52 protein-coding genes and 1 pseudogene (2 of these 53 only partly in view) are annotated in these 55225 nt (G+C 63.5%); 29 read left to right on the top strand and 24 right to left on the bottom strand.

Features of this window, described 5'->3' with window-relative positions; translation table 11 throughout:
• A protein-coding gene (locus ACFUCV_RS06590; protein ID WP_380813660.1) for a hypothetical protein crosses the window boundary here: on the top strand, positions 1 to 190 show its 3' portion. 158 nt of this gene lie to the left of the window's left edge; 190 of the gene's 348 nt are visible here — the last part of the coding sequence; its start codon lies beyond the left edge, outside the window; it ends in the stop codon at positions 188 to 190.
• A 239-nt stretch (positions 191 to 429) separates the two neighbouring features.
• Positions 430 to 1902: a DHA2 family efflux MFS transporter permease subunit gene (locus tag ACFUCV_RS06585; RefSeq protein WP_380813655.1), complete on the top strand. Its 1473-nt coding sequence runs from the start codon at positions 430 to 432 to the stop codon at positions 1900 to 1902.
• 410 nt (positions 1903 to 2312) lie between these two features.
• Here the strand turns inward: ACFUCV_RS06585 and ACFUCV_RS06580 are convergent, their stop codons facing one another.
• From ACFUCV_RS06580 to ACFUCV_RS06565, 4 genes are all read right to left on the bottom strand, one after another.
• Positions 2313 to 2741, bottom strand: coding sequence for a hypothetical protein (locus ACFUCV_RS06580; RefSeq protein ID WP_380813647.1), 429 nt, complete (start codon positions 2739 to 2741; stop codon positions 2313 to 2315).
• Positions 2742 to 2778: 37 nt separating this feature from the next.
• Positions 2779 to 3855 (bottom strand): NADH:flavin oxidoreductase/NADH oxidase, encoded by a 1077-nt coding sequence (locus ACFUCV_RS06575; RefSeq protein WP_380813644.1) that lies wholly within the window; start codon positions 3853 to 3855, stop codon positions 2779 to 2781.
• Between the two features lie 111 nt (positions 3856 to 3966).
• Complete coding sequence (locus ACFUCV_RS06570) at positions 3967 to 4548, bottom strand: antibiotic biosynthesis monooxygenase (RefSeq protein WP_380813641.1); 582 nt, start codon at positions 4546 to 4548, stop codon at positions 3967 to 3969.
• A gap of 223 nt (positions 4549 to 4771) precedes the next feature.
• A complete protein-coding gene (locus ACFUCV_RS06565; protein ID WP_380813638.1) occupies positions 4772 to 6262 on the bottom strand; it encodes an MFS transporter in 1491 nt (496 codons plus the stop codon).
• Positions 6263 to 6418: 156 nt separating this feature from the next.
• Here ACFUCV_RS06565 and ACFUCV_RS06560 point away from each other — a divergent pair, with 156 nt between their 5' ends.
• On the top strand, positions 6419 to 7102 hold the full coding sequence (locus ACFUCV_RS06560) for a TetR/AcrR family transcriptional regulator (RefSeq protein WP_380813635.1): 684 nt from the start codon (positions 6419 to 6421) through the stop codon (positions 7100 to 7102).
• A gap of 96 nt (positions 7103 to 7198) precedes the next feature.
• Entirely contained in the window at positions 7199 to 7492 is a 294-nt protein-coding gene (locus tag ACFUCV_RS06555; RefSeq protein ID WP_380813632.1) for a hypothetical protein, read from the top strand.
• Between the two features lie 36 nt (positions 7493 to 7528).
• Here ACFUCV_RS06555 and ACFUCV_RS06550 read toward each other — a convergent pair whose 3' ends face one another.
• Positions 7529 to 7771: a DUF2630 family protein gene (locus ACFUCV_RS06550; RefSeq protein ID WP_380813629.1), complete on the bottom strand. Its 243-nt coding sequence runs from the start codon at positions 7769 to 7771 to the stop codon at positions 7529 to 7531.
• 223 nt (positions 7772 to 7994) lie between these two features.
• On the opposite strand from ACFUCV_RS06550, the gene ACFUCV_RS06545 reads away from it, so the two are divergent.
• From ACFUCV_RS06545 to mtnN, 5 genes are all read left to right on the top strand, one after another.
• A complete protein-coding gene (locus tag ACFUCV_RS06545) occupies positions 7995 to 8447 on the top strand; it encodes an S-ribosylhomocysteine lyase (RefSeq protein ID WP_380813626.1) in 453 nt (150 codons plus the stop codon).
• 140 nt (positions 8448 to 8587) lie between these two features.
• Positions 8588 to 10444: an ABC transporter ATP-binding protein gene (locus ACFUCV_RS06540; RefSeq protein WP_380813624.1), complete on the top strand. Its 1857-nt coding sequence runs from the start codon at positions 8588 to 8590 to the stop codon at positions 10442 to 10444.
• Complete coding sequence (locus ACFUCV_RS06535; RefSeq protein WP_380813621.1) at positions 10441 to 12372, top strand: ABC transporter ATP-binding protein; 1932 nt, start codon at positions 10441 to 10443, stop codon at positions 12370 to 12372. Before ACFUCV_RS06540 ends, ACFUCV_RS06535 begins: the two co-directional genes overlap by 4 nt.
• Before the next feature lie 235 nt (positions 12373 to 12607).
• The gene (locus tag ACFUCV_RS06530; RefSeq protein ID WP_380813618.1) at positions 12608 to 14014 is read left to right on the top strand and encodes a mycothione reductase; all 1407 of its coding nucleotides are present in this window, start codon (positions 12608 to 12610) and stop codon (positions 14012 to 14014) included.
• Positions 14015 to 14073: 59 nt separating this feature from the next.
• On the top strand, positions 14074 to 14820 hold the full coding sequence (gene mtnN, locus ACFUCV_RS06525; protein ID WP_380813855.1) for a 5'-methylthioadenosine/S-adenosylhomocysteine nucleosidase: 747 nt from the start codon (positions 14074 to 14076) through the stop codon (positions 14818 to 14820).
• A gap of 43 nt (positions 14821 to 14863) precedes the next feature.
• Here the strand turns inward: mtnN and ACFUCV_RS06520 are convergent, their stop codons facing one another.
• The 3 genes from ACFUCV_RS06520 to ACFUCV_RS06510 all read right to left on the bottom strand — a co-directional run bounded on the left by ACFUCV_RS06520 (position 14864) and on the right by ACFUCV_RS06510 (position 18798).
• Positions 14864 to 16000: a calcium:proton antiporter gene (locus ACFUCV_RS06520; protein ID WP_380813615.1), complete on the bottom strand. Its 1137-nt coding sequence runs from the start codon at positions 15998 to 16000 to the stop codon at positions 14864 to 14866.
• 127 nt (positions 16001 to 16127) lie between these two features.
• Positions 16128 to 16394, bottom strand: a complete 267-nt coding sequence (locus ACFUCV_RS06515; protein WP_380813612.1) for a Rho termination factor N-terminal domain-containing protein — start codon at positions 16392 to 16394, stop codon at positions 16128 to 16130.
• A gap of 163 nt (positions 16395 to 16557) precedes the next feature.
• Positions 16558 to 18798 (bottom strand): MMPL family transporter, encoded by a 2241-nt coding sequence (locus ACFUCV_RS06510; protein ID WP_380813609.1) that lies wholly within the window; start codon positions 18796 to 18798, stop codon positions 16558 to 16560.
• Between the two features lie 109 nt (positions 18799 to 18907).
• Between ACFUCV_RS06510 and ACFUCV_RS06505 the strand changes: the two genes are divergently transcribed.
• Positions 18908 to 19558, top strand: coding sequence for a MarR family winged helix-turn-helix transcriptional regulator (locus tag ACFUCV_RS06505; protein WP_380813606.1), 651 nt, complete (start codon positions 18908 to 18910; stop codon positions 19556 to 19558).
• Here ACFUCV_RS06505 and ACFUCV_RS06500 read toward each other — a convergent pair.
• Positions 19513 to 20898, bottom strand: coding sequence for a PLP-dependent aminotransferase family protein (locus ACFUCV_RS06500; RefSeq protein WP_380813603.1), 1386 nt, complete (start codon positions 20896 to 20898; stop codon positions 19513 to 19515). The two genes, ACFUCV_RS06505 and ACFUCV_RS06500, sit on opposite strands and share 46 nt — an antisense overlap.
• A 90-nt stretch (positions 20899 to 20988) precedes the next feature.
• On the opposite strand from ACFUCV_RS06500, the gene arfB reads away from it, so the two are divergent.
• Positions 20989 to 21411 carry an alternative ribosome rescue aminoacyl-tRNA hydrolase ArfB gene (gene arfB, locus ACFUCV_RS06495; RefSeq protein ID WP_380813600.1) on the top strand — a complete coding sequence of 141 codons (423 nt, stop codon included), beginning with the start codon at positions 20989 to 20991 and terminating at the stop codon, positions 21409 to 21411.
• Positions 21412 to 21683: 272 nt separating this feature from the next.
• Here arfB and ACFUCV_RS06490 read toward each other — a convergent pair whose 3' ends face one another.
• Entirely contained in the window at positions 21684 to 21899 is a 216-nt protein-coding gene (locus ACFUCV_RS06490; protein WP_380813597.1) for a DUF2945 domain-containing protein, read from the bottom strand.
• A 181-nt stretch (positions 21900 to 22080) separates the two neighbouring features.
• Here ACFUCV_RS06490 and ACFUCV_RS06485 point away from each other — a divergent pair, with 181 nt between their 5' ends.
• Positions 22081 to 23187 (top strand): glutamate--cysteine ligase, encoded by a 1107-nt coding sequence (locus ACFUCV_RS06485; protein WP_380813594.1) that lies wholly within the window; start codon positions 22081 to 22083, stop codon positions 23185 to 23187.
• A gap of 54 nt (positions 23188 to 23241) precedes the next feature.
• On the opposite strand, the gene ACFUCV_RS06480 is transcribed toward ACFUCV_RS06485, so the two are convergent.
• Positions 23242 to 24039: an SDR family oxidoreductase gene (locus tag ACFUCV_RS06480; protein WP_380813591.1), complete on the bottom strand. Its 798-nt coding sequence runs from the start codon at positions 24037 to 24039 to the stop codon at positions 23242 to 23244.
• Positions 24040 to 24240: 201 nt separating this feature from the next.
• Here ACFUCV_RS06480 and ACFUCV_RS06475 point away from each other — a divergent pair, with 201 nt between their 5' ends.
• Together ACFUCV_RS06475 and ACFUCV_RS06470 are read left to right on the top strand one after the other, a co-directional pair.
• Entirely contained in the window at positions 24241 to 24969 is a 729-nt protein-coding gene (locus ACFUCV_RS06475) for a CoA transferase subunit A (protein ID WP_380813588.1), read from the top strand.
• Positions 24970 to 24992: 23 nt separating this feature from the next.
• A complete protein-coding gene (locus ACFUCV_RS06470; RefSeq protein ID WP_380813585.1) occupies positions 24993 to 25655 on the top strand; it encodes a CoA transferase subunit B in 663 nt (220 codons plus the stop codon).
• 166 nt (positions 25656 to 25821) lie between these two features.
• Here the strand turns inward: ACFUCV_RS06470 and ACFUCV_RS06465 are convergent.
• A pseudogene (locus ACFUCV_RS06465) lies at positions 25822 to 26097 on the bottom strand (recombinase family protein); the annotation flags it as partial.
• A 574-nt stretch (positions 26098 to 26671) separates the two neighbouring features.
• On the opposite strand from ACFUCV_RS06465, the gene namA reads away from it, so the two are divergent.
• From namA to ACFUCV_RS06450, 3 genes are all read left to right on the top strand, one after another.
• A complete protein-coding gene (gene namA, locus ACFUCV_RS06460; RefSeq protein ID WP_380813582.1) occupies positions 26672 to 27757 on the top strand; it encodes an NADPH dehydrogenase NamA in 1086 nt (361 codons plus the stop codon).
• 147 nt (positions 27758 to 27904) lie between these two features.
• Positions 27905 to 28249 (top strand): winged helix-turn-helix transcriptional regulator, encoded by a 345-nt coding sequence (locus tag ACFUCV_RS06455; RefSeq protein WP_380813579.1) that lies wholly within the window; start codon positions 27905 to 27907, stop codon positions 28247 to 28249.
• A gap of 149 nt (positions 28250 to 28398) precedes the next feature.
• Positions 28399 to 29406, top strand: a complete 1008-nt coding sequence (locus ACFUCV_RS06450) for a zinc-dependent alcohol dehydrogenase family protein (protein ID WP_380813576.1) — start codon at positions 28399 to 28401, stop codon at positions 29404 to 29406.
• A 339-nt stretch (positions 29407 to 29745) separates the two neighbouring features.
• On the opposite strand, the gene ACFUCV_RS06445 is transcribed toward ACFUCV_RS06450, so the two are convergent.
• The 4 genes from ACFUCV_RS06445 to ACFUCV_RS06430 form a co-directional block, all read right to left on the bottom strand.
• Positions 29746 to 29958 (bottom strand): ANTAR domain-containing protein, encoded by a 213-nt coding sequence (locus ACFUCV_RS06445; RefSeq protein WP_380813573.1) that lies wholly within the window; start codon positions 29956 to 29958, stop codon positions 29746 to 29748.
• Between the two features lie 42 nt (positions 29959 to 30000).
• Positions 30001 to 30525 carry a GAF domain-containing protein gene (locus tag ACFUCV_RS06440; RefSeq protein ID WP_380813570.1) on the bottom strand — a complete coding sequence of 175 codons (525 nt, stop codon included), beginning with the start codon at positions 30523 to 30525 and terminating at the stop codon, positions 30001 to 30003.
• Positions 30526 to 30627: 102 nt separating this feature from the next.
• A complete protein-coding gene (locus ACFUCV_RS06435) occupies positions 30628 to 30978 on the bottom strand; it encodes a hypothetical protein (protein WP_380813567.1) in 351 nt (116 codons plus the stop codon).
• 18 nt (positions 30979 to 30996) lie between these two features.
• Positions 30997 to 31728 (bottom strand): GAF domain-containing protein, encoded by a 732-nt coding sequence (locus ACFUCV_RS06430; RefSeq protein WP_380813564.1) that lies wholly within the window; start codon positions 31726 to 31728, stop codon positions 30997 to 30999.
• 221 nt (positions 31729 to 31949) lie between these two features.
• Here ACFUCV_RS06430 and ACFUCV_RS06425 point away from each other — a divergent pair, with 221 nt between their 5' ends.
• Positions 31950 to 32135 (top strand): hypothetical protein, encoded by a 186-nt coding sequence (locus tag ACFUCV_RS06425; protein ID WP_380813561.1) that lies wholly within the window; start codon positions 31950 to 31952, stop codon positions 32133 to 32135.
• A gap of 209 nt (positions 32136 to 32344) precedes the next feature.
• Here ACFUCV_RS06425 and ACFUCV_RS06420 read toward each other — a convergent pair whose 3' ends face one another.
• Positions 32345 to 33163, bottom strand: a complete 819-nt coding sequence (locus ACFUCV_RS06420; protein ID WP_380813558.1) for a CPBP family intramembrane glutamic endopeptidase — start codon at positions 33161 to 33163, stop codon at positions 32345 to 32347.
• Positions 33164 to 33272: 109 nt separating this feature from the next.
• On the bottom strand, positions 33273 to 33761 hold the full coding sequence (locus ACFUCV_RS06415) for a hypothetical protein (protein ID WP_380813555.1): 489 nt from the start codon (positions 33759 to 33761) through the stop codon (positions 33273 to 33275).
• A gap of 441 nt (positions 33762 to 34202) precedes the next feature.
• Here ACFUCV_RS06415 and ACFUCV_RS06410 point away from each other — a divergent pair, with 441 nt between their 5' ends.
• Both ACFUCV_RS06410 and ACFUCV_RS06405 read left to right on the top strand, forming a co-directional pair.
• Positions 34203 to 35282: a glycosyltransferase gene (locus ACFUCV_RS06410; protein WP_380813552.1), complete on the top strand. Its 1080-nt coding sequence runs from the start codon at positions 34203 to 34205 to the stop codon at positions 35280 to 35282.
• A complete protein-coding gene (locus tag ACFUCV_RS06405) occupies positions 35279 to 36349 on the top strand; it encodes a glycosyltransferase (protein ID WP_380813549.1) in 1071 nt (356 codons plus the stop codon). Before ACFUCV_RS06410 ends, ACFUCV_RS06405 begins: the two co-directional genes overlap by 4 nt.
• On the opposite strand, the gene ACFUCV_RS06400 is transcribed toward ACFUCV_RS06405, so the two are convergent.
• Both ACFUCV_RS06400 and ACFUCV_RS06395 read right to left on the bottom strand, forming a co-directional pair.
• Complete coding sequence (locus ACFUCV_RS06400; RefSeq protein ID WP_380813544.1) at positions 36346 to 37092, bottom strand: galactosyltransferase-related protein; 747 nt, start codon at positions 37090 to 37092, stop codon at positions 36346 to 36348. The genes ACFUCV_RS06405 and ACFUCV_RS06400 overlap by 4 nt on opposite strands.
• 412 nt (positions 37093 to 37504) lie before the next feature.
• Entirely contained in the window at positions 37505 to 38458 is a 954-nt protein-coding gene (locus tag ACFUCV_RS06395; RefSeq protein ID WP_380813541.1) for a sugar phosphate isomerase/epimerase family protein, read from the bottom strand.
• 613 nt (positions 38459 to 39071) lie between these two features.
• Here ACFUCV_RS06395 and ACFUCV_RS06390 point away from each other — a divergent pair.
• The 6 genes from ACFUCV_RS06390 (at position 39072) to ACFUCV_RS06365 (ending at position 47061) form a co-directional block, all read left to right on the top strand.
• On the top strand, positions 39072 to 39401 hold the full coding sequence (locus tag ACFUCV_RS06390) for a metal-sensitive transcriptional regulator (protein WP_380813538.1): 330 nt from the start codon (positions 39072 to 39074) through the stop codon (positions 39399 to 39401).
• A 38-nt stretch (positions 39402 to 39439) separates the two neighbouring features.
• Positions 39440 to 39763: a heavy-metal-associated domain-containing protein gene (locus ACFUCV_RS06385; RefSeq protein ID WP_380813535.1), complete on the top strand. Its 324-nt coding sequence runs from the start codon at positions 39440 to 39442 to the stop codon at positions 39761 to 39763.
• Positions 39764 to 39850: 87 nt separating this feature from the next.
• On the top strand, positions 39851 to 42175 hold the full coding sequence (locus ACFUCV_RS06380) for a heavy metal translocating P-type ATPase (protein WP_380813532.1): 2325 nt from the start codon (positions 39851 to 39853) through the stop codon (positions 42173 to 42175).
• A 379-nt stretch (positions 42176 to 42554) separates the two neighbouring features.
• The gene (locus ACFUCV_RS06375; RefSeq protein ID WP_380813529.1) at positions 42555 to 43778 is read left to right on the top strand and encodes a DUF2264 domain-containing protein; all 1224 of its coding nucleotides are present in this window, start codon (positions 42555 to 42557) and stop codon (positions 43776 to 43778) included.
• Between the two features lie 347 nt (positions 43779 to 44125).
• Positions 44126 to 46603 (top strand): molybdopterin oxidoreductase family protein, encoded by a 2478-nt coding sequence (locus tag ACFUCV_RS06370; protein ID WP_380813526.1) that lies wholly within the window; start codon positions 44126 to 44128, stop codon positions 46601 to 46603.
• A complete protein-coding gene (locus ACFUCV_RS06365; RefSeq protein ID WP_380813524.1) occupies positions 46600 to 47061 on the top strand; it encodes a hypothetical protein in 462 nt (153 codons plus the stop codon). The genes ACFUCV_RS06370 and ACFUCV_RS06365 overlap by 4 nt, the downstream gene beginning before the upstream one ends.
• Positions 47062 to 47233: 172 nt before the next feature.
• Here ACFUCV_RS06365 and ACFUCV_RS06360 read toward each other — a convergent pair whose 3' ends face one another.
• The 3 genes from ACFUCV_RS06360 to ACFUCV_RS06350 form a co-directional block, all read right to left on the bottom strand.
• Positions 47234 to 49075 (bottom strand): glycoside hydrolase family 15 protein, encoded by a 1842-nt coding sequence (locus ACFUCV_RS06360; RefSeq protein WP_380813521.1) that lies wholly within the window; start codon positions 49073 to 49075, stop codon positions 47234 to 47236.
• Positions 49072 to 50124, bottom strand: a complete 1053-nt coding sequence (locus ACFUCV_RS06355; protein ID WP_380813518.1) for a glucose 1-dehydrogenase — start codon at positions 50122 to 50124, stop codon at positions 49072 to 49074. Before ACFUCV_RS06355 ends, ACFUCV_RS06360 begins: the two co-directional genes overlap by 4 nt.
• A gap of 1643 nt (positions 50125 to 51767) precedes the next feature.
• Entirely contained in the window at positions 51768 to 52319 is a 552-nt protein-coding gene (locus tag ACFUCV_RS06350; protein WP_380813515.1) for a helix-turn-helix domain-containing protein, read from the bottom strand.
• A 104-nt stretch (positions 52320 to 52423) separates the two neighbouring features.
• Here ACFUCV_RS06350 and ACFUCV_RS06345 point away from each other — a divergent pair, with 104 nt between their 5' ends.
• From ACFUCV_RS06345 to ACFUCV_RS06335, 3 genes are read left to right on the top strand one after another with little or no spacing between them, the layout of a single operon-like run.
• Positions 52424 to 53071, top strand: a complete 648-nt coding sequence (locus ACFUCV_RS06345; protein WP_380813512.1) for an AzlC family ABC transporter permease — start codon at positions 52424 to 52426, stop codon at positions 53069 to 53071.
• Complete coding sequence (locus tag ACFUCV_RS06340; protein WP_380813509.1) at positions 53068 to 53388, top strand: AzlD domain-containing protein; 321 nt, start codon at positions 53068 to 53070, stop codon at positions 53386 to 53388. Before ACFUCV_RS06345 ends, ACFUCV_RS06340 begins: the two co-directional genes overlap by 4 nt.
• 39 nt (positions 53389 to 53427) lie before the next feature.
• A complete protein-coding gene (locus ACFUCV_RS06335; RefSeq protein WP_380813506.1) occupies positions 53428 to 54318 on the top strand; it encodes a ketopantoate reductase family protein in 891 nt (296 codons plus the stop codon).
• A 495-nt stretch (positions 54319 to 54813) separates the two neighbouring features.
• Here ACFUCV_RS06335 and ACFUCV_RS06330 read toward each other — a convergent pair whose 3' ends face one another.
• Positions 54814 to 55225, bottom strand: partial view of a glycoside hydrolase family 13 protein gene (locus tag ACFUCV_RS06330; RefSeq protein WP_380813503.1) — the 3' end only. Its footprint extends 1310 nt past the window's final position; only the last 412 of its 1722 coding nucleotides appear in the window; its start codon lies beyond the right edge, outside the window; it ends in the stop codon at positions 54814 to 54816.

Genomic DNA, 55225 nt, shown 5'->3' with positions numbered 1-55225 from the left:
CATTGTGGTGGACCCCGTGGACCCCGTGGACCCGGCAAATCCGGTGGTGCCCGGAGTTCCCGGCACAGGTGCCGGCGACTTGGCGGCCAGCGGAGCCAGCCCGGCCGCGTTCCTTGGCGGTGGGGCGCTGGCCCCGTTGCTTGGCCTCGTGGCCATGGTTGGAGCGCGCCGCCGCTCCAACAAGGCCTGACCTTCCCGGCACGCGGCCGTGCGGTCCAGACACCTTCGTCTGGACCGCACGGTCTTTTAACGGGCGGGGTCCAACACGCCGCTGCCCTCCGTCCGGGAACGGCCCTGGACCGAGGGCCTGCCATCAGGAATAAAATCCACTCAACTGACGATTACACTTGAAAGCCTGCCGCCGCTGCCCTTTTCACGGGGAAACGTCCCGCCGGCCATATTTTTTCGCCACAATTGATTAGGGTCTTCATGTCTTCCACCACCTCCCCCGTTGCGGACAAAATGTCCGTCAGGGACCGGACCACCATTACAGTGCTGATTGTCTCTGCCTTTGTGGTGATCCTCAACGAGACCATCATGAATGTGGCGCTGCCGTCCTTGATGAACGAGTTCGGTGTCTCCTCCTCAGCCATCCAGTGGCTCGCCACCGCATTCCTGCTGACCATGTCGGTGGTGATACCCACCACCGGGTTCCTGCTGAACCGCTTTTCAATCCGCACCGTATTCCTCATTGCCATTGGCTTGTTCTCGGCCGGAACCTTGCTGGCCGGGCTGGCTCCGGGCTTTGAGGTGCTGCTGGTGGCCCGGGTGATTCAGGCCTCGGGCACGGCTGTGATGATGCCATTGCTGATCACCACCATCTTGGATTTGGTGCCCTCGCACCGGCGCGGTGCCGTGATGGGCAACGTCTCCATTGTCATCTCTGTCGCACCAGCCATTGGCCCCACCCTGTCGGGCCTGATCCTGAACTCTTTGTCCTGGCGATTCATGTTTTTCCTGGTCCTGCCGGTGGCTCTGATTGCTTTGATACTGGGTTCACGCCTGCTTCCGTCCGATCAAAAGCGCAGCGCCTCAAGGTTGTCGGTGCCCTCGCTGCTGCTGTCCATTCCTGCCTTTGGCGGACTGGTGTACGGCCTCAGCGGCATTGGTTCCCCGGACGCCGCCACCGCCCAAATAGCCCTGCTGGCCCTGGCCGTGTCGCTGGTGTCCTTGCTGGCGTTTGTCATGTTGCAGCTGAAGCTTCAGCGCAGCGATGCAGCCCTGTTGGACCTGCGCCCGTTCCTGCACCGCCAATTCACGCTGGCACTTTCGCTGATGGTGATGGCCATGCTGGCGCTTTTTGGCGTCATTATTCTCCTTCCCATGTATCTGCAGAACGTGCGTGGACTGGATGTGCTGAGCACCGGGCTCATGTTGCTTCCCGGCGGCGTGCTCATGGGTCTCCTGGCGCCGCTGGTGGGCAAGCTCTTTGACAAAGTCGGTGCCAGGCCCCTGTTGGTCCCCGGGGGCCTGCTGCTGGCCGTGATCCTCTTCGGCTACACGCAGCTCACAGCCGGCACCCCCCTGATCATGATCATTGGGCTGCATTTGCTCATGTCAGTGGCGCTTGCCTTCATCTTTACCCCGGCTTTCACGGCCGGACTGAACCCCTTGCCCCACTCCCTGCACGCCTATGGTTCGGCACTGCTTTCGACCCTGCAGCAGCTCGGCGGGGCTGCCGGGACAGCACTTTTGGTGGGCGTGATGGCTGCCGGGACCGCCGCGTCCCTGGCCGCAGGTCAAGACGACATCACGGCACAAACGGACGGTCTGAGCAATGGCTTCCTTGTTGCCGCCTGCGTGTCATTGGGCATCGTGGTGGTGGCGGCCTTCATGGGCAAGTCCGACGCCGGTGCCCCTGCCACCTCCGACGCTGCCGAACCGTCACTGAGCGTGCACTAGCCAAAGGTGCGGCGCCGGCTGGCGCGGGTCTTCGCATCAGCCGGTAGGCACGCCATGACGGCAAACGCCAACGGGGCACAGCGCCCGCCCATCAGCCGGAGCGTCCCGCCTCCGGCTTGGCCGGTGGCGCATGTCGCGGCCGAGCTGGGCCGGTGGGTCTCGGCGGAACGGGCCCGTGAAACCGGAACGGGCGCCGAGACCGCTGGTGCGCATGCGGAATTGGCTCGCCTGCGGAAAGAGAACGCGCAGCCCCGGATGGGTGCGGGAGCGCAGCACGTGAAGTTCCTCGGGTGTGGAAGCTGACCCCGTCGCCAATGCTTTAAGCTCCAGCGCGCCAAGCACAAGCATGGCCGGAATGGGTCCGGTGATGAGCAAGGCCAGTGCAGCTGCCGGTGGGGATGACCGACAAATCAGCCGTGGCGGGCACGCCAAGCCCAGGCCACCAGCGGCAGCTGCACCGGCAGCCGCAGCGCGTGGATCAACCGGGACTTGGCCGTTCCCTCCGGGCCGGCGGCATGATGAAGCGCTGCGACGTGCCCGGCGGTGAAAGCTGCAAACATGAGCGCCGTTGCTGTTGCTGCGGCGCCCCGGGTGGCTGGAATCAAAAGTCCCACGGCACCAAGTGCCTCCGGCACTGCTGAGGCGATGACCCAGCCGTGCCGCGTCAACGGCGCCCAAGGTGCGTACCCGCCACGGTTGTGCCCGGCAGTGCCGGGCCGGTCACGGCAAAGGATCCGCGGGACCACAGGGTAGTAAAACGCTGGATTCCGCAAATGATTGACAGCGCTTGCGCCCAGGACCGCGGCGAGGGCACAGGTGCTTAAGGTGGCAGCTTTCATGGATCCATCCTTGCACGCGGATCCAAGGTGCAGCCCCTTAGTTCATGGGTGCCCGGTGATAGGGCTGGGGTGCGTAGGGCAGTTCCACGCCCAGGGCGGCAGCGGCGCGCAGGGGAAAGTGCGGGTCACGCAGCAATTCCCGTCCCATCATGACCACATCGGCTTCTGCGGAGGCAATGATGTTCTCGGCCTGCGTGGGGGAATCAATAAGTCCCACAGCAATGCTGGGCACGCCTGCTCCGGTGCGCACGGCAGTGGCGAACGGCACCTGGTAGCCCGGTCCCACGGGGATCTGCGCCGGGGCGTTGCCACCGGAGGAAATATCGGCCAGGTCGGCGCCGTGCCCGGCAGCCCAGCGTGCCACAGACACCGTGTCCGCCACCGTCCAACCGCCGGCGATCCAGTCGGTGGCAGAGAAACGGACCACCACGGGCACCGCCGCTCCCACGGCGGCCCGCACTGCGTCAACCACTTCCAGCAACAGCCGGGCCCGGTTCGCCAGGGAACCGCCGTAGTTGTCGGTGCGGGTGTTGCTTAGCGGGGACAGGAACTGATGCAGCAGGTACCCGTGCGCCGCATGAACCTCCACCATGTCAAAACCCGCCTGCACGGCCCGCCGTGCAGCGGCACCAAAGGCTGTCACCACCGCCGCAATCTGCACCGCAGTCATTTCCTCGGGCCTCGCATAACCGGGGTAGGCTATGGCGCTGGGTGCATGGGTGGGCCAACCGCCGTCGTCCAGGGGAACGGTGCCCCGGTGCGGGTCCCAGGACCGGTACGTGGAGGCCTTCCTCCCGGCATGGGCCAACTGGATGGCCGCCGCCGCCCCCTGCCCATGGATGAAGTTCACCATGGGAACGAAGGCATCACGCTGCGCGTCGTTCCAGAGCCCCAGGTCCTGCGGTGAAATCCGGCCCTCGGGGACGACTGCCGTGGCCTCCACAAAGACGGCGCCGGCACCGCCGCGAGCCAATGCGCCAAGATGGACCAAATGCCAGTCGGTGGGGATGCCGTCCCGTTTCTCCACGGAATACTGGCACATGGGAGCAACCCAGAGACGGTTGCGAACGGTGGTGTTGCGCACTGTGATGGGGTTGAAAAGTGCGGACGTCATCAAGGGCTTCCCTTTCGGCGGATCATTCAGCGGTGTCACCGGGGGAAACGTGGCACACGCGGCAATGATTCCCCCAGCACCTGCAGCGCCGGGTGGACTTCACGGCCCATGTCAACGGTTTCTGCGCGCAGGCCTCCTGGGTGCCTGCAGCCAGGGCCGCAGCAGCCTTGTGCTCAATGGCAGGAACAAGTAGGTCATCAGGGGTGTGAGGATGCAGGTGGACAACAACACCGCCAGCGCCAAGGGCCACGTACGGGTCACCGGTTGCAGCAAAAAGTTGGCCAAGAGGCTCAGCGGGAAAAAGGGCAGGAAGATGCCGACTGCCTGCTTCCAGCGCGGTGGGACCACTGTCTCGGGAACGCTGATGCGCTGATCCCCGGACTGGTCAAACCAGCCCTCAATTCCGGTGCGGTGTTCCACGCGGGTGGTTTCCATGATGTCGCCGGCACTGTCAATCCACCACCGGCGTTCATCGGAGTCGTCCCAGGCCCGCAGTGATTCAAAGTCCGCGAATCTGTACAGGGCATGCCACTGATCCGAATCCGGGGAGGTGCGGATCCAACCCGACCCCAGATAGCCGGGCCATTCACGGGCAAGTTCCTGTCCCGCATGCGCCCAGGCAGCGAATTGGCGGTGGTAGCCGGGCTGGACTGCGCGGGCAATGGAAACTGTCACGGGCTGGGATGTCTGCACCGGTCCATGCTAGTGGATGAGCGCAACTGCTGCCCACCATGTGGACCGGGGATGGTGGCGGCCGGGTCCCTCCGCAGAAAGGCGGCGCCAGAAACGGTGCCGGGCAGGACGTCGGCACCGTGTGGCAGACAGACAAAAGGCGCCCCCCACGTGGTTCATGGGGGGGGCGCCTCCTGTCATCATGGGTGCGGCGGCCAAGGCACGCACACAGCCTGCGCTGCTTTTACATGTGGACAGCGGGAATGTCCGAGGGCGCTGCCATATCTTGGCGCCGGCGGTACATCAGCGCCGTCACCACTGCACCAACCACCAGCACCACGATGCAGGACATATAGGCACTGCCGTAGCCGCTGACCAGGGCATCGTTGGGGCTTTGGCCGGAGCCAAAGGCGGCAATGGTGGCTGAAGCGACCAGGGTGTTCATGACGGCCAGGCCAATGGAACCACCGAGTTGCTGGGAAGCGTTGACGGCCGCCGACGCAGCACCGGCGTCGTGCCGGTCAACGCCTAGGGTCCCAGTGCTCACGCAGGTGGAAATAATGGCACCAAGGCCCACGGCCACCACAAACATGGGAACCGCAACGTGCAGGGCATAGCTGCTGTCGGCCTTCGCCTGCAACAAAAGTACGGCGCCAATGGCGGAAATGACCATGCCGGCCGGCACCAGGATCTTGGCCCCGAGCTTGTCCAGCAGCACCGCGGTGGAGAGCAGGGCAGCAGCCATGATCCCCAGGCACAACGGCAGCACGGCCAAACCTGTCTGCAAGGGCGTGAAGCCAACCACTATCTGCAGAAAGTACACCAGGTAAAGGTTCACGCCAAAGATCACGGCACCGGAAATGAAGATGCCGATCATGGATGCTCCGCGGTCACGGTCCAAAATGATATGCAGCGGCAACAGCGGCGACTTGCCCTTGCGTTGCAGCAGCACAAAAATGAACAGCAGAACCACGCCCAGCACCAGACAGCCCCAGGTGGTGATGTCACCAAAACCGTGCTCTTCGGCGTTGGTGAAACCAAGAACCAGGACAAAGAAGCCCAAGGTTGCGAAGATGGCGCCGGGAACATCGAGTTTGACACCGCGCTCGCGGTACGTCGGAGCAAGGGCAATGACACCAACCACCAAGGCCACGGCGGCAAAGGCAATGTTGACGTACATGGTCCAGCGCCATGACAACGCTTCAGACAAAATGCCACCCAAGAGCAGGCCCACGGCACCTCCGGCACCGGCCAGGGCACCATAAATGCCGAAGGCCTTGCCGCGTTCCTTGGGATCCGTGAAGGTTGTTGTCAGCAGCGACAGGGCGGCCGGAGCCAAAAGCGCGGCGAAGATCCCCTGCAGCACGCGGGCTGCCAACAACACCGCGAAGGTGGGTGCAGCGCCGCCCAAGGCGGAGGCCACGGCGAAACCCACCAGACCAATGATGAAGATTTGCTTGCGGCCCATCAGGTCGGCAATGCGGCCGCCCAAAAGCAGCAGTCCACCGAAGGACAGGGCATAGGCGGTGATGACCCACGGGCGCAGGGAGTCGGAGAATCCCAACTCAATCTGCGCGCTGGGCAGGGCCACGTTCATGATGGTGGCATCGAGCACCACCATCAATTGGGAAACACCAATGGCCAACATGGCCCACCAGCGCAACGCCTTCCTGTGGGGATCCCGGAGGTCTGCTTGTTTCGGTGCTGCCGACTTGGGCGGAGTTACTGTGCTCATATACCTGTTGTTCCTGCATAAGTGTGGAACCATTCCTGCGAATGGCTGATAGCTCTACTTTACCGCATGCGGAACAGCTGTTCCGCCGTGAAAAATTTCACGTAGAATGGGTTTGACACAATTTATGATTGCCTCTCTGCTGAAAGTCCAATGTCCATGTCCATGACATCAGAACCCCGCAGCCGTTCGGCCGCCACCGCCGGGCCAGACGCGCCCACACCAGCGGAAAGCAATCCCGTCTCCGAGCCCGCCGGCGCGCGGGAACGCCAGGTGCATGTGGCAGCCCTGGGGCTGTTTGCCACCCAAGGCCTGGGCGCCCCGCTGGCGGACATTGCCAAGGCTGCGGGAGTCGGCGTCGCCACCCTCTACCGGCGTTACCGGGACAAGGACATTTTGATCCTTGAGGTGTACCGGGGGCAGCTGGATGTGATGGAAAAACTGGCAGTCCAAGCCAATGACTTTCCCGACGCCTGGAGCGGGCTGGTGCATTTTCTGCGCCGCACCACCGAACATTTCGCAGCCGACCGCGGTCTGCGCGAACTGATCCTTGGCGGCTACGTGGGCGGCGTGGGATGGGCCCGGCGGTCCACGCACAAGGAACTCATTGAGGCACTGGACCTTCTGGAACGTCGTGTCATAGCAGCATTGGAGGTCCTGGTGACGCGTGCCAAGGAACAAGGCACCGTCCGGAGCGACTTCGATGCGACCGATGTGCTCTTGATGTCGGCCATGGCCCACGCCCCGGCACCCGTGAAGGAATCGGGCTGGCCGGTCAGGGACAAACGGGCCTTGACCCTGTTGCTCGAAGGCATTCGGCCGCCGGCGCCGGACGGGTCCTGAACGCCTGCCAGTGGCCGGAAACGGCAAAAACCCGCAGACCACACCCTGGTTTTCACCAGCGGGCCAGCTGAACACCAAAGTTGTCAAGGAAGCCTGATGGTTGCTTGCCACGACCTGACCACCGATGCGCGCCTGCAGGAAGCTCTCCTGCAACTGCAACTGCAACTGCAGCTGCGGCGCGGCACCGCGTTCTTTGCCCGCAAACTCCGTCCCTCCTCCCAGGCTGGCGCCCGGGAAAGAAAAGACGGCAGCGCAGGGGCCACGGACAGGGGCGCATCCAATGCCACCTCAACAGCGCCGGGCGGGCCAGGCGGCATGCGCATCTACGATCCCCGTGCAGCCTCAGGAGCCGGGAAGCAGCGGTGGCCCGGCATGGCTGCCGGCCCTTGACCCTGCCGGCTCTTGACCCGGCCGACCCCCGCAACCCTACTGCTTGTAGCCCTCCACCTCACTGGCGGGGCGCAGCTGCGCTTCCTCCGGGTTTTCGCCTGCATTGAGCTTCGCCTCGCGCTGGCGCACCAGATCCCAACATTGGTCCAGTTCAATTTGAATCGACGTCAAGCGGCCTTCGCGCCCGTGCGCATCGCCCTCATCGGGCGGGGAATCGCGCAGCCTGCGCTGTTCCTGGACCAGCTCCTCAATCCTGTTGTGCACTTGCCCGTCATCCATGTCCATCACCCTGTTTCCGGCGTCGTTACCTGCTCGTCCATTGCTGCCTGCGCCCCTGTGAAGGGATGCACTTCCACGCTAGCGCCGTTTATGTCGGCTGGCGAGCATGGCCCGCCGCCCAGGGGCCCGCGGCAGCTACCATGAAGGTGACTCAGACAGCCCGCACAACAAGCCGCGGCTGTCATCAACACAGCAGGGAAGTGCACGTATGAACCAGCCACGCATGAACGTTGAATCATTCAACCTGGACCACCGCACGGTCGCGGCGCCCTACGTCCGGGTCGCGGACAGGAAGGTGCTGCCGCAGGGCGACGTCATCACCAAGTACGACGTCCGCTTCACCCAGCCCAACGTGGCGCACCTGGACATGAAGGCCATCCACTCGCTGGAGCACCTCTTTGCCGAGCACTCACGCAACCACTCCACCGCTGTCCTGGACTTCTCCCCCATGGGTTGCCAGACGGGGTATTACCTCATCCTTCAGGGTGAGCCGGAACTGCCGCAGGTGCTGTCATTGATTGAAGCCACCTTGACCGAGATCCTGGACGCCTCGGAAGTTCCCGCGGCCAATGAAGTCCAGTGCGGCTGGGGCGCCAACCATTCTCTTGAAGGCGCCCAGGATGCAGCCCGGGCGTTCCTGGCGCAGCGCGCCGAGTGGGAAAACGTCACCGCCTGAACACTGGAGCTGCACGTGGGGTCCCTTCCAGTGCGCGGCGTGAAGTTGGGGCGGTGTCCGGCGCCACAGCTATGGGCCGCGCCGCTGACGTAATGTTGAAGCAACCGCTTCCTCTAGGCACTGGACAAGTCAAAAAACGCATGGCGAAAAATAGCGACATCACCCTCATGGCCTCGCTGAGGCGGCTGGCACCACAACTGAAACCCATTGCGTGGCGGCTGCTCTTTGGCCTGCTCAGCGCACTCGCCGCCAGCGTGGTGGCGCTGATCGTGCCGCAGGTGTACCGGGTGCTGGTCAACACTGCACTGGCCCCGGGCCAAAGCACCGCAGCGCTGTGGACGGGCGCCGGAATTGTCCTGGGGCTTGGTCTGTTGGAGGCCTGGCTGATGGTGCTGCGCCGGCAGCTGGTCATTGTTCCGGCCAGCACCGTGGAAACGCGCATGCGCACCAGCTTTTACCGGCACCTGCAGCAGTTGGCGGTGGAATTCCACGACAAGTGGGGATCCGGGCAGCTGCTCAGCCGTTCCATGAGTGATTTGAACTTCCTGCGCCGCTGGATGGGATTTGGGGCCATCATGCTGGTGGTCACGGCGTTGACTGTGCTCATTGGCGTGGCGCTGATGTTCGCCATGAGCTGGGAACTGGGCCTGATTTTCCTCGCCGCAGCCGTTCCCATCACCATTTACGGCTTCCGCTTCCGACGCTCCTACGGCCGTGCCAGCCGCCGCAGCCAGGATCAGGCCGGCGATCTGGCCACGGTGGTGGAGGAATCAGTGCGCGGCATCCGCGTGCTGAAGGCCTTTGGCCGCAGCAGCGAGGCCCTGGACTCCTTCGCCAACCAGGCCCAGGAACTGCAGTCCACGGAAATCCACAAGGCCAAGTCGTTGGCGTCCTTTTCCCTGGTGGTGACTTTGCTGCCGGAGCTGGCGCTGGCCCTGGGGCTGGTCGCCGGCGTGCTGCTGGTGTCCGCCGGCCGGCTCGACGTCGGGACCTTGGTGGCGTTCTTTGCCACGGCCGCCGTCGTGGCCGGCCCGGTTGAATCCGTCGGCCCACTGCTGTCCATGACCCTGGCCGCCAAGACGGCGCTCGACAGGCACTTCGAGGTCATGGACGCCCCCCTCACCATTGCCGATCCGGACCAGCCACGGACACTGCCGCAGGTGCGCGGCCAACTGGAGTTCCGAAAGGTGCACTTCCGGTTCCCGGACACACCGCCAGAAACCCCGGATCTGCTGAACGGGGTGGATCTGACACTGCATCCCGGGGAGACCATGGCGCTGGTGGGCGTCACCGGCAGCGGCAAAAGCGCCCTGTTGAATCTGGTGCCGCGCCTTTTTGAAGCCACGTCGGGCGCGGTGCTGCTCGATGGTGTGGACATCCGGCAGCTGACGCTCGCGGAGCTGCGCACCCACGTTTCGGTGGCTTTTGAGGACACCACCTTGTTCTCCAGTTCGGTTCGGGACAATGTCCTGCTGGGCGCGGCCGAACAGGGCAGTGCAGACTTCCCCGGCGCTGGCCAGGGAGCCATTCTGGCGCAGGCGCTGGAGGTGGCGCAGGCGGATTTTGTGTACACGCTCCCTGCGGGTGTGGACACCCTCATTGGCGAGGAGGGCCTGAGCCTCTCCGGCGGGCAGCGTCAGCGGCTGGCCCTGGCCCGTGCCATTGCTGCCCGGCCGGCCGTGCTGGTGCTCGATGATCCCCTCTCGGCGCTGGATGTGAACACCGAAGAACGTGTCTCGCGCCGGCTCGGGGAGGTGTTGCAGCACACCACCACGCTCATCGTTGCGCACAGGCCCTCCACCGTGGCCATGGCCAACCGGGTGGCGCTGCTGCAGGATGGCCGGATTGCCGCGGTGGGCACCCACGCGGAACTGCTGGCAGGTAATGAACATTACCGGCACGTGCTGGCCAGCCTTGACCCGGCACCGCGTGATCTGGACACCGCGGCCGAGGACGAACTCCCACCTGCACTCTCCCCCAAGGCGGCCAACGCATGAAACCAGTAAAACGGCAGGACCGCGGGCAGGCGTCGCCGGGGCAGGCAGCCCGAAAGCCGGAGGCTGACCACCCGGACACCGCCAGCACACGCACCGCGGCCACGGCGCAGGGCACGGCCGGTGAGGACCGGGTGGATTTGAGCCGGGCGGACAGCAAGGCCGTGCGGCGCCGTTCGGTGCAGCTGCTGCGCGTGCTGCTGCGGCCCGTGCGCCTGCGGTTCGCCCTGACGGTCGCCCTGGTTGTGCTGTCCCAGGCAGCCAAAGTGTCGGGTCCGCTGTTGATTGCCTTTGGGATTGATTCAGCCCTGCCGGCGCTTAGCGGCGGCGGCCGCGACTGGTTCCCCTTGGCCCTGACGGGTGGCGGCTATGTGCTTGCCGCCTTCGCCGCGGCCTGGCTGACAGCTGCATATTTGACGGCCACGGCCCGGCTGAGCCAGGCCATGTTGCTGGATCTGCGCCTGCGGGTCTTTCGGCACACGCAGCGCCTGAGCATGGAGTTCCACGAAAAGTACACCTCCGGGCGCATCATTTCACGTCAGACCTCGGATTTGGAGGCGCTGCGCGAACTGCTGGATTCGGGCATTTCCTCCCTGGCCTCGGGCCTGGTGTTCATGCTGTTGACCGCGGTGTCCATTTTTACCCTGGACTTGCCCACGGGGCTGCTGCTGGTGGTCTCCGTGCTGCCCATGCTCGCCCTGGCGCGCTGGTATCAAAGGCGCTCCCAGGCAGCCTACCGCTCCTCGCGGGTGGTGTCCGCGGGCCTGATAGTGCACTTTGTGGAGACCATGACGGGCATCCGCGCCGTGAAGGCCTTCCGCCGTGAGCAGGTCAACGCGGCCCATTATGACGAGCTGGCCGAGGAGTACCGCCGCGTAGCCGTGCGCTCCATCAATCTCAACGGCGTTTTCCAGCCCGGTCTGGTGCTCATTGGCAATGTCACGGTGGCCGCCGTGCTGCTGCTGGGCGGCTACCGGGTGCTCGGCGGGGCGCTGGAAGTGGGCGCCCTGCTGGCCCTGCTGCTGGCCACCAAGCGCTTTTTTTCACCCGTGAGCCAAATGGCCATGTTCTACAATTCCTTCCAGTCCGCGCAGGCCGCCCTGGAAAAGGTCTCCGGACTGTTGGAGGAGGTTCCCACGGTGCGCCCGCCGCGCCACCCGGTGCCGCTGCCGGCCGCCCGCGGGGACATCCGCTTCTCCGGCGCCACCTTTGGTTATGGGGACTCTCCCGCCGTGCTGTCGGGCCTGGATCTGCACATCCCCGCCGGGCAGACGGTGGCGGTGGTGGGCGCCACCGGTGCCGGGAAGTCCACGCTGGCCAAGCTCATGGCCCGCTTCTATGACGTCTCGGAAGGGTCCCTGACGCTCGACGGCGTGGAGTTGCGCGAGTTGTCCACCGCGGATCTGCGCCGCGCAGTGGTCATGGTGACGCAGGAGGCCTTCCTCTTCAGTGGCACGGTGGCCGAGAACATCGCCCTGGGCCGGCCCTCGGCCAGCCGGGCGGAAATTGAGGCCGCTGCGCGTGACGTGGGTGCCGATGACTTCATCCGGGCGCTGCCGGACGGGTACGACACCGACGTCAACAAGCGCGGCGGGCGCGTCTCGGCCGGTCAGCGCCAGCTGATTTCCTTTGCCCGGGCGTTCCTGGCCAATCCGGCGGTGCTGATCCTGGATGAGGCCACCTCATCCCTGGACATCCCCTCCGAACGGCTGGTCCAGCAGGGTCTGCACCGGCTGCTGGGCGCCAAGGAGGGGCACAGCAGCCGCACGGCGGTGGTGATTGCACACCGGCTCTCCACAGTGGCCATTGCCGACCGGGTGTTGGTGGTGCAGGAAGGGCGCATTGTGGAGGACGGCACCCCCGCCGAACTGCTCGCCGGCGGGGGCCGCTTTGCCGAGCTGCACGGCGCCTGGCAGGACTCGCTGCTTTAGGCGGCCGCAAACGCCGCCACCTTTTCCTCCTGGTGGTGCAGGCAGCAGGCCAGACGGATCCAGGTTCGTGGCCGTGGCTGGATGCCGGCGGGTCAGGCACCGGGGACGGGCTACCGGGCCCGCTGGTCCACCACAACCGCCCCTGGCATGCCCTGAGCGAAAAATCGCAGCTGCCGCAGCGGGACGCTGCCATAGTGGGAGGGTCACCACCATCCCCGCCACGGAAAGCAGCCCCATGCCCCACTTTGACCTCGTCATCATTGGCACGGGTTCGGGAAATTCCATCCCGGGCCCGGAATTCGCGCACTGGAACATCGCCATTGTGGAGGACGGCCTGTTTGGCGGCACCTGCCTGAACGTGGGCTGCATTCCCACCAAAATGTTTGTCCACCCCGCCGAGCTTGCCGACGCCTCCCGGCATGGGCGCTCGTTGGGCATTGACGCCCGGCTGGAGTCCGTGGATTGGCCAGGCATCCGCGACCGGATCTTCTCCCGCATCGATGCCATTGAGGCCGGCGGACGCAGCTACCGCGAGGGCGCACAATGTCCCAACATCACGGTCTTTGCCGGCCGCGGCAGCTTTACCGGGCACAAAAGCCTCAATGTGAAGCTGCACGACGGCGGCACGGCCCAGCTGACAGCCGAGCGCTGGGTGATTGCCGCAGGATCCCATGCCTTCGTCCCTGACGTTCCCGGACTGCGGGACGGCGCGGCATCCTTCCACACCTCCGACACCATCATGCGGCTGGACTCGCTCCCCGCCAGCATGGCCATCCTGGGCGGTGGCTACATAGCGGCCGAATTTGCGCACGTGTTTTCCTCCTTTGGCGTCCAGGTGACGCAGCTGGTGCGCGGGGACAAGCTGCTCAAATCCCAGGATCATGAAGTGGCCGCGCAGTTCACCAGCGAGGCTGCCGGCCGCTACCCCGTCCGCCTGAACACGGAGGTGACGGGCGTGGCCAACACGGCCCACGGCGTCGAACTGTCCCTGGGCACCCCGGATGGGACGGACACCCTGAGCGTGGAGGTGCTGCTGGTGGCCACCGGGCGCAAACCCAACGGAGCCGGACTGGATGTGGACAAAACCGGCGTGGCGCTGGACGAACACGGCCGCGTGGTGGTGGATGCGCAGCAACGCACGGCGGTGGAGGGAATTTTCGCGCTGGGGGACGTGAGCTCGCACTATCAGCTCAAGCACGTGGCCAACCACGAGGCACGCGTGGTCAAACACAATCTGGCCCACCCGGAAGCCCCCATCAGCTCCGACCACCGCTTTGTACCGGCCGCCGTGTTCACCGACCCGCAGATCGCCTCCGTGGGCATCACCGAGGACAAGGCCATACGGGCCGGCATTCCGTACGTCAAAAAGGTGCAGAACTATTCAGACATAGCCGCCGGTTGGGCACGTGAGGACCACGGCCACTTTTTAAAGGTGTTGGCGGATCCTGCCACCGGCCTGCTGCTGGGCGCGCACGTCATTGGCCCCGAGGCCGCCACAGTGATCCAGCCGCTGGTCCAGGCCATGCATTTTGGGCAGGCGGCGCACCAGGTGGCCACGGGCCAGTACTGGATCCACCCGGCCCTGTCGGAATTGGTGGAGAACGCCCTGCTGGGCCTGCCGGAGCCTGGCCCGATAGCATAGGGAGGGCAAGCGACGGGCCAGACAAAACCCCGCCACCACCTCCACACAAGGGCAGCACCATCACCACTTCACGCATTGCACCTGTTGACGTCATCATCATTGCGGCCATGGAACCGGAAATCATCCCGTTTTTAAACCAGGCCACCGAACTCGGCGAACCCCGGCAGGTGGGAAACGCCGTGCTCTACAGCGGCCTGTTGGCGGGACGCCGCGCGCTTTTTGTGCGTGGCGGTATTGGCCTGGTCAATGCCGCCGGCGCGGCAAATTCGGCCTTGCTGCTCGCCGGCGGTGAGGTTCCTCCGCTGGTGATCAGTGCCGGCACCGCCGGTGGTCTGGGGGCGGACGTGCGGGTGGGGGATGTGGTCATTGGCACCGAAATGATCAACGCCGACGCCGACGCCCGTGCCTTTGGCTACGTGCTGGGGCAGGTTCCGGGCATGCCGGCCAGCTACCCCTCCCCCGGCCCCGCCATCCAGGCCGGCCTCGACGGTGTTCCCACCGAACGCACCGCAGCCACGGTCCACCACGGCGTGGTCGTCTCCAGCTACTCCTTTGTGGGCCACGACCGCGCCCCCATCATCAAGGGGCAGTTCGCAGGCGTTTTGGCCACCGACATGGAATCCTCCGCCATTGCCCAGACCTGCCATGTGCATGGCGCCCCGTTTTTGGCCGTCCGCGGAATCTCGGACCTGTGCGGGCCCGCCTCCGAAGCCGACTTCATTGAACACGTGGACGACGCTGCAGAGCGTTCCGCGGAAGTTGCCATCCCCGTCATAGCGGCCTGGTGGGCGGCGCAGGCGGGCTAAGGCGCCGCCGGGACCGGGACGTTCCGCCGCCAGCGCCGCGATTTTAGGTGAAAATGACGAGCAAATAGATGCCGAAGAGCGACAAATGGGCTGCGCCATGAATGGCCGTGGCCTGTTTGCCTCCAAAAGTGGCGGCCGTCAGCATGAGACTCACGGCCAGCAGCATCAAATCCGCCGGTGGGAGCGCCAGCAGCACTGTTTGTCCCGTCAGCAGACCAATGAGCAGCACCGCCGGAATGGTCAGGCCCACTGTGGAGACCAGGGCGCCGTGGCAGAGGTTGCTCACGCGCTGGCCTTGGCCCCGAAGCGCCGCATGGAACGTGGTGATGGTTTCCGGAAGGAACACGATGGCGGCAATGAGCATTCCTGCCAACGCCGTGGGCGCGCCTGCACGCCCCAGCCCCTGGTCCAACAGTGTGGCCATGGTGTGGGAGAGCAAAACTATGGGCAAGACGGTGACCACCAGCAGGCCCAGGCGGGTGAGGATTTCCCGGTGGTGTCTGCGCAGCACTGCCTTGATGGGCAGTTTGGGCGCCGTTGCCGCGGCGGGCTCCACGGTGTCCGTTTCGGTGAAATCGTCCGCCTGCGCCCCCATTTGGCGGAGGAGGAAAAACGCATACAAGGCCAGGGCCAGCACCATGACGGGGATTTGCTGGCCCGCAGTGTAGCTGCCGTTGATGCCAATCAACGCAGGCAAGGCAAAAGCCACGGCCAGCAGCACCAGCAGCATGGCCAGGTAGGCGGAGCTCCCCCGGCGGTTGTGCCGCAGGCCTCCGTGCTTCAGCCCGCCCAGCAGCAGCGCCAGGCCAATGACTCCGTTAAGGATGATCATGGCCACCGCCATGACTGAATCACGGGCAATGGTGCCATGGTCGCCGGGCCCCAACATGACGGCGGAGATCAGCACCACCTCAATGAGCACGATCGACAAGGTCAGCACCAGCGAGCCATAGGGATCCCCCAGCCGCCTGGCCAGCTGCTCCGCTTCATGGACCACCCCGAAGGAACACAGCAGGATCACCGCAATGATGGCCCCCAGAACCATCAGCAACAAAGGCGTCGGGGTGGGGGCCGCCAGCAGGGGCGCGGCCACGGCCAGTGCGCCCACGGCACCCCAGCCCAGGGCCATGCGGGCCAAAGCGGCGCCGGTGATGAGGGAACGTAAAGTTAGTGTGGTCATGGGGAACCCGTTCTGCGGGGTCGTCCCCAAGTAAGCGTCCCAGGCGCGGGCCGTCCCACCCCTGATCGTATGTTTGCTGCCGGACGCGAGTGCTTCAGCACTTGGCGCACCGCACCGGCTTATCCTGCTAGGAGTTCCGCAGCGCTGTTATGAGTTCGCCTTTACGCTGCCGGGAATAGCCGGTGAGCCCGATCTCCTTGGCGCGTTGCTTGAGTTCGGGCACCGTCCAGTCCTCGTAGTTCCCGGAAGTGCCGCCCTTGCGCCCAATGGCCGAGCGGCCCTTTTGAGCCGCGGCATTGGATATGCGTGCCGCCTTTTGTTTTGAGGCACCGTCTTCACGCAGGGACTCGTAAAGCTCAGGGTCCTTCAGGCGTGACTTGCTTGCTGCGGGCATGGCGGGTGCCTCCTTCGGCTGCGTTCGGGCGTCCTTCCCTTTAGACTACGCAGCCGTTCCGCCCGGGGCAAAGGCAACGGGTGTTAAAGAGCTGCGCGGCCCCATCAAGGGCCGCGCAGACCGGCAGATCACGGGGCAGGGTCGGCAAGAATCCTGCCCGCATTCACCGTTCGTCAGAGCCCACCAGCACTTCTTCAGGTTCCGCGGGGTGCCGGGCACCGTGGCCGGGGACCCGGGAGAGTTTGGAGGGCCACCAAATGGCCTTGCCAATGTCGTAGGTCAACGCCGGCACCAGCAACGACCGCACCACAAAGGTGTCCAGCAAAACCCCGAAGGCCACGATGAAGGCTATCTGGACCAGGAACAGGATGGGAACCACTGACAGGGCGGCAAAGGTGGCCGCCAGCACCAGGCCGGCGGAGGTAATGACCCCACCGGTGATCACCAGCCCGCGCAGGATGCCTTCGCGCGTTCCATGCTTGATGGATTCCTCCCGGACCCGGGTCATGAGGAAGATGTTGTAGTCGATTCCCAAGGCCACCAGGAAGATGAAACCGTAGAGCGCCACGGTGGGATCGGCGCCAGGGAACTTAAAGAGGCCATTGAAGACCAGGGCGGCCACACCCAGTGCGGTGCCAAAGGACAACACCGTGGTGAGAATCAAAAGCACTGGAGCGAGCACGGAACGCAGCAACAGCATGAGAATCAGCAGGATCACCAGCAGCACCACGGGAATGATCAGGTTCCGGTCGTGGATGGAGGCGTCGTTGCTGTCAATGGCGGTTGCCGTGACACCGCCAACCAGTGCCGCCGGCACGGAGGCGGAGAATTCGGCGCGCAGTTCACGCACCACGTCGGCCGCCTGGTCGGAATCGGCCGCCGCAGCGAGAGTGCCTTCCAACATGACGTTGCCTTCCATCACCGTCACCTGGGGCGCCGGAGTGCCGGGAGGACCAAATGCACTTACGCCTTCGGCCGTGACAGGGGCGGTGCCGTTGGGCGAACCGGCGGCTGCCACCGCAACGCCCTCGATTCCATCCTGGGACAGCAGCACATTTGCCGTGTCCTGCAGCTGGGCCTGCGGAACCACGACGACAACGGGGCTGCCGGTGCCGCCGGGGAAGTGCTCGCCCAAGGCCACCTGGCCGTCCCGCGCTTCGGACGCTCCGAGCACCAGATCGGACTGGGGCACGCCACTGGCATTGAGCTGCGTGGCACCCAGGGCCCCCACCACCAGAATCAGGCTGGTCACCACCCAAATCATGCGCGGACGGCGCTGGATGAGTTTGGAAAGCTTCACCCAGATTCCCTTGGTGCGCACGCCATGCTCGGCCTCGACCACCTCGGGTTCATACTTGGGCCGGGCCGGCCAGAAGGCAGAACGGCCGAATGCAAAGAGTATTGCCGGCAGCAGGGTCAGTGCCGAGAGCATGGCAAAAATAATGCCAATGGCGGCCACCGGGCCCAGCGAGCTGTTGGACTTCAAATCACTAAGCAGCAGGCACAGCAAACCCGCAATCACTGTTCCACCGGAGGCCACGATGGGTTCAAAGGACCTTTTCAAGGTGTGCCTGCTGGCCTCCCATTTGTCCTTGGTGCCGCGCAGCTCCTCGCGGTAGCGCGCCACGTAGAGCAGGGAGTAATCAGTGGCCGCACCAATGACCAGGATGAACAGAATGCCCTGGGTCTGGCCGTTAAGCAGCAGAATTTCCGCCTTCGCCAGCCACCATACGGACAACAGGGCCACGCATAGGGCAAAGAGGCTGGTGGCCAGCACGGCCAGGGGGAGCAAAATGGAACGGTACACGCAAATGAGGATGACAAACACGGCCAGCAGCGCAACACCAAGCAAAATTCCGTCAATGCCGGCAAATCCGGCGGAAAGGTCAGCAGTCAAACCTGCCGGGCCCGTGACGTAGATGGACATGCCCTCCTGTGCATCAGCCTTCAATGACCCGCTGATCTCGGCAACAACCTCACCAATCTCGGCGCTGGCGGAAATCGGTACAAACGCCTGGGCAGCCAAGCCATCCTCGGAGAGGATGGCCGGGGAAACCTCTTCCCCCACGCCTGAAATGGCGGTCAGCGCGGCCACGGATTCGCCCACGGCGCTGACCTGTTCCGGCGTGAAGGGCGTTTCCCCTGCAAAGACCACAATGGCGGGGATTTCGTCGGAATCCCTAAATTCCCCCAGGAGCTTTTGGACTTGGGTGGCGTCGGCGGATTCCGGCAGGTACGTGGTCTGGTCATTGGAGGAGACTTCACTGACCTTGCCAAAATAGGGACCGCCCACCCCGGCCCCGGCGAACCAGAACAAAATGATCAGGGCCGGCAACAGGATGCGTATCCATGTCGCCGTGCGCCGTGGCGGGGCCGCGCCGGCCGTGGTCTTGTGTGTCTTCATGGGTCCTCCAGAGAACGTTTCCGGGCAGCATTTCCACTAGCCTAGCTAGCAAATAACTTAGCATGAATAACGCGATGTTGCTTTCTTTCAAGTGAGCTAAAATCATAAAATGGCCACCTTGGATGAGCAAGCAACTCAGAAAGCTCCGAACCTTTATGACGTGAACGCCAGCGATCCCCAAAGCGAGCTGGTTGACCGCGCCGGCATGGACCCGGCCGAGGTGCGCCACATTGGTGACGTCATGGCGGCGCTGGGCAGGCTCCGCAGCGCCGAAAATGAACTTTCCGACGCTTCCTTGAAGTACATGCAGTTGAACCAATCCGACATGCGTGCGCTGCACTACTTGATTGTTTCCGCCAACACGCAGCAGACGGCGACGCCGGGAGCCATTGCGGCGCACCTGAAAATTTCCACCGCCTCCACCACCAAATTATTGGACCGTCTGGAAAAGGCCGGCCACATCATCCGCCAGCCCCACCCCAGCGACAGGCGGGCCCTGGCCATCTCCATCACCGCCAAGACCAAGCAGGCCGCAATGGAGACGGTGGGCAGGCAACACGCCAAACGTTTTCAAGCGGCGGCCAGGCTTACCCCGGCCGAACGTGACGTGGTGATCCGCTTCCTGGATGACATGAGTGCCGAGCTTGCCCTCGGTGATGTGGCATGGGCACAGCCGGGCGCCCATCCGGCCCAGCGGGCAGCCGCGGCGAAGGCTCAGGACGCAGGCAGCACCGATGCCAGGCGGCGTACGCCCTCCTGAATTTCGACAATGGAGGCAGCGCTGTAGGAGAGGCGAATGTAGGGCGCGGTGGGTTCGTCCAAAAAGTAGTGCTTGCCGTCGCCAATGAGCACACCGACCTCCCGCGCCGCCGCCGTCAAGGCCGTGGTGTCGGTGCCCCCGGGCAGCCGTACCCACAAGTGGATTCCGCCACTGGGCGTGATGGGCACGCGCGCGGAAGGCACGGAAGCCTCCAGCTGCGCCATCATGGCATTGCGCCTCTCCAACAGCCCCGCCCGCAGGCGCTTGAGGTGTCGGGGCCAGGCATTGGAGGCCAACAGGCCCAGGGCAATTTCCTGCGTCAGCGGCGGCACGCACATGTCATCGGCAATGCGGGCAGTGCGCAGCCGCTCCGCCGCAGGGCCCCGGGCCATAAGGGCCCCCACCCGCAGTCCCGGCGCTGCCGGTTTGCTCAACGTGGCGATGGTCACCACATGCCCGTGCGGATCCTGCAGAAACAAGGGCGGCGGCGCCATCGCGTCAAGGGACAGGTTCCGGGCCCAATCGTCCTCGATGATGAAGGCGCCGTACTGTTTGGCCAGTGCAAGAACCTCCCCGCGCCGTGCAGCGCTCAGCACGGCGCCGCTGGGGTTGGTGCAGTAAGGCTGCAGATAAATCAACGTCGCATGCGTGCGGGCCAAGGTCTCAGCCAGCTTCTCCACCACGATCCCTTCGGCGTCCGCCGGCACCGCCGCAATGTGCAGGCCCGCAGCCTGGGCGGCCAGTGCAGCGCCCGGATAGCTGGGGCTTTCAGTGATCAGTGTGGCCCCGGGATCGGCCAGGGTGCGCATGGCAAAGACCAACGACTGCTGGCCGCCGGGCATGACCAGCACATCGCCCTGCTCAGCGCCCAAAGGCGTGGCAAAGGCACTGCGCAATTCGGGCAGACCCATGGGCGGGGCCATGGTCCAGGCACGGTGGCTCTTGGCGCTGCGCACCCCCAGCGTGCGCAGTTCATCAAAAGGCTGCAGCTCAGGAGCCAAATACCCCCACGACAACTGCACCTGCTCCCCCACCCCCGGCGCGCCAAACCTGCCGGCGCGGACCGGATCCACCCGGGTCCGCCCCAGCGCCGCCGACTGCCACGCGTAGTCAGGCTCCGCAGCCTCCCCGCGGGCAGCCACAAAAGTGCCCCGCCCCGGTTCGGCCCGAACCAGCCCCAGGGAGGATAACGCGGTGATGGCCTGGGTGATGGTCACAGGACTGGCCGCGTAACGTTTGGACAGTTCCCGCACCGACGGCAGCTTCTCCCCCGGCTCCATGAGGGCAGTCTGCTGCTTTAGCAGTTCAGCGATGGTGGTGGCCCTGCTATTGCTTTCCATGGCTCAACTCAATAACGTTACCGCCACCAAGGGCAAACGCGTTACCGCCTGTTGCGCCGGCAGGCGGCCGGCTCGTGCCACACTAAAGACATGGATCTGGACGTCGGTGGTGGAGTGGTCATTCCGGGACGGGAGATTTCCTGGCGTTTCTCCCGCTCCTCCGGCCCCGGCGGGCAACACGTGAACAGCTCCGACAGCCGGGTGGAACTGCTGTGGGACGTGCATTCCTCCACCGCACTGACGCCGGAGCAACGCGGGCAGCTCCTGCAGCGGCTCAACAAACGGGTGGTGGACGGCGTCCTAAGCATCACCGCCGCCGAACAGCGCTCGCAGCTGCGCAACCGCGAAATTGCGCTGGCCAAATTTGCCACCCTCGTGGCGTCCGCACTGGCCCCTGCCGGGCCCGCCAGGCGGCCGTCCAAGCCGACCCGGGGTTCCAAACGCCGGCACCAGGCGGCCAAGCAGCGCCGTTCCGAGACAAAGTCGCTGCGCCGCCGTCCTGCCGACGGCTGACTTGTCCCAGCTGTGGGTCCCGGGCCTGGATGACGGGCGCCCGTGATTGCGGTTTCAAACCAGGCAGTTGGGCCAAGCATCAGTTCCCGTGACTGCTCCGGCACCGGCTTCGCCCCTCTGCCATGGAGGGCAGCGTGGGGTGCTCAATGGTCTGCGCCGCGCTGCCATGCATTCCAGCGTGATGACTGGCGGATGCAGTTTTTGCGTCCATAACTCCAGGAACTGCTCCAGCGCGTGGTGGGCATGCCCAGGCAACAACAAAGCGGCCCCGCTTAGCTTGGCTTCAGCAAACGCAAGGCGCCGCCTTTATGCGCGGCAAGGTTGTCGGTCTTTTCGCTTTGGACCTCGTACTGTGGTTCCTGCTTCGAGGCCCTGCGCGTACGTCCCATAAACTCAAAGTCCGAGGTGTGGACCTTGGTGACATGGCCCCTGACGCGGCCAACCTCGGAGTTCCATGACACGTGGTCACCCACTGAAAACGTCTCCATCACACCATCTCCCCTTTTTTGTCCTGCTGTCCATTCAAGCACCCTGGCAGGCCGTGCGTCAGCTGCCTTTGCCGCGGGCAACCGGCTGTCGACTTTCCCCATGGACAAGCCTGCCCGAAGGGCCTAGCGTCGTACCATGCCGGCGGGAAAGGCCTGTCACTGCGCGGAAGGCGGTGGGAGCATGCGCACCCTTGGTGTGGAGGAGGAATTCCTGCTGGTCGATCATAAAACAGGGCAGGCACTGCCGCTGGCTGCCCAAATCCTGAGCCGGCAGCCGGCGGCGCAGCAAGGGGCTGACCTTCCCTACCGCATCACCGGGGAGCTTCAACTGGAACAAATTGAAGCCTCCACCGTTCCCTGTGAGGCACTGGCAGATCTGGTGCAGGCCCTGCGTGCTGGACGGGCCGCAGTGGATGACGCCGCGCAGCGTCTTGAGGCCAGAGCCGCAGCCCTGGCCACCTCTCCCCTCCCCGTGTCGCCGCACATGTACGCCAGCCCCCGGTATGCCCAGGTGCTCCTGTTGCACGGAATTGCCGTCAGGGAACAGCTCATCGGTGGCATGCACGTCCATGTTGAGGTGGCGACGGCCCAAGAAGGTGTGGCGGTGCTGGACAGAATCAGGGTGTGGCTTCCACTGCTGCTGGCCCTCAGCGCCAATTCCCCTTTCTGGCAGGGGCAGGACACGGGATATTGGAGTTTCAGGTCCCGGGTGTGGAACCGGTGGCCAACCTCGGGTCCGGCTCCCCTGTTTGGCTCAGCCGATGCCTACCACCGGCACGTACAACAGTTGCTTGCCACCGGCGCCATCCTGGATCCGGACATGGTGTATTTGGATGCCCGGCTCTCCAGCCACTATCCAACAGTGGAGATCCGGGCCATGGATGTTTGCCTGGAAGTCCATACGGCTGAACTCCTCGCCGGCCTGGTCCGGGCTCTGGTGGAGGCGTCCGTGCGCGACTGGCGCGCGGGCCTGGCCCCTCCTGCCCTCTCCACGTCAATGTTGCGCGTGGCCATGTGGCGTGCCGCGCGCTTTGGAACGGGTGCGGAACTATTGGACCCTGTCACCTGCCTCCCGGTTCCGGCCAAGCTGCTCGGACAAGCGGCACTGCAGCACATAGCGGGCGTTCTGGGAACCTCCCGTGACAAGGCGCAGCTGCGCCGCCTGATGGAACTTCGCTTCCAACAGGGCAGCGGAGCCGAACGGCAACGCCGCAGCCTTGCACACGGTGGACACTTACCGGAGGTTGTCAGGGATGCCGTGCTGGCCACGCATGCCATCCCCGGTTGAGCCGCATCAAAATGACGCGGCCCCAGCCGCATAATCCACCGGCACCAAAGGCGACTAGGCCGAGCGCCAATCATGGCCTTCCAGGTGGGACCCGGCCTGCGGCCCCATCAGCAACATCCCGCCGTCCACCGGCCATGAGGCACCCGTGACGTAGCTGGCGGCCTTCGACGCCAGGAACGCCACCACCGCGGCAATCTCGCGGGCGTCCCCGGGGCGGCCCAGCGGAATGCCCGGCCGTTCCACGGTGTGCGGGTCCACGTCCTCATTGCCCGTCATGGCCGTGGCAATCTCACCGGGGGCCACGCTGTTGACGGTGATGCCATGGGCGCCCAATTCCAGCGCCATGGTCTTCACCAGGCCGCCCAGGGCATGCTTGGAGGCGTCGTAGGCGCTCGCGCCCACCCGGGGCTGGGTTTCATGGACACTGGTGACGGCAATGATCCGTCCGCCGGCGCCTTTGTCCACCATGAACTTCGCGGCCCGCTGCATGCACAGGAACGCGCCGGTGAGGTTGGTGTCCACGGTGGTTTGCCATGTGGCCAGGTCCAGGTCCAAAAAGGGGGTTCCATCACCGGTGCCGGCACAATTGACGAACACGTCCACCCCGCCCAACTCCTTGACCAGGGACTCCACGGTTGCCGGGCAGCTGCCCAAATCCGTGGTGTCCAATTGACTTACCACTGCCCGGGCGCCTCTGCCTTCCACTTCCCGGGCGGTGCCCTGGGCACCTTCCTGATCCTGGTGCCAGGTGATGCCCACATCCGCCCCGGCCTCCGCCAGGGCGACGGCGATGGCCCGGCCGATTCCGGAATCAGCGCCTGTGACAATTGCGGTCGTGGGAGAAAAGTCCATGACAAGCTCCTTCTCTGATCTGGGTGGCGGATGTGCATCCAGGACCATCCTTTCGGCTGTTGATGCGCCTTGGCAAGACCTCGGTACGGTCGGCAGCTGCCCGGGCGGCGCACCTTGACCCGGCCTTGACCGCCTCATAGGCTCGGGGAATCATCCATCCCGGCATGGACGTGATGATGCGCAGCTCAAAGGGGAGAAGCCATGGCCACCATGTTCAGCAGTGCCGCCGAATCCTTGGCGGGAGTTTTGCACGACGGCATGACGTTGGCCGTGGGCGGTTTTGGGCTCTGTGGCATCCCTGCCGACCTCATTGCCGCGGTGCGGGATTCCGGCGTGCGGGAGCTGACGGTGGTCTCCAACAATATGGGCGTGGACGGCAAGGGACTGGGCGTGCTCCTGGAAGCCGGGCAGGTCGCGAAGGTCATTGCCTCGTATGTGGGTGAGAACAAACTCTTCGCGGAACAGTACTTGGCGGGGATTCTGCAGGTGGAGTTCACGCCTCAGGGCACGCTTGCCGAACGGCTTCGGGCGGGCGGCGCCGGCATTCCCGCCTTTTACACCAAAACCGGGGTGGGGACTGTGGTGGCTGAGGGCAAACCCCATGAGGAGTTCGACGGCGAAAGGTACGTTTTGGAGCGCGCCATCACCGCCGACGTCGCATTGGTCCATGCCCACACCGCCGACACCGGCGGGAACCTTATGTACCGGTACACGGCACGTAATTTCAATCCCGTGGTCGCCACCGCCGGGCAGTTCACCATCGCCGAGGCGGAGGTCATCGTTGAACCCGGCCACCTTGACCCCAACCAGGTCGTCACCCCCGGCGTGTACATTCAAGGCCTCGTCCAGGCAATGGCCCGGCACAAGGACATTGAGCAGCGCACCATCCGTCCCCGGCCGGCGTCCGCTGGCGCCGTCGTTGCCGATTAGAGCAGTTTCCCCAAGGAGTAGGTATGGCGTGGACACGAGATGAGATGGCAGCCCTGGCGGCGCAGGAACTGCGCGACGGCGATTATGTGAACTTGGGCATTGGCATCCCCACGCTGGTGGCCAACCATTTGCCCGAGGGGGTGCAGGTCACCTTGCAAAGCGAAAACGGCATCCTTGGCATGGGCCCTTATCCCTTTGAAGGTGAGGAGGACCCGGATCTCATCAATGCCGGCAAACAGACTGTGACATTGCTCCCGGGTGCCAGCATTTTTGACTCCGCCACCTCCTTTGGCATGATCCGCGGCGGCCACGTCAAAGTGGCAATTCTGGGGGCCATGGAAGTCTCGGCCATGGGAGATCTGGCCAACTGGACCATTCCTGGAAAAATGGTCAAGGGCATGGGCGGTGCCATGGATTTGGTGGCCGGGACGCCGCGCGTGGTGGTTTTGACCGAACACACGGCCAAGGACGGTTCGCCCAAAATTGTCAACAGCTGCTCCCTGCCGTTGACGGGGCGGCGCGTGGTGAACCGCATCATCACCAATCTTGCGGTCTTCGACTTTGAAAGCGACGACGCCGGCAATCCTGTCCTGGTCCTGAGCCGCCTGGCCCCCGATCACACGGTGGAGCAGATCAAAGCCGGCACGGAGGCTGCATTCATCACCCGCCTTGGCGGGGCCGCCTAGCTCCTCGACCGGCCGAAAACGCCTGTTTTGGCCAGGCAGCGGTTCCCGGATGGGGGGGGTCGCTGCAGAAAACGGACTTTATTGTGTCGTAAGGAGTCATAGGAGAGCATTGCTGTGACTCGTTGGAGTCCGTTTTCCGCTGGGGCCAATCTTGGACGTGTTTAGGTATTCGTCGACCTTGAGGGCGGAGCTCGCCGGTGGGTGAGACCTGCCGGTAAAGGGTCTGCCGGGAGATGCCGAGCTCCTTGGCGAGATTCCCGATATGAGTTTCGGGCTGGCCCATGAAATACATCGCGGGACGGATCCTCGCTGGCGTCATCGTGAAGGGCCGTCCGCCTGTGCGTCCCCAGGCCCTGGCTAAAGCCAGGCCGGCTTTGGTGCGTTCGGAAACGAGTTCACGTTCGAACTCGGCGAATGCGGCAAAGATGCCGAAGACAAGCTTCGAGAGCACGTTTGCGGGAACGTCCTGCTGCTTCGAGATAGGTGAAGAAGCGGTACAAGCTCAGCCAATTCTCGATCCAGGTGTTATTGCCCGATGTCGTGGCCATACATCGCCTTATGGGGTGCGATTGATTCGCAGGCCCTTGATGAACGCTGTTTCATGTTACCCGGGCCATGAATTGGAAACTCCGGTATTTCGACTCGGCGGACCCGCAGTTTTTCATTTCTTGTATCTGGCCCGGATGGGGGACCCCCTTATGGGACCTTCACGGCGGCCGGTAGAGGATCGCCCAGCACGACACCTGTCATAAACGGCCGATAAACGATGCCGTCCAGGGTGAGCTGGCCAGATACCCTCGCCGGTCGGCTCCACGGCAACGCCGACGCCAGGAAGATTACGCACCATCCGCATTGCCCACGGATCTTCAGGGCGGCTCTGCCCTTGAGTGGCACAAATTTCTAGTACTACACAAAAGGGTAGTACATACAAAAAAAGTGCGTACTATTCCTGATTGCGTATGTGGTCTAGCGTTGAAGTACCAGCCTTCGAGGCTTACCGATGGGAGATTTTTTAGTTGAGTACCACGTTGTTTGAGCCACATTCGATTCGCGGGGTGGAATTCCCCAACCGCATCGCCATGTCCCCCATGTGCATGCATTCGGGCACCCCGGATGGGTTTGCGACGGATTTCCATGTCGTCCACTACGGGGCACGGGCGCTCGGTGGTGCAGGACTGATCATGTTGGAGACCACCGCGGTGCTTCCCAACGGGGTCATCGGCCCCGGCGACATCGGTATTTGGGACGATACGCATATTGTCGGGCTGCAGCGGGTCGTCGAGGCGGTGCATCGTTTTGGGGCTCGGGCCGGTGCGCAGCTTGGCCACTCGGGTCGCCAATTGGGTGCCCCGGAGCTCACCGCGGTTGCTCCTTCCCCCGTGGCCTGGGGTCCGGACTCGCGCACGCCCACACAACTCAAACTCGACGGGATCCGCGAAGTGGTCGAGTCCTTCGCCACGGCGGCGCGCCGCGCCGGGCAGGCCGGATTCGATGTCGTTGAGATCCACGCGGCGCATGGCTACCTGCTTAACCAGTTCCTCTCACCACTGTCCAACCGGCGACAGGACGAATACGGTGGCGACCATGCGGGCCGGTACCGGATCGTGCGTGAAGTGATCGACGCCGTCCGCTCCGAGTGGTCCGGGCCGTTGTTCCTTCGAATCTCGTCGACCGATTATGTCGAAGGCGGCAACACCCCGGCGGACTTCGTGACTTTTGGCCGGTGGATGAAGGAGCAGGGCGTGGACCTGATCGATGCCTCTTCCGGCGGCAGCGCGCCGGTGAAGGTGGAATCCTTCCCGGGCTACCAGGTGCCTGCCGCCGAATTGATTCGCCGCGAAGTCGGCATCGCGACAGGCGCGGTAGGACTCATCGAGACGGGCCGCCAGGCCGAGGAGATCCTGCGCAACGGGCGCGCCGACATCGTGTTGGTGGGCAGGGAAATGCTTAAGGATCCGTTCTGGGCCCGCACGGCGGCCGATGACCTCCGCCAGCCCATCCAGCCTCCCGCCCAGTACACCCGGTACGGCTCCGCCTGGCAGCGAAGCCAGCCGCCCCTGCCCGCAGCCCCACCGAAGGACACGGTCTCACGCGGGTCGTAGACTCTATGCACCGGTGCCGAACCGTGTCGACCGGCTCGGCGCCACGTTGTGAGCCGCTTCGGCAGGACGGCACACGGCAATACCAAACCCGGAAAGAGGGAAAACATGAGCCGGACCCGCTTGTCGGATGACCTTCCAGGGTGCGCCATGGAGGCGAGCGTCGCGATCATTGGCGGCAAGTGGAAGGGAGTGATCCTTTTCCACCTGCTCGAGGGCACTTTGCGGTTCAACGAACTGCACCGCCGGACACTCGGAATCACCCCGAGGTTGCTGACCAAGCAACTGCGCGAGCTGGAGGAGGACGGGCTCGTGTCACGGACCATCTACCCGGTCGTCCCGCCAAAGGTAGAGTATGCACTCACCGACGAGGCGATGGACCTCGCCCCGCTCCTGCACAGCCTCAACGCGTGGGGACGGCAATGGCTCGCCACGCGCGGAATTACACCGCTCAACGAGCAGCCATCCGCCGCAACCGGGAACGCCTCAACCTAGCCCGGGCCGGCCAACCGGCCCGTGAACAGCCGGAAGTGCAAGGCTATTCGGCCACATCATTGACCAACGCCCTATCCCTTCCTGCCTTTATTTCCCTGCCCCGCCCGGAACGGGCGGCAGGCACACCCTTACGAATCCCCAGGAGAACCATGCCCAAAATTGTTAGATTCCATGCCCTCGGCGGACCCGAAGTCCTCAAGCTCGACGAGGTGGACGTGCCGCTTCCCGGAACGGGGGAGGTGCGCATCCGCACGCGCGCCTTGGGCCTGAACCGGGCAGAGGTGATGTTCCGGACCGGCAACTACGTCGTCGACCCGGTCTTCCCGCAGGCGCTCGGGTACGAGGCGTCCGGAACCGTGGAGGCCGTCGGATCGGACGTGGCGGCCTTGGCCGTCGGCGATGCCGTGAGCGTCGTTCCCGCCTTCGCCATGACGGACTATGCCCTTCACGGCGAACTGGTGCTCGCCCCGGCCCATGCAGTGGTCAGGCATCCGCAGCAGTTGACTTGGGAAGAGGCTGCGGGAGTCTGGATGCCGTTCATCACCGCCTACGGCGGCCTGGTCGACCTGGCCGGGCTTATCCCCGGCGACACCGTGGTGATCCCGGCCGCGTCCAGCAGCGTGGGCCTGGCTGCCATCCAGATCGCCAACATGATCGGCGCCAAGCCAGTCGCCCTGACACGGACCGGGTCAAAGCGCCGGCAGCTAATCGATGCCGGTGCGGCTGCCGTGATCGACACCGAGGAGGAACACGTCGTGGAACGCCTGCGTGATATCACCGGTGGTGCGGGCGTGCAGGTGATTTTTGATCCGGTGGCCGGGCCCCTGCTTCCTTCGCTCATCGACGCCGCCGCCACCGGTGCCACCGTCATCATCTATGGAGCCCTGAGCACCGATGCCACGGCGCTGCCCGTGCTGGCGGTCCTGGGCAAGCACATCACCATTCGCGGCTACGAGCTGTTCGAGGTGACCACCGACCCCGAACGGCTCCGTCCCGCCGTGGCGTTCGTCCGGGACGGCCTTGAGAGCGGGGCCCTGAAACCAACTCTGGACAAGATCTTCGAAATGGCGCATATCGCCGACGCCTACCGGTACCTGGAGACCAACGGGCAAGTCGGCAAGGTCGTGGTGACCGTGCCGCAGACAGCCACCAACTAGCAAGGGAGAACCCATGAACATTCCAACAACCACGAAGGCCGCCGCCCGGGACTTCCCAGCACCGACCCGCGCAGCTTCCAAGAAGTGCAACGTCCGGTTCCGGCGCCCCAGCCGCGGGACCTATTGGTCTGGATTGAGGCGATCTCCGTAAATCCGGTCGACACCAAGATCCGCCCCGCAGACTAGACTAGACACCCAGCGGATCCGCTGTTTTCGGCTGGGATGCCGCGGGCACGGTGGTCACAGAGGGCCCATTCGGACTTAGCGCTCAATCCGTCTCCATAACTACCAAGACCACACTGTGCACTGCCGGCAGCGCCGCAGCAGTGCTGGATCGCCTCAGTGGTCGAAGTGCGTCTTCACCGTTTCGCCGGTGATTTTCAGCAGCAGCGACGCTGCCACCTCGTGCAATTTTTGGTTGCGTGCGGAAGCTGCACGGCTGATGATCTGGAACGCCTCGGCTTGGGAACAGCGCTGCTGGCCCATGATCACGCCAATGGCCAAATCAATGACTGTGCGTGAAGCCATGGCTGCCTGAAGATCGGCAGCCATGTCCTGCTTGGCGCCAATACGCACTGCCAGCCGCAGTGCCCGTTAGGCCTGGCGGGCGTACTGCTCGGCGCTGCGGACAATGCCGGCATGGAAATTATGGGGTGTGGTCGAGAAAAAATTAAGGGAAGCGGAGGCACCCTGCTCCAAGACCAGCGGGACCGTCAAAACGCTGCGGATATTTTCAGCAAGCAGCGCCCGGGCATAATCCGGCCACCGTGGGTCATTGGCCAAATCATTGATCACCACGGTCTGCTCTTCCTGGAGCGCCGAGAGGCAGGGACCGGTGCCCAGGCGTTCCTGGATGCTGTTCAAGGAACGCGCCCGTGCTGTGTTCCCAGCCCCCGTCAGCGCCTTGCGACGCCCGTACAGGGTCACGGCGCAATCGACGTGGCCCACCCCGGTGCCTGCCAGCAATGCCGAATATTCCGAAAGCTCCAAGAGAAAGTCACTGACGTCCGTACTGTCCAGCACCAGGTCCTGCAGCTGCTCTGCAACCGTCACCTCAGGTAAACCAGCTGCTGCGTGGTGTGCAGTTGAGTAGCCGCTGGCTTGACCATGAGCTTCCATGATGACACTTCGTTTCGGCGGGATCATTTTTCCCAACATACCCACAGCCAACCCGCCTGTGCAAGGTATATCCGCCGTTTACGAAGCTCCGGCAGCGTCCCGCTAGCCTTCAGATTCCTGCTGGCCGGCGGAACGGTCAGGATTGCTGGTGCCGTCGCGGTCAGGCGCGCGGCCATGATCGACGGACCTGTCATCTGCACTGGCAGCTGGCTCCGCGGAAAAGGGGATGCGGTCTTCAAGATCCAGCGCCATGAATTGCTCATTGAGGGTCTGCGCCACCAAATCGCGTTCCAGCGTCGGCAGCTGGTGGGCACCATAGAGAAACGCTTCAACCTCAAACTGTCCTGCTGAACCACCAATGGCGAAATACTTCAGCCACAGCTCACCCGCAGTCAACTGCGCTGAAGGCAGCAGCAGACGTATCGCCTCCAGCTGCCGATCGTCATTGTCCATCACCGTGGCCGCCCCCTGCTATCGGTCCAGCAGGGTTGCCGCCTCGACCATGGCAACGGCCGTGTCCCGCAAAGTGGTCCCGGCAGTGGTGGCCCGTTTCATGAGAATTTGCAGGGCCTGCACCTCTGGGACGTTCTCGCGCTCCATGATCAGTCCCTTGGCCATCCCCACCAGGTCCCTGGAACGCAGCGCTTGGGCAAGGTCCTGACTGATTCGCTGGGCACTGTCAGCGGTCTGCGCATGCTCCAGCAACACGGTGGCTTGGGCGGCGAGCAACTCCAGGACGCGACGGGAGGCTTCGGAAAAGGCGCCGGGACTGTCCGCATAGACCTTCACGGCTCCAAAAGACTCGCCTTTTGTCCCGAGCGGTGTGCTCAGGCAGGCGGCCACGGCCAGCGGGGCAACAGCCTGCGACCATTGAGGCCATCTGTGATCAGTGGCTATGTGGTCCACCACCACCGTTTCACCCGTGGCCCACGCGGTCAGGCAGGGGCCTTGTTCCAGCTGATATTGCAGCTCGTCGGCCTGTTCCACCAGCGGATCGGAGGCAGCCATGCTGATCTTCCGGGCGTTGGCATCAATTAATGTCACCCCTGATCCCATGGCGTGGGGGAAGCTGAGCTTGGCGGCTTCAGTAATAAGGTTCAGGGTTTCTTCGACGGTTTTCTCCGTCAACAATAATCCGGCAGCACTTGCACCGAGGGCCGCCAATTCGTCAGCCAGGGGAAGCGCGTTTTTGCTGGCTGCCATGACATCCTCCTGTTGGGCTCGCATCCTGCCTCTGTTTTCCAAGATTACACGTGGTGGACCACCTGGCGCATCAAGGCGGCAATATGACCGGGGCCACTGGACGGGTGGGCTGCAGCTGCGCTATATTCTTCCCTATTGGCGATTTTCGCCCACGTCGAGCAGCCGGCAGTTATCAGCGCCCCCCGGTGCCGCAATTTTTCTCCTCGACGAAGGTTGACATGATGACCACCTCACCTGAAACCCCCACTTTCCTGCCCGCAGCACGCAAGTCCGCCCCCGGATATGAGGATCCGGCATGGGACTACGGCAATCCCTTCGGTCATGTTGTCCTGTCCCCCGTGCGCCTTGCCACGGGGGGATATGCGTACAGCACTGCTAAAAACGCGGACGAAGAGACTGCCAGCTGACACTGGCGTTGATTTGTTTTTGCAGCCCCGGTCAGGACCATGTTGTGCGTGCGTGCTGGCTGTGGTGCAGCTCGGTGCAGCAATGCACAGGCGCCCGGCATGATCTGCCTCCTCAGCAGCCCGTGCCCACGGGCCGGAGTGGTGACCGCGGAGCCGTGGGCACCGTGCCCGTCCAATCCCCTGCCGACGGCGTCGGACCCTGAGCGCCGTCAGTACACAAAAATTGGCAGCCAGTCGGGATTATGGGCATGCACCAAAGCCAGAAACAAGACGAAGTCAAAAATCAAGTGCACTGAAACCACATAGCTGAGGGATTTGGTGAGCTTGAAAGTGTAGCCCTGCAGTAGCGCGAAGGGAAAAGTCAGCAGCGGACCCCAAGCCTGGTAGCCAATTTCCCAGAGAAAGGAGGAGAAGATCACCGCCTGCAACAGATTGGCGAGCCAGTCAGGGAAATGCTGGCGCAACAGCGTGAAGGTGGTGCAAATGAAAAACAGCTCATCCCAGATGCCCACGGCGTTCACACCTAAAAAGAGGCGCCAAAAAATGGTGGGATCCGAGGCGTCGGGCCAATTTTGATAGACTCCGGTGCCAATTAAATACACCGGCAAGATGAAATAGCCCAGGGCCACCACACCCAACAAGTACAATTTGGCCGCCAACGGCCACTTGCGGCCGGTGTTGACAGGAAAACGAATGATCCGCTCCTGAGTGCCCCAGCGGGAAAGCAGCCACGGCACCAGCACCGCACAGGCCAGCGCACCGCCCATGAGCGCCATGTGCGCCATGCTGAGGTCCGCGTTGAGGGGAACCAGACTGATGATCAGCATCCCCAACCCGATCAGACCCAGGTGACGTGCCAAAGCTTGCTCAACGAAGACCGCTGTCAGCACGCTAAGGGCCAGCAGGCTGTAGCCCGCGGGGTCGTTGCCCACGCCAAAAAGCAGCAGCCCGGAAGCCGACAGCAGCAGTGCCGGCACCAGCTTCGCCCCTACAGCGGCATGGGAGGGCTTGATTGCATCCGTGGTCATGCTCCAAGCATGCCAGCACCGCCGGACGCGGGGGTTCATGAGGCGCCCTCAGACCTGCACAAGCCGCCGGCCCGGCGGTCATTGCGCCACGGCTGCGCAATGAGACAAATTAGGCGGCCGTGCCCACCACATGGGCATGCAGGCCAATGAGGGTCTTTCTCTGGCCCTCCGCCTGGTTTTGAAGAACGCGAAGCTTCCCAGCATCCAAGGGAAGCTCCGTGCCGGAAACCGCCAGTAAGGTCTCCCATAGGCGGGCCTTGGCCTGCACGGCGGAAATCAACGCTTCAAGTTCTAAAACATCCGCGCCCACAGAGCGCTTGATCAAGGAGCCGTTGGGCTTTAAGCGCTCAAGCAGCTCACCCACCACCGCCATGACCATGGTTGGCGACGCTCGACGCATGCCCAGTTCAGCCATCATGGCACGCAGTTCCTGGTATTCCTGTTGGATCTGCTGGTGCATGCCCGCAAGCTCGGCCCGCACCAGTGGCTGGTTATGTACGCGTGCAATTCGGGCAAATGCGTTGATTCCGGCCCGTGCCCCGGCCAGGTGGTCCCGCACGTAGTACGGCAACCAGTCAGGGACAGCTTCTTGACCCATGTCTCCTCCATCGCGAATCATGCACATCGGCTCCAATGAATATCAATTAGTCTAGTGCGCGCTTTTTTGCCGCCTGCACCGCGCAGCCGTGGCCGACGGCGCCACGCACCCCGGGACCGCCGCCGCTTCGGCGCGAGCGGCGGGACTGGCGCCAGGGGTGGTCTTTGAGCGGCAGATCATGATTTTTCCCCTTGTTTTTTCCTTGGCGGCAAGGGCCCACGCTTGGTTGCAGGGATTCCGCGCCGCGGCCCCGACACGCCACAGGAAAGCAGTGCGGGGAAGAATCGGTTGTTGCACCGTGGTATGAGACGATATCGAAAAGATGTTCGTGACCGCATTTGCCTGTGCCCGTCGCGACAGCATAAGTTACAACAGCAGAGGGAGCCCCATGGTCATGTTGATGCCGCTATGAAACTGCAAATGCAAGGAAGCACGCGGCCTTTGCGAATAGCTGTATTGGCGCACCTGCACCATCCAATTGCCTCCCCCTTTGCCGGGGGCATGGAATCCCATACCGCGCATTTGGTCGCTGGACTTGTGGCCCGGGGGCATGAGGTGACACTTTTCGCCAAAGAGGGCAGCGCCGTCGACTGCAATGTGGTTCCTGTGCTTGAGGCAGGATTCGTGGTCCGCGGTTATCCCGACGACAAAAGTCGGGACAAACAGCATCACCTTCTTGATGACGCCATGAGGCGGGCGGTGCAGGGGGTCGCCACGGGTTCCTTTGACGCAGTGGTGAACAATTCCCTCAGTCCCATTCCACACCGCGAGGCAATGCAGCTGCCCACGCTGCACATTCTGCATACCCCTCCCCTGCCGCGCGTCATCGAAGTTCTGGAGGACCCAGCGCGGGCAGTGGACCCGCTGGGCAGATTTGCCACTGTATCCGCGGCCAATGCCCAACCCTGGAGTGAATGGTTGCCGGACATTGCCATCATCCACAACGGCATTGACCTGGCTCAATGGGGCGGACAGCAGGAGGTGCTTCCAGGTACGGCAGCATGGACAGGGAGGATAACTCCCGAAAAAGGCACTCACGTTGCCATCGCAGCTGCACGGACGGTCGGGTTGAAGTTGCAGTTGGCGGGCCCCATCCAGGATCTTGAATACTTCCGGACGCTGATTGAGCCCGAGCTCGATGACGACATCCGCTATCTTGGCCATCTGAACCAACAACAACTGCAATCCATGATTGGCTCGGCTGAAGTTTTTATCTCCGCCCCGCTCTGGGAAGAACCCTTTGGGCTGACAACGCTTGAGGCAATGGCCTGTGGAACGCCGGTGGCAACGCTGCCGTCCGGGGCCATGGCTGAACTGGTGGGGGTTACGGGAGGTGTGGTCGCCCGGGACAAAAGCAGCGGTGCCTTGGCGCAAGCGGCTTCCCAAGCCAAAGACCTGGACCGGGCAGCAGTGCTGGAGCGGGCCGGGAACTTTACACACGACGCCATGATCGAAGGGTACGAGCTGGTTCTGCGGTCAATGATGCAGCAGCCGCTTTCCTTCGCTGTGGATAATTCATGACGCGCCGCCGGGTCTCCTATTACGCCCATCACTTTGGCACCGGTCACTTGCGGCATGCCCAAAAAGTGGCGGCCAGTGAACTTTTCGACTTGCAGGTCACCAGCACCGGGCCCCGCAACGGATCCTTGCTGACCGGTGCCCTGGAATACGTGGCACTGGATCCGGATGTGGGAAGCGGGGAACCCGAGGCGGACAGCGGAATTGATGCCTATCTGCATTACGCACCCACTGGCGAGCTGATTCAACAACGTTTTGCCCAGCTTAATCATGCTTGGCGGCAATTCAAACCCGATGTTGTCATGGTGGACGTTTCAGTGGAAGTTGCGCTTTTTGCCAGGTTGAGCGGCTACCGGGTGGCTTTCCGCCGCATGCCCGGCCACCGCAATGACAAGGCACATCAACTGGCATACGAGCTTGCTGATGCCCTGTTTGCGTATTATCCAGCCGAGTTGGAGGACCCGAAACATCTGGACAGCTTTGGCTACAAAAGCCATTATCTGGCTGTCGCGGAACCTCAAGCCAACACCATTGCAAGCCCATTGGGACAAGGCGGGAAGCGGAAGGTGGTGGTGCAAACATCCCTGGCATCCGCCATCTCTCTTGAGCTGGTGGTTCGGGCCGCCAACGATTCACCCGACTGGAACTGGGAGATTGTTGGATCAGTTGAATCTTCCCCCACCGCCCTGCCCTCAAATGTGTTGCTTCACGGGGTCGTTGCGGATCCCCTGCCCATCCTCCGCAGCGCTGACGTCATCATCAGCTCCGCCGGCCATAACGCGGTGGTCGCTGCCGCGAGCTGCCACAGGCCGGTGCTTTTGGTGCCGGAGGAAAGGCCCTTCGCTGAACAGCGCGCGTTCGCACAGACGCTGCAAAGGAATGCCGGCGTGGAAATGCTCGAATCCTGGCGGGCGACGGCGCAGTGGCAGCATTTATTGGCAAGGATCTCCCAAGGCGACCCGGAGGCGCTGGGCAAGGCGCTCTTTGTGGCCCCTGCGGATTTTGAGCGCAAACTCTTGGACCTGGTTCAAGTCTGCGCCACCGGCATCACTGAAGAGGCAATGATTTAATAGGGAGCGAGGCTGCGTGCGGCACTGATTTCCCCCCGTTCCGGCGGTCGGTGGACTGTCAGTTCGGTGTGGGAGGGACGCCAGGAAATCAAACCCATGCGGCTGAATTCCTTCAACCAGCCTTCCATCGGCCAAACCCGCCATTGGGCATGAAAACGGCGCGCATTGGCAATAATGTCAGAGAAATGGTTGAGCGGCGGAGCATGCACTCCATGATGCTGGTGGAACACCGGATCCTCCACGAAGTGGATGGGAATTCCTGCGTCCCTGACGCGGAAGGCAAAGTCGGTGTCTTCGGCGCCGTAGCCCTGGTACTGTTCGTCGAATCCCCCCACGCGCTCAAACACCGAAGCGGCCATGGCAAAGCCAAGGGACCAGAACATTTCATGACCGGACATGGTGGATGCCCTGGGCAGCCCCAAACGTGTGTGGTGTGGCACTGAACTGGCCAGCAGTTGTTCCTCGCTCACCGCCTGCCCGGGGTCCAAGGGCTGCTTCAAGTATCGCGGTTCGGCCATGGCCAGCACCGGACCCTGCCCCAGTGCCTGAAGGAAGGTGCTGAAAAGGCCGGCCGCGGGAATGGAATCCACGTCCAGAAAGACCAGGTTCGGGGTTTGCGCGGCAGCGGCAGCCGCGTTGCGGGCACGGGCCAAAGGCAGGCTGGAGTCCTCCAGCGTCGAAGTGACATGAATGGTGCGCAGGGGCACGGAACATTCCAGGGGGGCTGGGTCAGGTTCATTCATGTAGGCAACCACTACTTCCGCGGGTCGCTGCCTGGAGGCATCAACCCCCTGAAGGAGTCGTCTTAAATGGTCTTCCCGACCATGCACTATCACCAGCACGGAAAACTCTTCCACGAAGTAAAGCCCCCTATGTTCAAAGCTTGACGCTGAGCTGTGCAGCAAAATCCAATCCATCATCACACATTCAAAGAAAGCGATGCTAAAGGGCCCCCTGCCATCGGTGATGGTGCACAACCTTCCCGGTTTGAGGGTGCGAACTGGCGCGGCGGCGCCAGGTCAAGCTGCAACGCCATGCAAGCACCGCAGAAAAATGTCCGCGCATCATTTGGCATAGTCCCTTGCCTCGGACGTTTATCCCACGTGCGGCTCCGTCCTTGTGCCAGGCCCCAAGCTGCTAGACGGGACCCGACCGTTACTGGTCGTTGGTGTCACCGGCCATGGACACTGCCCGCGGCAGGGCCAGCACGGCCTTGAATGCATCCAGTGCCTCGGCGACGGGGGGAAGTTCAGGATGCCAGGCCCGCTCCCACTCCAACGAGACCCATGGATCACCAATACCTTTAGTGGCCGCAATGCGTGATGTCAGCTCAAGCATCCTGGCCAGGGGAAGCTCGCCTTGGCCGGGCAGTGTCAGCGTCACGCTGTGGTCCCGCGGGTTCTTCACGCCGTCCTTGAACTGCGGATACGCCAGGGAGCGGGCTAAGAGTTTGGCGGTGCGTTCGGGTTCTTCGCCGTACCTCCATGGATGCATCAGGTCCCAAATCACCTGCACGGGTGCGGCGGCGTCAACATGCTCCAAAATCCGTCTGACGTCAGCGGCCCGCGGGTGCGAGTCGTGCGTCTCCAGCAGTATGGTCACGCCCCGTTCACGGGCCAGGTCCGCCACCATATTCAGCCGATGGGCACCGCGCAAATCGGCCGCAGCCATGTCCGCGGACACTTCCTGACCCGACCCGCACGGCTCCAACCCCGCACCTGGAAACACCCGCAGCTGCGCGGCGGCACCAACATTTCCGGCCGACAACCGTGCGGTGAGTTCAATGGCTGACACCAGTTCAGCCAGCACCGGATCGCCGGCGCCCCGTCCACCGGCTGCATCCGTGCCGTCGTTGGGGACCGCTGCGCTGCCCGGGTTCACGGCAGGAGCACACACGCGCACGTATGCGGCCACTGCCAATACCGTCAGTCCGGCCACGGCGAGGCGCTCGGCCACCGCTGCGCTTTGGGCGGGACCCATGCCGGCGGACACAAATTCCCCGGCGGCCAAACGTAGTTCCAACCCTGTGGCTCCAGCCGTTTTGGCCGTGGCGATGACTTGGTCAAGTGAATCCCCGGGGCATCCCAGGGTGGAATAGGCCAATGGCATGAGGGCCCTTTCAACATGTAGGTGATTTCAGTCAGGGTAGCGCGGAACCCGCCCTCCCCCAACACAGGCCTGGATGGACACAGCACAGATCCCTTCAGTGCACCCCGGACCGCCCTGGAGTTGGATCTCCTTTAAAGGCCACCGGCATCGAAGGCATTCATGGTCCGGCGTACACATCTAGGGACCAGCAAGTCATGCGCTGCGCGCCTTACGGTCAAGGCAGCAAGAGATGCCAGGGTGCAGCCGCCCAGCGTGGTGACGTGTCCACTGCCCAGTGCCAGGCGGTCCCCCGGTGCGTGCCGGATCAGTTCCTAGGCTTAAACGATTCTTTCCGCCAAGAAATCCGAGGCAGGCCACTTGTCCGTTGCGGCGAGGGGAACCTCCCCGTTCCGTTCGGGCGTAATCACGGCATCGCCGGCCCTCCAGGCCACGAAACCGAAGGAGGAAATCTACCCAAACGGTGGTTACTGGACATCGCGCAGCCTTGGCATCGGGTAATCGCCACTCGCCCGGGAAGGTCCTGTTGTGCGGCAGAAGGACGCATCAGTCCCAGAACTTATATACCCCATGGGGGTACTTGACAGTTATACCCATAGGGGGTATTAATTGAGGTATGGAAAACAATAATCTCCCCCTCGACGAGCACGTCGGACACGGATATACGGCCAACAAGGAAGCCCTGACGAAGCGGCTCAGCCGCATTGAAGGTCAGGTTCGCGGCGTCAGCCGCATGGTGAGCGAGGACAAATACTGCATTGACATCCTCGCGCAGATTTCGGCCATCAACGCAGCCCTGCACAAGGTCAGCCTGGGCCTGCTGGAAGAACACGTTTCCCATTGCGTTGTGAATGCCGCCGAACGGAGCATTCAAACCGGGGACCGGTCCTACGTGGACGAGAAGGTTTCGGAGGTCACCACGGCCATTGGCCGCCTGCTGCGCTAACTCGCGGCACAAGTTCCATCACCCAACAAGGAGAACCCATGAGCATCGAATCAAGCTGCGGCTGCGGCTGCGGCTGCGGAAGCAACTCAAGCGAAGGCCTCACCATCACCGCCAAACCTTCGGAGGAAATTATGAGCCAGAACAACATCACCCTGAAAATCGACGGCATGACCTGCGGCCACTGCATCTCCTCCGTCACCGAGGAGCTCAACGAGGTCCCCGGGGTCAGCAACGTCCAGATCGCGCTGGCTGCCGGAGGCACCTCCACCGCCGTCGTCACCACCAACTCCCCGGTCGAGAGCTCGGTTCTCGAAGCCGCAGTGACGGAGGCCGGCTACACGCTCGTCTCCGCAAGCGCCTAATCATCTTCCCGCTCGCCCCAGGGCAGGGTCCGGATCAAACATCCAGATTTTCCCTCCCCTGTTGCGGCTGAGACAAGAAATGGAATCATGAGCAACGACATCACGTTCCCTCCCAATCACCGCATCGTCGAACTGGACATCCAGGGCATGACCTGTGCATCTTGCGTGGGCCGGGTCGAGAGAAAACTCGGAAAGATCGAAGGCGTTGAAGCCCTCGTGAACCTGCCGCTGGAATCGGCACGCATCACGGTCCCGGAAAACGTCAGCGACGAACAAATCCTCGCCACTGTCCAGTCCGCCGGCTACCAGGCCAACGTCAAGGTTGACCAATACGCACCCGCGCCCCTGGCGCCTGTCACGGATACGCCGGCCGCTTCCACGCACGGCGAACGGGTTGGCGGAACCCAGGTTTACGGGGGTGCGCGCACAGCCCCGGAAAGCAATCACGTTGCCCACGGGGCCGGGGAAAATTTGAAGAAACGCCTGATCACCGGCGCGGTCTTCACGGTGCCGTTGTTCATCATTTCCATGATTCCCGGTGCGCAATTTCCCCACTGGGGCTGGGTTGCCCTGGTCCTGGCCACGCCCGTAGTGTTTTGGTCGGCTTGGCCGTTCCACCGGGCAGCGGCGATCAATGCCCGCCACCTCGCCTCCACAATGGACACCCTAGTGTCCGTCGGTGTCCTGGCCGCCTACTTCTTCTCCCTCTGGCAGCTGATCGCCGATCCGAACATCACGGCACATGTCGGCATGTCGATGAGCGAACACGCACTGTACTTCGAAACGGCCGGCGTCGTGGCCACTTTCCTGCTGCTGGGCCGCTGGCTCGAGGCGCGCGCCAAATCGCGCGCCGGCGACGCATTAAGGACTCTGCTGGATTTGGGCGCCAAGGAAGCCACGGTGCTGCGCAACGGGGTGGAAACCCGGATCGCGGCCTCCGAGCTGGTTCCCGGCGACGAGTTCGTCGTCCGGCCCGGGGAGAAGATCGCCACCGACGGCTTCGTCGTCACGGGGCACTCGGCCATCGACACAGCCCTGGTCACCGGTGAGTCGGTTCCCGTCGAGGTGGGTCCGGACGACACCGTCACCGGGGCCACCATCAACACCTCCGGGGCCCTGCTGGTCCGCGCCACCCGCGTCGGGGCCGACACCACCTTGGCCCAGATGGGCCGGCTAGTGTCCCAAGCGCAGACCGGCAAGGCGCCCATCGCCCGGTTGGCCGACCGCATTTCCGCCGTGTTCGTGCCGATCGTGCTGGTCATCGCGGTGCTCACCTTCGCCCTGTGGTTGGTTTTTTCCGGCGATTTGAACTCGGCATTTGCCGCAGCGGTTGCGGTGCTGGTCATCGCCTGCCCGTGCGCCTTGGGCCTGGCCACCCCGATCGGATTGCTGGTTGGAACCGGTCGAGGAGCTCAGCTGGGCATCCTGATCCGCGGGCCGCAGGTCCTGGAGGACACCCGCAAGATCGACACCGTGCTGCTGGACAAGACCGGAACCATCACCGAGGGCAACCTCGCCGTCACCTCACTGGGCCCGGTCACCGGGTTCAGCGAACCGGAGCTGCTGGCCCTGGCCGGAGCCGCCGAGTCCGGCTCCGAACACCCGATCGCCCACGCCATCGTCGCCGCGGCCCGCGCCAAGGCACCACTGCTGGAGACCACCGGATTCAATTCCGCACCGGGCGGCGGTGTTCGGGCCACGGTCGGCACCCGCGTGGTGGTGGCGGGCAGGGAAAGCTGGCTGAAGGAAAACGGCATCGAACTCGCCGATGCGCACCGTGCCGCCCTTGCGGCTGCGCAGCAGGCAGGAGCCACCTCCATCATGGTTGGCATTGACGGGTCCTTCGCCGGACTGCTGAATCTGAGCGACACCATCAAGGAATCCTCCGCCACCGCCATCGCCAAGCTCAAGGAACTGGGCCTGCGCCCGGTCCTGCTCACCGGTGACAACGCAGCGGTGGCCAAGCTGGCTGCCGCACAGGTCGGCATCGTCGAGGACGACGTCTTTGCCGACGTTTTCCCCGACGGCAAAGCCCAGGCCGTGCGCGCTCTCCAGGCCCGCGGGCACGTTGTCGCCATGGTCGGCGACGGCGTCAACGATGCCCCGGCACTGGCCCAGGCGGACCTGGGCATCGCCATGGGCTCGGGCACCGACGTCGCCATCGAAGCGGCCGACCTGACCATCATGGGCAACGACCTGACCCAGGTCGCCCAGTCCATCGAACTGTCCCGCAAGACGCTGGGCACCATCAAGGTCAACCTGTTCTGGGCCTTCGCCTACAACACCGCCGGCATCCCCATCGCGGCACTGGGATTCCTGAACCCCATGATCGCCGGGGCCGCAATGGCGGCAAGCTCGGTGCTGGTGGTCGCCAACTCGCTGCGGCTGCGCAGTTTCGGCAAGCGCGACTAGGGAGCTCGCCCCCCAATGTCCAGCAACGGCGTCAGCTCACGCACGCTGCCGGACGCTGGGCGGGCGAACAGTCCGGATACTGGCTGGGCCCCATGTACGGACCAGCACCGGTTGTGGGCGACGGTGCTGGGTTCCCCCACGCCCAGCCCGAGGGCGGGGTCCCCGTCCGGGCGAGACCACGCGGGCCGGAGGTCTCATTTATGGCGCACACCGCGACGCGGAATGGTGCCTGATGCACCTGGTCTCCCAAGTGGGCGGCAGGGTCCGTTCCGCCCGCTTCGTCATTGAGGCCGTCTACGGCGGGCGCGGGCACGGGCATCATCAGGGTTACTGACCAGCCCTAGCGGGACCAGGTCCACATTTTTGAGGAATGCACTGCATGAGGACGCTCGACGGCGACCGGCTCGCCGACTACCTCGACGACGCCGCGTTCCTGGTGGGGGGCAACGGCGCCCCCCTGATTCAGGGACGCAGCCTCATTTACCGTTTCGCCGCCGCCGCACCCTTTTGGGTGGGTGAGCTCTCCGGCCATACCCGGCTGGCCCCCGGGGTTGCCCGGCGCGCCTCCTCGGGCATCCTGGACTACTTCCTGCGCCGTGGCGCGGTCAATGGCGACGGCCTGCTGTCCATCGGCTGGCACGGGGAATTCCCCGGGATGAGGCAGTCATACTCCGGTGCGGGGTCGCCGTACTGGGCTGCCAAGGGCTTTCTGGGCCTGGCCCTGCCGGCGGAGCACAGGGTGTGGACGGCCGTGGAGGAGCCATTGCCGGTGGAGCTTGGCAACACCCGTCACCTGATTGCGGCGCCCGGCTGGCAGGTGAACGGCACGGTGGCCGATGGGGTGGTCCGGGTCGTCAACCACGGAACTGACCACGCCAATCCCGGCGTCGCGGTGGCGGATTCACCGCTCTACGCCCGATTGGGCTATTCCACGCATACCTTCCCGGACCTTGAACCGGAATCCCTGGACAACGCCGTGGTGCTGATCAACGGCGAGGGCGGCCTGACGCACCGCACCGGCTTTGATTTCCTTGGCCACGTGGAGGTGGGGGGAATTTTGGTGGGCGCCTCGCGGGCCGCCACCCAATGGATCGCGGTTGATCCAAACGGCGGTCCGGACCACGGCAGCGGCGCCAAAGGCACGGCAACGTCCGGCCCGGAAGTCACCGTGGCCTCGCTCACCCATGGGGCGGTGGAATTGCGCCTTGTCAGCGTCAGGGGCTGCTCGGCCGACTCCCCTGCCATTCTGCGGATGGGAGGCTGGCCGCTTGAAGCCGGCTCCCCGCTGGTCAGCGACATCCGCCCCGTGGCCGGACTGGGGCAGGCGTTGGAGGAGTCCGGAAGCTGGGGACGCCAGGCTCCGCATCCCATGGGGGAACACCTCACCATAGCCTGGATCGGGACCTCCGGTTCGGCCTCCGATGGCGACTACGCGGCCGTCGTCGGACTTGGCGGCGAGGGCACACACGCCGAGCTGGACGGTGCCCGCTACCTGGGCGGGGGACTTTTTGAATTCGCCGACGGCACGTCCGTTGACCTTGGCCTGCTTTGGGCGAAGGTCCTGGATTCGGACGTGCTGGAGGTTGCACTGGCGAAGCCGTAAAACCGTCGGTCGCCACATTTGCCGTGGAAATCGCGGCGGGATCGGGGCGGACGTTTCCTTCCCCACCTTCCGCCCCGAGTCCCATGGGCCATGCGGGCCGCGATTTTTCACTCTCCCGCAGTGGCTCTTCGAGTCGCACGCTGCGCACGCCGGCAGCGGCAGCCCGCTGCCGGAAGACGGGCACAAACAGTTGCGCCGAACCGGTCGCCAGGGTTAGTTTGGCACTGATTGCCCCATCCAGCCTGTGCCGCTGGCCAGTGGGCCCGATGCCCTGCGGGGAGCTGGCCGAACATGGCAGGCGTGAAGGCCGCTGCGGGCAAAGGTTCGTCACAAGGAGGTTATGCACCATGGTTGATCGCATTGCTGACATCTGGGGTACCCGGACACCGTTTGCACGGGACACGCGGTGGCCGGTCCGGGTCGATCAAGTCCTTGCAGCCGGGGTCACCGAACAATCGGTGGATACGTGGGTCCAGTCCGCCTGCGTGCTGTGCAGCAACGGCTGCGGCATTGACATTGCGGTCAAGGACGGTTCCATGGTGGGAGTCCGGGGCCGGGCTGTGGACATTGTCAACCATGGCCGGCTTGGGCCCAAGGGCCTGTTTGCGAGCTGGCAGGGCATGAACAACAAGGACCGCCTCACCCGGCCCCTGATCCGTGAGCACGGCGAGCTCGTCGAGACGGACTGGAATACGGCGATGGAGCGGATAGTTTCCCGCAGCCGCGCGTTGCTCGATGACAAGGGTCCGTTGTCGCATGGTTTCTACACCAGCGGCCAGTTGTTTTTGGAGGAGTACTATGCGCAGGCAATTGTGGGCAAGGCAGGCATTGGCACCCCGCACATGGACGGCAATACCCGGTTGTGCACCGCCACCGCCGCGGCGGCCATGAAGGAATCCTTCGGGTCCGACGGGCAGCCGGGCAGTTATGTGGACATTGATGAGTGTGACGCCATGTTCCTCTTTGGCCACAACATGGCTGAAACGCAGACTGTGCTGTGGATGCGGGTGCTTGACCGCTTGGCCGGGCCCAATCCGCCACGATTGGTCTGCGTGGATCCACGCAACACCGAGGTGGCACGCCGTGCCGAGGTGCATCTGCCGGTGCGGCCCGGCACCAATCTTGCCTTGATGCACGGCTTGGTGCGTGAACTGTTTGTCCACGGATGGATCGAGCAGGACTACATTGACGCGCACACCTTGAATGTGGAGGAGCTGCGTTCCACCGTTGAGCCGTGGACCCCGGAGGCGGTGGCGCAGACCTGCGGGGTGGACGCGGCGGATGTGCGCCGGGCCGCGGAGATCTTTGGCACCTCCGAGCGGGTGCTTTCGACAGTTTTGCAGGGCTTTTACCAATCATCCCAGGCGACTGCCTCGGCGTGTGGGGTGAACAATCTGCATTTGCTCCGAGGCCTGCTGGGGAAGCCCGGGTGTGGTGTCCTGCAGATGAATGGACAGCCGACGGCGCAAAACAACCGTGAGTGCGGCGCGGACGGCGACCTGTCCGGATTCCGGAACTGGGAGAACCCCCGGCACATACAGGAGTTGGCAGAATTGTGGAACGTGGATCCGTCCATCATTCCGCACTGGGCTCCCCCCACCCACGCCATGCAGATCTTCCGTTATGTGGAGCAGGGGTCCATAGAGTTCCTGTGGATTTCAGCCACGAACCCTGCTGTCTCGATGCCGCAGCTTTCCCGCATTCGGAACATTCTTTCCACACCGGGGCTGTTCCTGGTGGTTCAGGACATGTATTTGACGGAAACGGCACAGTACGCCGACGTCGTCCTGCCGGCGGCCGGGTGGGGTGAGAAAACCGGGACGTTCACCAACGTCAACCGTACCGTCCACCTTTCCGAGAAGGCGGTGGAACCGCCGGGGCAGGCACGCAGCGACCTGGACACCTTCCTGGACTATTCCCGGCGCATGGGATTCACCCAGCTCGACGGTTCCCCGCTGCTGACGTGGGAAGGGCCGGAAGATGCCTTTAATGCCTGGCGGGAATGCTCTCGCGGACGTCCGTGCGACTATACGGGGATCACCTACGACCGCCTCCGGGGCGGCAGCGGCATTCCCTGGCCCTGCAACGATGAGCATCCCGACGGAACGGTCAGGCTTTACCGGGACGGCATCTTCCCCACCGAAGCGGAATACAGCGAAACGTACGGCCACGACCTGCTCACTGGAGCCACGGTGGGTCCACAAGCCTACCGGTCCATGGCACCAGCGGGGCGGGCAATCTTTAAAACCGCCCCCTACCATCCGGCCCACGAAACGCCGGATGCACAATATCCCTACCGCTACACCACCGGACGCACCGTCTACCATTTCCATACCCGCACCAAGACGGCGCGCGCGGCGCAGCTCAATGACGCCGCTCCAGAGGCGTGGGTGGAAATGTCGGTCAATGACGCAGCCGCCCAAGGCCTTGATGAAGGCGCCATTGTCAAGGTGGAGTCACGGCGCGGACACATCACCGCAGCCTTGAGGATCAGCGGGGTCCGCGACGGCAGCGTTTTCGCGCCCTTCCACTACGGATACTGGGACCGGGGAGGAATCCCCGATGGGCGTTACCGGGCAGCGAATGAGTTGACCCTCACCGAGTGGGACCCAGTGTCCAAACAACCGGTCCTGAAGAATGCCGCTGTCAGGGTCACCAAAATCTCCGACGGCACCGGCATCTCCCCCGCCCCCACCACGACTGCCTCCAGGCCCGCCAAACGCGGGCGGACACTGCCAACCGCCGGTGGACCCAACGCCCAAGCCACGGAGACCATCGCCGCCGTGGAGCCCCCCTCCGTGGCCACCAAGGAGGAAAGGGCATGAAACTTCCCGTCTACCTGGGCCTGCTGCATCGATCCGAGGGAACGCTCGCAGCATCCTTCCGCCAGGTTGCCGAAGGCCATGGCCACGAACCCGATGTCCATTTCCTGTGCCTGACCCTCGCGGCACAATGCGACGCCCATCAAAAGGCCCTTGCCCCCATCATTGCCAGGTACGGGGAAACCCGGGACGAGGACGAACCCGAACGCCTGCACGCCCAGGGGCTCGCGGAAACCCGCTCCGGGCCCGTCGGCCTGCTCCGGGACCTGCAGGACCTTTACCTGCTGGCAAGCCTCGTCGACATCACCTGGACCATGGTTAAACAGGCCGCGCAGGGACTGAGGGATGTTGAACTCCTCGGTGTGGTCGCCAACTGTGATGGCCAAACCGGCACCCAATTGAAATGGTTGCAGACGCGCATGAAACAGGCGGCACCACAAGCGCTCATCGTGGCCCGCTAGGTGTGCGGGTCAGTGGCATTTTGAGGGGCGGGCTGGTGCCGGTCCAGGAGTGGTTGCACGGCACCTGGCTGCAGCGTGCCCGGTGAGCCCGGCTGCCCTGGCGCAATGGCGGAACGCACTGTTCCCCACTGACCTGCAACGTGCTGCCGCCGCCTGCGGCGGCTGCACCTGCTCAGTCCTGTGGCCCTGCATCCCGGACAGCGGTAAATTTCCTTGGCCGGGGCGGGGCCATGGGGGTGTCGCTGTGGTGCGTGCGCCCTTCCTGAAGCTGCAGCGCGCTGTGGATCAAAGGAAAATGGCTAAAGGCCTGCGGGGTGTTGCCCAGTTGCTGTTTGGTCTTGGGATCCCACTCCTCGCTGAGCAGTCCCACGTCATTGCGCAGGGACAGGAGCCGTTCGAAAAGGGTCTTGGCTTCGGTGATCCTGCCAATGCCCAGGAGCGCGTCGCTGAGCCAAAAGGAGCACGCGATGAACACCCCCTCCCCGCCGGGCAACCCGTCGTCGCTGGCTTCCGGACGGTAGCGCATCACAAAGCCGTCCTCCGTCAACCGCTCCTGGATGGCGTCCACCGTCCCCGCAACGCGCGGATGGTCATGGGGCAGGAACCCAACCCGGGGTATGAGCAGCAGGCTCGCGTCAAGCTGTTCACTGCCGTAGGACTGCACAAAGCTGTTGAGCTCCTGATTGAAGCCCTTGGTCATCACGTCGCGGTGGATCTGCGCGCGGAGGTCGGCCCAACGGTCTGCAGGTCCGGGCAGGCCCGAATCGCGGACCCCCTTCACCATCCGGTCGGCGGCCACCCACGCCATAACCTTCGAATGCGTGAAGTGCCGCCGCGGTCCGCGCATCTCCCACAGTCCATTGTCCGGTCGGTCCCAAGAACCCTCAAGGTATTCCATCAGGGCAAGCTGCATGTCCCAGGAATCATCAACCTCCCCGGGAGGCGCCGCGGCACGGGTCAAGGAAAGTCCGTCAAGGACTTCACCCCACACATCCAGTTGCAGTTGGGGTGCCGCGGCGTTGCCGATGCGCACCGGTTTCGACCCTGCATGGCCGGACAGCCATGGCAGTTCCGCTTCTGGAAGGCGGCGGGTGCCATCGAGGCCATACATGATTTGCAGCTGGGAGGGGTCGCCCGCCACGGCCCGCAGCAGCCACTCCCGCCAAGCCGCTGCCTCGTCCCTATAACCGGAGGCCAGGAGGGACTGCAGGGTGAGGGTGGCATCTCGCAGCCAACAATACCGATAGTCCCAATTCCGGGTACCGCCCAGCTCCTCCGGGAGCGAGGTTGTGGCTGCCGCCACGATCCCGCCCGTGGGGACGTAGGTCAATGCTTTGAGGGTGATCAGGGATCGCTCAACGGCTTCCTTGTAGATGCCCTCCGTCCGGCTGCGGGCAATCCATTGGCGCCAGTAGGCGGACGTTTTCTGCAAGGCACGTCCGGCGTCCACGGCCTTGGGCACCGGGGCATGGCTTGGAGCCCAACGAAGCACAAACGGGACCGAGTCCCCTGCCCGAACCGTAAATTCACTGATGGTGCGTTGGTCCCGGCCCTGGGTCGGCGACGGCGTCGAAAGATACGCCGCGTCCGGTCCTGCAACAGCACTGATCCCGGTTTCGGTGCTCCGCACCCACGGCACCACCTGACCGTAATCGAACCGCAGAACCAGTTCTCCATACATGGGCACGGCACCGCTGACGCCCTGGACAATTCTCACCACATCAGCGGTGCCATCGCGCACGGGCATGAAATCCAGAACCCGCACCGATCCCTCCGGGGTATCCCATTCGGTTTCCAGAATCAATGTGTCTGGCACATAACGCCGCCGGGTGCAGGTGCCGGATCCTTTCGGTGCCAAAAGCCAGCGCCCGGCTGCGGGGGAATCCAGCAGCGCCGCGAAACAGGCCGGCGAGTCGAAGCGGGGCAGGCACATCCAATCGATTGAACCGTCACGCCCAATCAGGGCCGCTGTGTGAAGGTCCCCAATGACGGCATAGTCCTCAATGCGGTTCATGTCAGGTCCTGCAGATCCAATACCACCTTGACGTCTTCGTCGCCACGCTTGAAAGCATCCCTAAAGTCCTTTAGCTTCACCCTGCGGGTGATCAGCCGTTCAAGCCAGAATTCATCGGCGGCTGCCATGGCTGCCGCCGCCGCCTCATAGTGCCGCCTGTTGGCATTGACGGTTCCAAAAACCACGTCATTTTCAAGAACAGCGGCACGGTTCAGCCGGCCGACGTCGAGGGGGGTTTCCCGTCCAATGGACGATACCCCTGCCAGGGCGGTGATGGCATTTGTTCCGCCACAGGAAATGGCATCGAGGATGACGGCGGGGACACCTGTGCATTCAATGACCACATCGGGGCGGAATGCGGAGGACCCCAGTGGTTCGCTGTGGTACTCCGCACCAAGGTCCTTCACCAAGCCGGGTTTCGGACCCTCCTGGACCAGGTCAAAGACATGAACTTCAAATCCACGCTGCACCCCCAGCAATGCAGCCAGAAGGCCCACAGGTCCCGCCCCCGTCACAGCCACTGTCTTTGGTTCGAAATAAGCCCGTTTCCCAATCCGTTCGATTTGTTCCCACGCCTTGGCAACAATGGTGGCCGGCTCAAGCAGAACCCCCACCCGCTCAAGCCGACTGTCAAGTTTGACCACGGCGTCTGGATGGGCGCGCCACTGTTCGCGGGCGAAGCCATCCAATTCCTTGATGCCATGCTCGAAGTAGCGGCCGTTCAGGCACATGTCCCACTCACCTGCGGCGCATGCACCGCAAGGCACCGGATCGGGCCTGCGGACGATGCCCACCACAATGTCTCCAACGGCTAGATTAGACCCGGCGGGAGCCTCCCGGACGCGGCCCAGGTTTTCGTGGCCCAACACCAGCTGTCTTTGCCCCACAGGGGCTGTCCCATAAGCACCGGCGACAATTTCAAAATCAGTGCCACAAAGTCCCACCGCCAATGAATCGACCAAAACCTCGCCATCCTCCTGCCGCGGCGCCGGTACATCATTGAGGGCCAGCGAATTTGCAACTCCAGGGGTGATCGTCAGCGCGAGCATGTTCCCCTCCTCCTTCGGGAATATTTGATGCATACAATCGACCAGCCGCGTCCGCGCAGGGCACTCCCTCGTGAAAGTCACATTACGGGGCAGTCAGCTTTGTGGACAGTATGATCGACCATCCGGGATGGAACCAGCACGCTGAAAAGGCGGCTCCTGCGATGGGCGGCACCCGGGGGGCGTCCTGGTTCAGATTGGGCGCTCCTTTCTTCCGTTGCCGGGCTTCCTACCCCCACACTAAAGGACTGTTTGACGGACTGGCCAGCGTTCCGCCAGAGGTTGGCACAGCCGCCGCCAGGGGCTGTGACATCACCATGTGCAGCTGCCATTCATCCACCAGCGGTGTGTCAGGAAACGACATGGCGCCGCCGACCAGCCAGCACGCCCGGGGACCGCCGGGATTTTGGCAGCTGGACGCCCCGCCGTTCGGATCCGTGGATTGTTGGCGCATTGCCAGCCACCTGGCGCTTTAGGCAAAACTGCCATAGACGGGGACCGCGGCTATTGCGGCCGTGGTGAGGCGCCGGCCGGCACCTCACCACTTCCTGGCACCAGTGCCTGTGCAAAGAAAGTGCCGGACAATCAAAGTCCTGCTGGCCGAAAGGGGTTTGCCGTGTTTTTCTGCAGATTGGCGGGCCCGAAGGCTTCCCTGGTGGTGTTGTTGTAGATCGTGATGCTCTTCGCTGCGGGAAAGAAATTCATCATGTAGCTCAGATCATGGCTGTGTGTTCCAGTGGTGGATATGAGTTTTTCCAGCAAAGACCGGGTTGGCTCATTGACAACGTTGTCCCCGGCGGCATTTCACTTTATGGCACCAGGACTCACGGTCACCTACGAATCATCACCGGCACCGGTGGAAAAATCGGGTAATTCAGGGATCAGGCTTGAGGGTGCCTGGGTGGTGACGGCCTCGCCGCTGCTTGCCACTGCTTGCGAAACGAAGGTTCCAGTGTTGATGCTGGGCGGGGCAACAGAAGTTGCAGCGTCACCGGGTGATTCCACCGTTGGGTGGACATGTCCACAGACATTGCAGTGCACCCGGGGATGGCTCCGGCAATGATCATGCCAGCCGGCAGCAGTCGGAGAATTTTCCTTTGCACCCTTTGTTTTCATATGCGCCGAAGCAGGGCGGGCGGCCCCCCAATAACGGGACACGCCTTCATAGTCAAAGCCGTCAATGGATCAACGGCAAAACAGAATTCTTGGATTATTGTTCGCCTCACCGTGATCCGTGAGCGTGCCACTGGCTTGCAGCAACCCGACAATGCCGTCATAAATGGGTGTTTCCGCGGCACCCAAACGATGGAAGGATGCGGGGCATCGTTGATCTCCAACTTGTTGCTGACCAAGCACCAGGACGGACCTGGGTCCTGAGATTTAGGACCAGGCAACGGCGTTGAAAGCATTGAACGCCGGTTTGCCCTGCCTGCCACGTGATTCAGGGGAGCCGTTGGGCGCGAAAATACAGTCCACTGCGGCGTCGGGAAAGATGCTTCCGGCAGCAGCACCGGACACCTGCTGGTGTCGCTGGAGCCTGCGGCGTTGGCGATGAATTCACCAGTGCCGTATTCCCTTGTTGCCATCGCCTGCGAACCCCAGAACCTCTGGGAGAGGCACCATCCACTATGGCGGCAGGGCTGCGGTTAGAGCAGTGTTTCGGAGACCAGGGTCGCGACGGTACCGGCTTCGAGGGCGTCGAAGATGTGGGGTTGATCGCCGCGGTAGCTGACGTAGTCGCCGGGGTGGAGCTCCAGTGGCCCGTTCAGCGGGCCAACGAGCGCTTTCCCGGCAATGAGGGTGACATGTTCAATGGTTCCGGCCGTGTGTGGTGTGGACCGTCTAGCTGGGCCGGGCTCGGCTTCGACGCGGTAGATGTCGCGCCGCACGCCACGTGTGCCCGCACTGAGAAGTGTGCCGGCGTAGCGGGAATCCGCGGCTTCGATACGGGTGCCTTCACCGAGGCGGATCACGGTCACGTCATCAACCGAGGGTTCCACGAGCCTCCAGAAGGGAATGCCCAACGCTGTCGAGAGCGCCCACAGTGTTTCCAGGCTGGGATTTCCACTGCCTGTTTCCAGGAGCGACAAAGTCGATTTTCCGATTCCAGCCTGTCGGGCAAGTTCAGTGACTGTCAGCCCTGCCTTGGTTCGTTCGCGCAGCAAAGCGGAAGCAATGAATTCCTGGGGTGTGGTCATTTCACCACGCTCCCATGTTGCAGGAGGCGGACACAAGTTGACGAGCCACCAACCCGGAGTCCATCATATTAGTCATGCGTTCAATATATAGGACAGTTGGATCCGTGGGAACACGGAACATTGTTTTGGTATGTGCCTCCGTGCTGATCATGGGGATTTCCTACGGACTCGCCGCACACACTGCGGGCATCCCCTTGTGGGCAAATCTCCTTCTGGCCGTCCTCGTGCTGGCCGGCTCGTCAGAGTTCCTTTTTGTCGCCGCGCTCGGCGCCGGCGTCCCACCCATGCTGGCAGCGGCGACCAGTGCGCTGGTCAATACCAGACACCTGGTATTCGGCTTTACACTCGCAAAGATCTTTGGAACCGGTGGGCGTCAATGGGTCGCGGCGCATCTGATCAACGATGAAGCGGTTGCCCTCGCCATCGCTGAATCCGCCCCCGAGCGCCGTCGTTTGCTGTACTGGACCACAGGCCTGGGCATTCTCCTGGTTTGGCCTCTCGGCGCATTGCTGGGTGGTCTTCTGGGTGGGATCGTTCCGGACCCGCGGGTGCTTGGCATTGATGCCGTTCTCCCGGCAGTCCTCGTTGCAGTTGCCGTCCCGGCGTTGACCGAAAGACCAGCCATCGCCGTCGCAATAGTGGGGATGGTGCTTGCCATCCTCGCCACGCCGTTTGTTCCGGCAGGGGTTGCCCCCATACTGGCATTGGCCGCCGTTCCACTGGTCATGATCCGAAAGCCGGTTCAGCTATGACCTCCGTGTCCCTGGTCCTGGGCATCATGGTCCTGGCGGCCGCCACCTATACCTTTAGGATCAGCGGAGTGATGCTGGGCTCACGCGCAACGTTGTCTGCGCAGACCACCACCACCTTGAATCTGGGCACCACCGTGCTGTTGCTGGCGGTCGCAGCAACCGCGACGCTCTACGATGGCCCACAACTGGACGGCTTCGCCCGCCCCCTTGGGGTACTTGCGGGCGCCGCATGCGCATTCTGCAAACAACCCGTCATTGTGACCGTTCTCGTCGCTGCGGTCGTTACCGCCGGTTTGCGTATCCTTGGCTTCAACTAGCCTCAACCAGCTACTCGAACACAGAGAAGGACATTTTCCATGAAAATCCTCATTGTTGGTGCAGGAGCAACCGGAGGCGCATTTGGCACCTTGCTCCAAGAAGCAGGACGTGACATCACCTATCTTGTCCGGGCGCCCCGCGCCGTGGCCCTTCAACGGGACGGGCTGCGCTTCGTCTCGCCCAGCGGCGACCGCACCCACACAGTACAGACCCTTGTCAGTGGTGAGCCCAGCGATCCCTTCGACTTGATCATCCTCACAGTCAAAGCCGGCGCCTTGGAGTCCGCGATCGCAGATCTGCGCCCCTACCTGGGACCGGGTTCCTTCATCCTGCCAATTCTCAACGGCCTCAAACACATCCACCAGCTGGAACAGGAGTTTCCCGGCCAAATCCTGGGCGGACTGGCGAAAATCGTCGCAACCCTCGAAGAGGGGGTTGTTCGGCAGATGACAGGGCTCACCACATTGACCATCGGCAGCCCCGCCCATCCCGGCGTGCCGGCGAGGATTGAAAACGCGCTCACCGTTCCCGGAATCGCCCTCACCGTCAGCCCCGACATCACGGGTGCGCTTTGGGACAAATGGGTATTCATCGCAGCCGCCGGCATCATCACCTGCCTATTCCGCGGTCCAGTGGGAAAAATCATCGACGCAGGAGGACTGCCGCAAATCATTGCGGTCATCGCGGAAACCGAGGCCGTAGCCGCGGCAGCCGGACACACGGTGTCCCAACAGTCGCACACCCAATCCAAGACACTGCTGACGGAAGCAGGCTCCGCATTCACATCCTCCCTCTACCGGGACCTGACAGCCGGGCTGCCAACGGAAGCAGAACACATCCTGGGTGATCTAGCCAGGCAAGCACAGCGCCATGGCGTTGCAACTTCCCTGCTCGACCTGGCCCTGATCCAGATAAGAACCAATGCCTAGGGGTTGACAGGCAACTCCAGGGCCACGGAACAATCCTACGAATTATCTAGGGCAAGCCGCGCAGCTCAGGAGCGCGGACCGCCCTGCCGGCGTTGCCGGAGTGCTGCTGCCCGGTCCTGCGGCCGCGCAGCATGATCCAGATTCACGACCACACCCCCGCCAGCAACCCACCCTCAAGCCACCACGGGCCCTTTGGCATCAGCTTTGGGCATTCCTGCCAGCGCAGTGAAGCTGCGGCCCGGGCCCTGTCATTCGCACGGAAGAGCACGCCCGCTGACCATTCCGGTCACCCAACAGGCGACTCCGGTATTAAAAACAAAATACGCAGCGGTCCAGACACGTAATCAACGCAGACCGGCGTAACCGTCCAGGCCGCAACCGGTTCTGGAACTGGTTGCGGCCCAAGCGGCCGCAAGGTCTCACCCAGGTTGCTTTTTGTGGCTCGGGCCCGACAACCACAAGCGGTCCAGGAAGCAATCCTGAAAAATGGGCTGACTATCCAGACGTCCCGGAAGGAGCAACCCAAACTGTTGTAGCTCCTGGGATTGTCCGCTGTTGTTCCCACGTGTCCAATGTTGTTCCCGCCGTCACTGAGCCGCTGCTGCTCAGCACAAGCCTGCTGAGATCAAGTTCGAGGGGCAGCGAGGCCGGCGTGTCGCTGAAGTTGCACAGCACTTCCCAGCCATTGGGGCGGACATAATGGCTCAAGGTGGCGGCCGGTTCGCTGATCCATTCCAGCGACTCAGTGGTCTGCAGGCTTCGGCGCCAAGCCAACGCTTCACGGTACATTTCCAAGGTCGACCCGGCCACCCCGTCCTGCACGTCAGCGGCCTGCCCGGCAAACCAAGCCGGTTGTGGCAGCCAGGGGATGCCGCCGAAGCCAAAGTTCTGGGCCAGGGCAGACCAA

The sequence above is a fragment of the Specibacter sp. NPDC057265 genome (assembly GCF_042668835.1).
Classification (GTDB): domain Bacteria; phylum Actinomycetota; class Actinomycetes; order Actinomycetales; family Micrococcaceae; genus Specibacter.
Note: the sequence above shows the minus strand (reverse complement) of the source record. Positions and strands in the feature narration are given on the sequence as shown.

What these genes read in the sequence shown, in the direction of transcription:
- ACFUCV_RS06585 (WP_380813655.1), top strand. Translation starts at nt 430, where the DNA reads ATGTCTTCCACCACCTCCCCCGTTGCGGACAAAATGTCCGTCAGGGAC.
- ACFUCV_RS06580 (WP_380813647.1), bottom strand. Translation starts at nt 2,741, where the DNA reads ATGAAAGCTGCCACCTTAAGCACCTGTGCCCTCGCCGCGGTCCTGGGC.
- ACFUCV_RS06575 (WP_380813644.1), bottom strand. Translation starts at nt 3,855, where the DNA reads ATGACGTCCGCACTTTTCAACCCCATCACAGTGCGCAACACCACCGTT.
- ACFUCV_RS06565 (WP_380813638.1), bottom strand. Translation starts at nt 6,262, where the DNA reads ATGAGCACAGTAACTCCGCCCAAGTCGGCAGCACCGAAACAAGCAGAC.
- ACFUCV_RS06560 (WP_380813635.1), top strand. Translation starts at nt 6,419, where the DNA reads ATGTCCATGACATCAGAACCCCGCAGCCGTTCGGCCGCCACCGCCGGG.
- ACFUCV_RS06555 (WP_380813632.1), top strand. Translation starts at nt 7,199, where the DNA reads ATGGTTGCTTGCCACGACCTGACCACCGATGCGCGCCTGCAGGAAGCT.
- ACFUCV_RS06550 (WP_380813629.1), bottom strand. Translation starts at nt 7,771, where the DNA reads ATGGATGACGGGCAAGTGCACAACAGGATTGAGGAGCTGGTCCAGGAA.
- ACFUCV_RS06545 (WP_380813626.1), top strand. Translation starts at nt 7,995, where the DNA reads ATGAACGTTGAATCATTCAACCTGGACCACCGCACGGTCGCGGCGCCC.
- ACFUCV_RS06540 (WP_380813624.1), top strand. Translation starts at nt 8,588, where the DNA reads ATGGCGAAAAATAGCGACATCACCCTCATGGCCTCGCTGAGGCGGCTG.
- ACFUCV_RS06535 (WP_380813621.1), top strand. Translation starts at nt 10,441, where the DNA reads ATGAAACCAGTAAAACGGCAGGACCGCGGGCAGGCGTCGCCGGGGCAG.
- ACFUCV_RS06530 (WP_380813618.1), top strand. Translation starts at nt 12,608, where the DNA reads ATGCCCCACTTTGACCTCGTCATCATTGGCACGGGTTCGGGAAATTCC.
- ACFUCV_RS06520 (WP_380813615.1), bottom strand. Translation starts at nt 16,000, where the DNA reads ATGACCACACTAACTTTACGTTCCCTCATCACCGGCGCCGCTTTGGCC.
- ACFUCV_RS06515 (WP_380813612.1), bottom strand. Translation starts at nt 16,394, where the DNA reads ATGCCCGCAGCAAGCAAGTCACGCCTGAAGGACCCTGAGCTTTACGAG.
- ACFUCV_RS06510 (WP_380813609.1), bottom strand. Translation starts at nt 18,798, where the DNA reads ATGAAGACACACAAGACCACGGCCGGCGCGGCCCCGCCACGGCGCACG.
- ACFUCV_RS06505 (WP_380813606.1), top strand. Translation starts at nt 18,908, where the DNA reads ATGGCCACCTTGGATGAGCAAGCAACTCAGAAAGCTCCGAACCTTTAT.
- ACFUCV_RS06500 (WP_380813603.1), bottom strand. Translation starts at nt 20,898, where the DNA reads ATGGAAAGCAATAGCAGGGCCACCACCATCGCTGAACTGCTAAAGCAG.
- arfB (WP_380813600.1), top strand. Translation starts at nt 20,989, where the DNA reads ATGGATCTGGACGTCGGTGGTGGAGTGGTCATTCCGGGACGGGAGATT.
- ACFUCV_RS06490 (WP_380813597.1), bottom strand. Translation starts at nt 21,899, where the DNA reads ATGGAGACGTTTTCAGTGGGTGACCACGTGTCATGGAACTCCGAGGTT.
- ACFUCV_RS06485 (WP_380813594.1), top strand. Translation starts at nt 22,081, where the DNA reads ATGCGCACCCTTGGTGTGGAGGAGGAATTCCTGCTGGTCGATCATAAA.
- ACFUCV_RS06480 (WP_380813591.1), bottom strand. Translation starts at nt 24,039, where the DNA reads ATGGACTTTTCTCCCACGACCGCAATTGTCACAGGCGCTGATTCCGGA.
- ACFUCV_RS06475 (WP_380813588.1), top strand. Translation starts at nt 24,241, where the DNA reads ATGGCCACCATGTTCAGCAGTGCCGCCGAATCCTTGGCGGGAGTTTTG.
- ACFUCV_RS06470 (WP_380813585.1), top strand. Translation starts at nt 24,993, where the DNA reads ATGGCGTGGACACGAGATGAGATGGCAGCCCTGGCGGCGCAGGAACTG.
- ACFUCV_RS06455 (WP_380813579.1), top strand. Translation starts at nt 27,905, where the DNA reads ATGGAGGCGAGCGTCGCGATCATTGGCGGCAAGTGGAAGGGAGTGATC.
- ACFUCV_RS06450 (WP_380813576.1), top strand. Translation starts at nt 28,399, where the DNA reads ATGCCCAAAATTGTTAGATTCCATGCCCTCGGCGGACCCGAAGTCCTC.
- ACFUCV_RS06445 (WP_380813573.1), bottom strand. Translation starts at nt 29,958, where the DNA reads ATGGCTGCCGATCTTCAGGCAGCCATGGCTTCACGCACAGTCATTGAT.
- ACFUCV_RS06440 (WP_380813570.1), bottom strand. Translation starts at nt 30,525, where the DNA reads ATGGAAGCTCATGGTCAAGCCAGCGGCTACTCAACTGCACACCACGCA.
- ACFUCV_RS06435 (WP_380813567.1), bottom strand. Translation starts at nt 30,978, where the DNA reads ATGGACAATGACGATCGGCAGCTGGAGGCGATACGTCTGCTGCTGCCT.
- ACFUCV_RS06430 (WP_380813564.1), bottom strand. Translation starts at nt 31,728, where the DNA reads ATGGCAGCCAGCAAAAACGCGCTTCCCCTGGCTGACGAATTGGCGGCC.
- ACFUCV_RS06425 (WP_380813561.1), top strand. Translation starts at nt 31,950, where the DNA reads ATGACCACCTCACCTGAAACCCCCACTTTCCTGCCCGCAGCACGCAAG.
- ACFUCV_RS06420 (WP_380813558.1), bottom strand. Translation starts at nt 33,163, where the DNA reads ATGACCACGGATGCAATCAAGCCCTCCCATGCCGCTGTAGGGGCGAAG.
- ACFUCV_RS06415 (WP_380813555.1), bottom strand. Translation starts at nt 33,761, where the DNA reads ATGGGTCAAGAAGCTGTCCCTGACTGGTTGCCGTACTACGTGCGGGAC.
- ACFUCV_RS06405 (WP_380813549.1), top strand. Translation starts at nt 35,279, where the DNA reads ATGACGCGCCGCCGGGTCTCCTATTACGCCCATCACTTTGGCACCGGT.
- ACFUCV_RS06400 (WP_380813544.1), bottom strand. Translation starts at nt 37,092, where the DNA reads ATGAATGAACCTGACCCAGCCCCCCTGGAATGTTCCGTGCCCCTGCGC.
- ACFUCV_RS06395 (WP_380813541.1), bottom strand. Translation starts at nt 38,458, where the DNA reads ATGCCATTGGCCTATTCCACCCTGGGATGCCCCGGGGATTCACTTGAC.
- ACFUCV_RS06390 (WP_380813538.1), top strand. Translation starts at nt 39,072, where the DNA reads ATGGAAAACAATAATCTCCCCCTCGACGAGCACGTCGGACACGGATAT.
- ACFUCV_RS06385 (WP_380813535.1), top strand. Translation starts at nt 39,440, where the DNA reads ATGAGCATCGAATCAAGCTGCGGCTGCGGCTGCGGCTGCGGAAGCAAC.
- ACFUCV_RS06380 (WP_380813532.1), top strand. Translation starts at nt 39,851, where the DNA reads ATGAGCAACGACATCACGTTCCCTCCCAATCACCGCATCGTCGAACTG.
- ACFUCV_RS06375 (WP_380813529.1), top strand. Translation starts at nt 42,555, where the DNA reads ATGAGGACGCTCGACGGCGACCGGCTCGCCGACTACCTCGACGACGCC.
- ACFUCV_RS06370 (WP_380813526.1), top strand. Translation starts at nt 44,126, where the DNA reads ATGGTTGATCGCATTGCTGACATCTGGGGTACCCGGACACCGTTTGCA.
- ACFUCV_RS06365 (WP_380813524.1), top strand. Translation starts at nt 46,600, where the DNA reads ATGAAACTTCCCGTCTACCTGGGCCTGCTGCATCGATCCGAGGGAACG.
- ACFUCV_RS06360 (WP_380813521.1), bottom strand. Translation starts at nt 49,075, where the DNA reads ATGAACCGCATTGAGGACTATGCCGTCATTGGGGACCTTCACACAGCG.
- ACFUCV_RS06355 (WP_380813518.1), bottom strand. Translation starts at nt 50,124, where the DNA reads ATGCTCGCGCTGACGATCACCCCTGGAGTTGCAAATTCGCTGGCCCTC.
- ACFUCV_RS06350 (WP_380813515.1), bottom strand. Translation starts at nt 52,319, where the DNA reads ATGACCACACCCCAGGAATTCATTGCTTCCGCTTTGCTGCGCGAACGA.
- ACFUCV_RS06340 (WP_380813509.1), top strand. Translation starts at nt 53,068, where the DNA reads ATGACCTCCGTGTCCCTGGTCCTGGGCATCATGGTCCTGGCGGCCGCC.
- ACFUCV_RS06335 (WP_380813506.1), top strand. Translation starts at nt 53,428, where the DNA reads ATGAAAATCCTCATTGTTGGTGCAGGAGCAACCGGAGGCGCATTTGGC.